A 57,671-nucleotide genomic window follows, 5' to 3' on the forward strand; every position below is an offset into this window, starting at 1 on the left:
TGACCAGGCACAAAATCTGTTCAGCCAGGCAGGCCTTGATTTAGGTGCGCTTCAAGAAGCAGCATTAAAGCCTGATTTCAAAGCCGTTCCTATTGATGCTACAGCATCAGTAACGGTCCGTAACACCATTGAAAAGTCACAGTCACCTAACGTGATTGCCACCATCCCAGGCAAAACAAAGCCGGATGAGCACGTGGTTTATATGGCGCACTGGGATCACTTAGGAATGAATCCACATTTTGAAGGTGACCAAATATTCAATGGTGCGGTGGATAATGCTACCGGTACAGCTGGCATCATCAGCATTGCTCAAGCTTTCAAGGCGTTACCAGAACAACCTGAGCGTAGCGTCACCTTTATTGCCGTTACCGCTGAAGAGCAAGGCTTACTGGGTTCAAAATATTACGCAGCCAATCCGACTGTACCGATGAACAAAATTGTTGGTGCTTTCAACATTGATAGCATGAACATTAGCGGCCGCGTTACCGACCTGACAGTCGTTGGTTACGGTAAATCGGAAATGGAAACTTATGTATCTCAAGCAGCCGAACGCCAAGGGCGTAAACTGGTCGCGGAAGCAAAGCCTGAGCGTGGTGGCTATTACCGCTCTGATCACTTCAGCTTGGCTAAATTAGGTGTTCCAGCAATCTATGCCGGCGGTGGTACAGAATACCGCGAAGGTCAGGACATGGAGCTCATTGAGCAACACAACACAAAACGGGGCGAATGCTACCACCAGGTGTGTGATGAATATCAGGAAAACTGGGCTTGGGAAGCAGCTTTAGATGACGTCAAAGTCTTCTTTGAAGCAGGCTACCTTCTCAGCAACAGTGGCGACTACCCTAACTGGTATGAAGGTACTGAGTTTAAAGCCATACGTGACGAAAGTATGTCTCAGTAATAAAGCTGTTCGAACAACAAAAAGCCCAGACACATTCTGGGCTTTTTTGTTCGATTCATAATTAACTACTATCGCACAAAGAATAAGCTGGTATAGTAGGCTTATAGAACAAAAAACATATAGCAATAAGCGATCCATTTTTTAGTCGAAGGAATTGATGGTATTGGCTCAATGAGGAGGGGCTTTTGTTGCGTTTTATTTTTCTATTTTTATTTTCATGTTCGCTGAATGCTGCCCAGGAGTATTCAGTTGAACAACTGCCTTCGGAATTCGAGGGCGACTGGCAGGTATGTCGATATACTACTTCAGAAAATAATCAGTACGACTGCAGCTCAATTAACGTCCCCGGCCCTATTGAACAAGCATTCCCAGAGTTTGATGGTTTAGCGTTTTATCGAACCACTTTTACCTTATCTAATGAATTTGAACATCAGTCTTTAGCCCTATACATTCGACAAATAAGGGATGCTGATAAGGTTTATATTAATGGTCACCTGATTGGAGAAACAGGTCAGTTCGCTCCTAACTTTGAAAAAGCCACTCTCTATCAACGTCTATACCCTATCCCCTCTAGTATTCTAAAGTTTAACCAAAGCAACGAGCTACTCATCAAGCTGTATAATCATGCTCGCCCCGGCGGCATGGTAATGAGCGCGCCAGTTATTGATAGTGTAAAAAACACCTATCAAAATGCGGCCACTCAAGAGTCTCTACTCATGATCTTTGTTGGTATGATTCTCCTGATTTCAGCGGTACAGATTTTTTATTACCTAGCTCAACCGGAACATCGAGAAAACTTATTATTTGCCGTCCTTTGCGTGTTTGAATCCATTTATTTACTCACTTATTCACAGGCAGCGCTGGATTCAGGGATTAATTTAACCAGTATTTTCCGTATCAATATTCTGCTGTTTGCGATTTTGACAGTAAATTTCTTTCTATTTGTTTCCTACTTTTTTAAGCAAACGATTCCATCGCTAATAAAAGGTGTGCTGACCTTAACGCTTCTAATGGGGATTGTTAGCGTCACAGTTTTACCAATTGATTGGATTTATCATATTCTGCTGGCAATTCAACTTCTCAGCGTGTTGATTCTTGTGCCTTATTATTTTTATATTTTCTATCAAGCCAATCGCCAGAAAATGCCCTATGCTGGCTTAATGAGCAAGGTATTAGGACTTTATATCATAACCGCAATTATCGACTTTGCTATCGACCAACAATTATTGCCACTGTTTGTTAGTGGTATTGCCGGATTACTGTCCCCGATATTTTTAATCACTGTTTTTATCGCCATCACTTTTATCCTGATCCATAAACATTGGCTCTATTTCCGGCACGCAACTTATGACTATCTGACCAACTGCCTGAGACGCTCATCGTTTGAGCAACGATTAGCCGAAGAAATACATCGCATCCATCGCACAGGCCTGTCGATTGTTGTTGCATTGATTGATATAGATAACTTTAAACAAATTAATGATGAATATAATCATTTAGCTGGCGATAAGGTGTTGCAAGAAGTAGTCAATCGAACGCGTACTTCGTTACGCGACTTTGATTTATTAGGGCGTTATGGAGGTGATGAGTTTATTTTCGCAGCGGAAGTCTCCGATAAAAAAGATGCCTCCCAGCTACTCAAGAGAATTCATAGAAATATTACGTCACATCCAGTTATTGATAAAAATGATGAGGCCATTGCAATTAGTATCACTATTGGTGCAGTTGTAGCCGAAGCTTCAGACCTGGTCACTGCGCTACAGATGATCGAAGAAGCAGATCAGATTCTAGTAAGCGGCAAAGTCAAACAAAAAGGGCATGTTCACATCTAACCATGCCCTAATCACGAAACTCATTTAAGTAACTTTCGCTGTTCTAACCATTCGTGCAAACAGCCTCGGGAAAAAACGGCTGAGGTAAATACCATAGGTTTCTTTACCGCCAATAAAGGCTTCCGCTTTTCCTTTACGCCAAGCTTCCAATATCTTTTCCGCACACACCTCTGGGCTCATACCATGCTCCTGAGCATCGTCCATCTTGTTCTGCTCCGAACCATCAGCCAATAGAGCTTTGTAGGTTAAATTGGTCTTAATAAAACCGGGGTATACGGTCGTGAACTGCACACCCTGTCCATGCAATTCGGCGCGTAAACTATCCATGTAAGCAGTTATTGCATGTTTCGATGCTGAATAAGCGGAACGCAGTGGTGTAGTAAACTTGCCAACCAGAGAACTCACTGTAATTACCCCTCCCTGCTTTCGCTCCAACAGATGAGGCAGTAAACTTTGCGTCAGTTTTACGGTACCAAAATAGTTAATTTCCATGAGTTGTCGATGTACCGCCAGCTCAGTTTCTAACACCATGGAACGCTGACTCAATCCAGCGTTGTTTATCAAAATATCGATCGGGCCATATTCGTTAATAACCTGCGATACTAACGAGTCGAAGTGCTCACTGTGCGCCAGATCCAATTCAACACAGTGATGACGCTCAGAGTGTTCACAACAAGCTTTAACCCGCTCCAGCTCATCCATGCGGCGGGCTGACAAAATCAGGCGCGCCCCTTTTTTTGCTAGAGCGTAGGCCAGTCCTTCGCCGATCCCGGAAGAAGCACCCGTTACCCAGACTGTTTTATGCTGAAATGCTGCATGTTCGCTGTTACTCATGGTTTCCCGCCATTGTTTGCGTCTAAAACTTAGACCTATTTATAACCAATAATGATAGCTCCGACCACTGCTGATTTTTGGCTAGCTGATTTCACATCACTTTTCTGGCGTGATATAACCTCTCGACTTACGGAATTCAACGCTAGAATTTAACCAATATAGGATTTTCAATGTCTGATCAGGTCTATCAGGATGCGATTACTCGTGTCCGTCGAATCGGCGAAAGTGCTGGTGTGAATCATGAGGTTATCGAAGCCTTAATGCACCCTATGCGCACCATGGTCGCCTCACTTCCCGTCCGTATGGATAATGGCTCTACCCAATATTTCACCGCTTACCGTTGTCGTTACAATAATGCACTCGGCCCTACCAAAGGCGGTATCCGCTATCATCCTGATGTTAATTTGGAAGAAGTTCAGGCGTTGGCATTGTGGATGACCATCAAATGCGCCGTAGTCGGCTTGCCTTATGGCGGCGGTAAAGGCGGTATCACAGTTGATCCAAAACAGCTATCACGCATGGAACTCGAGCGCCTGTCACGCTCCTATGTTCGCCAAATGGCGGATGTTATCAGCCCTGACCGTGATATCCCTGCCCCGGATGTCTATACCAATGAGCGCATCATGGGCTGGATGATGGATGAGTACGAGTACATTACCCGTAAAAAAGCACCTGGCGTGATTACCGGCAAGCCATTGAGCTTAGGTGGTAGTGTGGGTCGTGATGATGCCACTGGCCGTGGTGCATATCTATGTATTTTAGAGCTAGAGAAAAAGCACAACTGGAAGCCGGAAGAGATCACCGTCGCAGTGCAAGGCTTCGGTAATGGTGGTTACCATGCCGCTCGTCTTTTGCAGGAACGTGGCTACAAAATTGTCGCCATCAGCGACTCGAAAGGTGGCATCTATTCCAGCAATGGCTTTGACGTACCCAGCATCTACAAAGAAAAACAGGCCACCAGACAGGTTAAAGCGGTTTACTGTACTCACTCTGTTTGTGAGCAGGTCGAACATACAGCTATCACTAATGAAGAATTGCTAGAACTTGATGTGGATATTCTAATACCAGCAGCTCTGGATGGTGTTATTGGAGGTCATAATATCGATGACATTAAAGCCAAATACATCGTTGAAGTAGCCAATGGCCCAGTCTTGAGCGATGTTGATGACACGCTCCACAGTAAAGGGATTCATGTCATTCCAGATGTATTGGCGAATGCGGGCGGTGTAACAGTATCTTACTTTGAATGGGTACAAAACCGTTCAGGCTACGCCTGGGATCTTCCAACTGTTCATGAGCGACTTGAAAAGATCATGTCAGAAAGCTTCAATCGCATTTGGGATCTGGCTCAATCAGAAGGCCGCAGCATGAGGAACGCAGCCTACACCCACGCTATGCGTAAAATAGGCGAAGCCATCGAAGCCCACGGCACGCAGGATTATTTCTCTGTAAGAGACTAGATTTGAGATCTCAAAACATTTACTAAGACACTTATATGTAAAGAACTCAGCAAATGGCTAGCACCAAGAACCCCTTTATATTGAGCTAAGGCACGTACAAAATATAGCAATCAAAATCGTGGATGATTTTGATAAGAATTTTCAGCACAGGGATGTGATGTAAATTCTGGTGCGTAAAGTATTTTGGGAGTGACGAAGGGAGTCACACAAAGTGTGACCTCAATATACGGGTGGTCTTCTTTTGGTTACTTTTCTTGACCACGCAAGAAAAGTAACTCGCTGAGAAGTGAAAACAATAATAAGGAATGCTAAAAGTCACTGGATACCGCGGTCTAGCCGCGGTATGACAAAAGAATTAAAAAATCACATCATCATCCATATCTTCATTCACCTTCGAGAGTAACCACTCACGGAAAGCAACAACCTTAGGACGATCATAAGAGTTTTCAGGGCACACCAAGTCATAGGAATAGCCACTATCAACCACAATATCAAAAGGTGCGATAAGACGCCCAGTCTCGATATCCATCTGTGATAAGACGCTATGGCCCATGGCGATACCCTGACCGTGACGTGCAGCCTGTAAGACCATGCCAGAGTGACTGAATACAGGACCGTGATCCAGATTGACACCAGTCACTTCGGCGCTTTTTAGCCAGGTGCGCCATTCTTCAGTGGTCGCATCATGCAACAAAGTAACGTTTAGGAGGTCTTCCGGTGTCTTTAAGTTCTTTTTCTGCGGAAAATCGGGCGAACAAACTGGCGTTAAATGCTCTTCAAACAGGACATCGCAACATAGGCCATCATATTCACCCTTACCGTAATAAATGGCGATATCGATATCTTCTCGCACAAAATCCACTTCCACATCAGATGCTTTAATGCGAACTTCAATCTCCGGATGGAGCTCGCCAAACTCAGCCAATCGAGGAATCAGCCATAAAGTGGCAAAGGTTGGAATAACACAAACCGTCAAGGAGCCAGTCGCACCTTGAGCTTTAACCTGCTCAGTTGCATTGACCAGCTTCTCGAAAATATCTCGAATCTTCGGCCAGTATAGCTGCCCTTCATCTGTCAAAAGCAGCTTGCGGTTTCTGCGTATAAATAGCTGCACCCCCAAAAAGTCCTCTAAGGCCTTGATTTGGTGGCTAATCGCAGCCTGAGTTACAAATAATTCCTCAGCAGCTTTGGTAAAACTCAAGTGTCGCGCAGCAGCTTCAAAAGCGCGCAAACTGTTGAGCGGTGGTAAGCGTCTAGACATCGCCTCTCCTTGCATTAGTTTTTTTTATATAAGACATAAATATTTATCGTTTGAACCTGGTCTAACAAGTGGTTAATATTTGACCTGTCTCAAGGAGCTACTTCAGAAAACCTTTATTTTTAAAGGATTCTGCAAAGTCAAATATGCATCGAATGAAGCTATTTTGACAAACCTTAGTAGCTCAAGGCAAACACTTTGTAAAATTTTTTTAATGCATATTGTAAAATTTTGTGAAGACAGTTTTCGACTTAGCATTGTTTAAGTCCACAGGGGAGGAACTCCTGTAAGTTGGTAACTTGGTTTTGGTTTCATTGACTAACTCCTTTGTTTAGCGAGCGAGCATTAATATATATACCTACCCCCATTTGGTCCTTATGTTTCGCAGATTGCTAATAAATGGCTTGCACCTTGCAAGCCTTTTTTTTATCTTGCTTCTTTCCAAACATTCCAGCCAAACAAGCTAACCAAAAGTACCAATAACTCATGACCATCAAACAAACTCATACCACCAACTCTGTCATCATGGTACCGCCCACCGATTTTGCCTTTAACGAGCAAACCGGCGCCGATAACGAATTTCAAAATAAGCCACAGCAACCGAACGAACATCTTCGTGAAGATGCTCTGTGCGAATTCAATGAGATGGTAAACCTGTTACGTGACGAGCATATTGAAGTTTTGTTACTTAACAAACATGCCCAAAGCCATCAAGAATTACCAGAGTTACCTGATGCAGTATTCCCTAATAATTGGTTCTCTACCTCAAGTGATGGCACCCTGACACTTTACCCCATGAAGACGCCTAATCGTCGAGCTGAAGTCCGCCCTGACGAGCTGGCTCTTTTGCTTCATCGTAACGGTTATCGGGTTAACAAAACGGAACATGTCGACAAAAATCATCAACAAATACTGGAAGGCACAGGCAGTATTATCTTCGATCACAACCATCAGATCGCATATGCTGCCATCTCAGAACGTTGCGATAAAACACTGTTCGAAGACTTCTGCCAGCAGAGAGGTTATAAACCAATCACCTTTAACAGCCAGAGCAGCAGCAGCAAACCTTTCTACCACACCAATGTCATGATGAGTGTTGGCGAGCATTTCGTAGTGATTTGCCTGGACTCAATAGCGGATGGTCAACAGAAACAATTGTTGTTAGATACCTTTGCAGAGACAAAAAAAGAAGTGATTAATATCAGCCTGGAGCAAACTGAAAAGAGTTTCTGTGGCAATATTTTGCAACTGCACAATAGCAAAGGGGATAAGATCATCGTCATGTCAGACAGCGCTTATCGAGGCTTCACCAAAGAGCAAAAAGCCAAGCTGGAAAAGCACGGTAGATTATTACCCTGCCCGATTCCCACTATCGAACAAGTTGGCGGCGGCAGCACCCGCTGCATGCTGGCAGAAAATTTTATGCCTAAAGTAAAATGAACAGTTACCAGCTGGAAGCCGTCAATATTTTACAGGTAATATTTATCGCGGTAGCCGGCTTTGGATCTTTGTTGATTGCTAATCAAGTTAGGTATCGGGGTCTGGCTTATCTATTATTGGGCGTCAGCGCCTTGATGATCTTTAATTTACTGGAAGAAACAAAGGTTAATGGATATTTAATAAGTCCAATATTCTCTCTTGCTAATGGCCCCTTGTTCTATTTATTTGTCCGGCAACTGGTTTACCCATCTCCAGCAAGCCCCAAACAATATATATTACATTTATTACCCGCCATTTTTGCCATACCTTTTACAGTTTGGCCTCAGGCTGTCCTTCTCGTTGGCACATTAAGCCAGGTCATCTATTTAACACAAAGCGTAAAATTAGTGCAGCGTTATCATAAAGCAAACCAGGCGATGCGCTCCGACGCTTATACCACGCAATTAAAATGGCTTAGTCGTTTACTTATCAGCGTAATTATTATTGCTATTGTTGATTTAGCTCGGGTTAATCTACAGCCCTATCTTCATATTGAATTGCTGAAAGTCTGGTATCTGGTGATGCAACTTGTTTATTTTACTCTGATATGCACACTCATCTTTAAAGCAATTCGGCAGCCCGAAACCTTTCATGCTTTGTCTGAGTTCGATCAAATGGCAACTTCCGAAGGTAATCAAACAAACAATAACGATCAGGCCCAATCCCTTTTCAATCAAATTAATCAACTTATCAAAGAACATCAATATTATCTGCAGCCCAGACTCTCACTAAAAGACTTGCACCAATATCTCGGTATTAATGAAAAGGATTTATCTTGGGCTATCAATAAAGGGAGTCAGAAGAGTTTTTGTGACTATATCAATCACCTTCGCATTCAGCACTTTAAACAACTTACTCAAGGTAACTTCAACAGCAATATCCTGGAGATGGCCCTAGATTCAGGCTTTAGTTCAAAATCGAGCTTTAATGCCGTCTTCAAGAAACACACAGGCAAAACTCCAAGTCAGTACATCAGTAACAGCATAAACCTTTAGTCCAGAATCATCATTCTGGACGCCAACACACTTAATTTGGTCAAAACTGCATATTTGTCACCAAACGAGTGCTCACCATGTACAAAACGATCATTAAATATCTGTTCTCTATTCTTCTGTTTTTATTCCTACTGACTGCATTATCAATACCCTATGCGATGTTTACACCCCAATCACCTCTTGTCCAAGGCGTTCAATCAAATCGTATTCTTATCCACAACATCAAAATATTATCCCGCGACTTTGACCGTCTGCTAAAAGACAGATCGATAATTATCGAAGATGGCATCATTCAAGAGTCTCCGGTCAGTGAAAACTTTATTCAGCAGGATTTTGATCTGATCATAGATGGTAATAACCAGTTCCTGATGCCAGGTCTAACCGATGCTCATACGCACATATATGATCGCACTGATTTATTATTGAACTTAGCTCATGGCGTTACCCAGGTTCGTGTCATGCACGGCCTTGCACTACAGCTTAATTTAAGAGAAGAAATACAATCAGGAGATACACTCGGTCCAAACATGTTGGTCGCCAGCCCAGCAATAAACCAGCGCAGCTCTTATGCGGCTTCTGAATTCCATACGTTTATCGAGAACGAAGAAGATACAAAGGGCCTTATTGATACCTATAAAAGTCATGGTTATGACCTAATCAAAATTTACGATGGGTTAGACAATAACAATTTCCAGGCCATACTGAGTGCAGCAAATAAACTTGAGATACCGGTTGCAGGTCATCCACCTTTTGCGGTTAACACATCAGACTTACTATCCTCAGGTATGCAGAGTGTTGAGCATATTGAAATGCTGTATCAAGCTCCACTGAACTATTCCCGGGATAAACAAGACCTTGATCATTTAATCCAACAGTTAAAGCAGAGCCCCGTACCAATCACTACCACACTCATTGTTTATGAGGAGTTGGCCAGGATAGCTGAATTGAAGTCTAAATACTTAGCTACCAAGCAAATGGAATATATTCCACCCATCATTAAATCTATATTCGAACCAGGCATTCAAAACATTATGACCGACAGCGCTCCTGAATCATGGCGCTCAAAGGCCGATTATCTAGGCATAATCGCTAAATCACTCTATGAAGCAGATGTACCTATGCTCCTCGGCTCCGATGCCGGTGCTAACTATACGATCAATGGCTTAGGAGCGATTCAAGAAATGCAGCTTTTGCATCATTATGGAGTTGACCCAAAAGACATATTAAAAAGCGCAACGATAACGCCTGCGATAGCTTTCAAATTACACAATTCAGGCACTGTTGCTCCAGGACACAAAGCCAACCTCATTCTCACAAAGAGTGACCCGAGAAAAGATCTCGGTACTTTTATGGATCTACAGGGATTGATAAAAGATGGAGTTTATTTCGATGAAAAGGCAATTAAACAAATGAAGCTAAAATCTAAAACTCATATGTCCAGCTATGAGTTTTTAGGGTGGTACTTAATAAACTGGTGGCAAGAGTAAATAGCCAAAACGTTACATCTATGACTATACCAGCCCATAAAAAAAGCCCCTCGTATCGAGGGGCTTTTTTAACCTCTGAAATTAGTGATTAACCACCAACCACCGCTTTCATCATTATCGCTGTTGCAATCGCCCCCAATGAGCCCACGGCATAACCTAGAATCGCCAGCAAAACACCAACGGGTGCTAATGATGGGTGGAAGGCCGCGGCAACCACTGGCGCAGATGCCGCACCACCAATATTCGCTTTACTGCCGACAGCGATAAAGAAATATGGCGCTTTAATCAGCTTGGCAACAGTAAACAGAATAATGACATGAATCATCATCCAGACCAGACCGACAAAGAACACCTGATAATGAGCAAAAATTTTGGTTAGGTCCATCTTCATGCCGATACTGGCTACCAATATATAAATAAATACCGTACCTATTTTTGAAGATCCCACATAATCTAATCTACGAAGTTTAGTTGGTGACAACAGTAAGGCAAATGCAGTAGAGACGATAATTAACCAAAAGAAGTGACTGCCAAAACCAACATTAGTAAAAATCTTATGAGCTTTGCTTCCCTTTTCAACTGAACCCAAAATCATGTCAGGCCAATAGGTTCCTGCGAGGTGTGCAATACCAACCACAAAGAATGCCACGCCTAGTATCATTTTATAATCTGTGAACAGAGGAATTCGTTCATTTTCGCGAGTATATTTTTCAACCGTAACTTTAAGTTCTTCAATACTCGAGTTATCAGCTTTTAACCATTTATCGATAGAGTCTGACTTTTTAATCATGAATAGAAGAGCTACCATCCAGATTTCAGCAACTAACACATCCATCACTGCCATGGTGCCAAACAGTGTACTACTTACTTCATATAGCTCTTTCATAGCTACCTGATTTGCACCACCACCAATCCAGCTACCTGCGATAGTGGCTAAACCTCGCCAGATTTGTTCACCTGTTGGCACTGCTTGATCGGTAATCCCCACCCATTCAGGTGCAATAAAGGTAAACAATAGTACCGCTAGAGGACCACCAATAATAACGCCAACCGTACCAGCGAAAAACATCGCTACTGCACGCCAACCAAGGCCAAAAATCTTTTTAAAATCAATACTTAATGTTAGGAGGAACAAGCTGGCAGGTAGCAGGTAACGTGATGCAATATAATAAATATTATCGGCGGCACCTTTTTCAAACAACCCCAGCGTATTTAACAGACCCGGTACGAAATAACATAATAGAAGTGCTGGGATATGCTTATAGAATGAGTGCCAGAAACCTTCTTTACGGGTTGCCGTATAAAAAATTAGAGCCAATACTCCCATTATAATACCGAACGTTGCGGCATCATTACTAAAAAACGCTACTCTCTCAGTAGTTTCTGTTACTGCCATTACAATATCCCCAAAACTTAAGTTGGTTAAAATTCAATAAAAATTGTTTAACGTAGCCAGCCGATTTGGCGTAAGAAATAATTCATTTCCCAGGCTGGGCCGACTAAAAGAAATAGTAAGTCTTTAAAAAATGAAGGTTTTTTGCCTTCGATATGGTGCCCAATAAACTGACCAATCCAGGCTATGATAAAGACAACTAAAGCGATTTGCCATAAAGGTATCGAAATCACGCTTTCTAGCCAATAGGTAAACCACAGCATCAAAACGGAAACCAGTAACATGCCACTAAAGATTTTCCAGCCAAAGCTGATATAAAACAGTTGCGCGACAGCAACAAAGATCACCGCCCAGTTTACCAGCGGATGAAACTGCATCACTTCAGGAACCGGAATCACCCACAGGAACGCCAGAACCGTCCACATAATGGTTGGCACGCAGATCCAGTGCAGTAATTTATTGGTTGGGTTGCGATGACTTTCGCTGTACTCCGCAATCCACTCTTGTCCGCTACGCATAGCCTCTACCCTATTCAATGGCGTACGATTTTGTACGAATTTGCCCGATGATAGCACAGAAAATCGACGATTAGCGCAAGCTTACCGTAAATTCTGATTCCTCAAAATCAAGAACCGTGCTATTAAATTTAAAGCGACTCTGAAAGTCGCCCTACTGATTTAACAACAATCACAATTTAAGGGGAATGAATTATGGGAATGGTCAGTGAGTTTAAAAAGTTTGCCATGAAAGGTAATGTCGTCGATATGGCGGTCGGTATTATCATCGGTGCCGCCTTTGGCAAGATAGTCAGCTCCTTTGTCAATGACGTTTTGATGCCACCATTGGGAATCTTATTAGGTGGCATGGACTTCAAGGATCTCGCCTTCACTATTAAAGAAGCCGCTGGTGATCAGGCCGCTGTTAATCTAAATTACGGAAGCTTTATCCAAACCGCCATAGATTTCATTATTATAGCTTTCGCTATTTTCATGATGATTAAAGCGATGAATCGCTTATCACGAAAAGAAGAAGAAAAGCCGGCTGCCCCGCCTAAACCGACGGTGGAACAAGAATTACTTACCGAGATTCGTGACTTGTTGAAAAAGGATCAGGTTTAGGTTTCCTTTATTGCCTTAGATAATAATCGAATGGTATGGGCGAGCCAATGTGCTCGCCCCAACGGATCTTATAAAATAGGCCGCCACATTGGCTCGCCCATACCAAAGCCGCCTCTACCGCATCCCCTGCAAGCCACCAGTGTGGATCATCAAAATCTTGTCGCCCTGATTAATCCTGCCCTGCTCAACGGCATCCTTTATGGCCAGTAAGCACTTGCCGTTATATACCGAGTCAAGCTGCACATCATTATGCTGATGAAACTCGTCAATCAATGATTCAAGCTCAGAATTAGACTTGGCAAAACCGCCGCAATGATGCTCGGTATCAATTTGCCAGTTAGTCTGCGGCTTTAGATAAGGATCCAACTGCTCCTGTAGATAATCTGCCCCAGAAAAAGCAGCAACCCCAGTTACCAAACTTTCAGGACAAGCCTTGGCCAGCCCAACTAAAGTTGCCCCAGAACCTGTCCCGACAAAGATGTGATCATATTGCTGCTCAATCTCCTGGCCAATTTCTTCAACGCCCTTAATCGCCAGCTCGCTAAAACCGCCTTCACTGATCCAATAACTTTGCGGGAATTGTTCAGTAAAATGATTCCACTGAAAGCTGTGTCGTAACTGAGCATAATCCACTCGGCTGGTAAATATCAGCTCCATACCCCATCGCCGACAATCTTCCAAGGTAGGTGTTAGTCGTTGCGCTTCGTGAGCGCGCACAAAAGCTGCTGTCTTAAAACCCAGCTCTTTTCCTGCATAAGCCAGCGCATGTAAATGATTAGACCAATTGCCACCCATCGAGACTAAAGTTTTGCAGCCTTTAGCTTGTGCATCCATCAGCAGAAACTTCAATTTTCGCCATTTATTGCCTGAAACGATAGGGTGGATCAGATCATCGCGCTTCATTTCCAGATCAACGGTATGTTGCTCTAGAAATGGCATCTGAATTTTTTGGCAAATAGACGGATTTGTTCTTAACACATTAGATTCCTTGTCAAGTTTGTGACTACTATAACATGGCTTTTGCAGCTTGCTTCTGAGTCAAACTCCACGCAAAAAAAGAGCGCCACAGCGGCGCCCTTTTAATAGCTCTATCTACACTATATTAACGACTGGTTTGTTCCCACAGACCTAGTTGAATATCTCTAGAAAGGTTGGTAATCCAGTTATTATAATTACGATGAATTTTGCCGTCATCATAATGTAAGTTTTGACTATCAACATAGTTGATGCTGTAACTTGAAGATGTAAATGCAATATTGATAATGGCGGTATGTTGACGCAAGTCCAGCCTTGCTTCGACCAAGCCAGGACTTACAATCCTTGGTTTCCATCCTCTTTTAATCGCAGCCCCAACAATAACCTTCTCCACCTGCTCCAACGTCAGATCAGACTGGCCGGAAACATTGTTCACTGGCTCATTATGGACATCGTAAACAGGTACAGTCTTACAGGCAGCAATCAACAATAGTCCTGATATGAGTATTAAAATTCGCTTCATGAAACATTCCTTAGTGTATTTATAGTGATAAAGAAACCCGCTTAGGTTACTAAATTATCACTATAGTGGGAAGCGTCTTATCCCACCTAAGGATTAGGTTACACCCATAAAAAAACCGGCTCTATTGAGCCGGCTAAAGTTGTTACTACAGGGTTTGATTTTATTACTTCATCAACTTTTGAAGTTCTCTTTCAGCGATACTAGCTGGCAATGGGATGTAACCATCTTTAACAACGACTTCCTGGCCCACTTTAGAAAGAACCATCTTCATAAACTCTAACTCGATTGGTGAAAGTGGCTTGTTAGGATGCTTGTTAACATACACAATCAACTGACGACCCAATGGGTAGTTGCCTGAAATGGCATTCTCAGCGTTAGCTTCGTAAAACTCACCACCTGCTTTTTTCGCTAATGGTACTGCTTTCACGCTCGAAGTACGGTAGCCGTAGCCTGAATAACCGATGGCGTTCTTAGACAAACCTACTGACTGAACCACTGATGCAGAACCAGGCTGTTCGTTTACGCTGTTTTTAAAGTCACCTTTACACAAAGCGTGCTTCTTGAAGTAACCGTAAGTACCTGATACTGAGTTACGGCCATAAATCTGCATATCGCCCAAATCAGCCAAATCTAAATCAGCCCAATTACTAATGTCTTTATCTGCACCACATTTGCGAGTCGATGAGAAAACAGCATCAACTTCAGCAATTGTCATACCTTCAATCGGGTTGTCCTTGTGAACGTAAACCGCTAGGGCATCAATCGCTACAGCGATAGCTGTTGGCTTGTAACCGTGTTTCTTTTCAAATGCTTCAAGCTCTTTGTCCTTCATCAAACGGCTCATAGGCCCGATGTTGGAAGTACCTTCAGTCAATGCTGGCGGCGCAGTAGAAGAACCGGCTGCTTGAATCTGGATGTTGACGTTAGGATACTGACGCTTAAATTCTTCTGCCCATAATGTCATTAAATTAGCCAGTGTATCGGAACCCACACTAGACAAGTTGCCAGAAACACCACTGGTTTTTTCATAGACTGGCAGCTTCTCATCAACTTTAGCCTGCGTTACGCCAGCTGACAAAGCTGAAACCACAGCAACTAAAGCAACTTTCTTAAATACATTCATATCATTTCTCCAACTTAAAAATTTGTGCCATCAATCGCTATAGGTCTCTTGATGCCAATGTCATTAACTAACGCTGGTTATTATGCTGAGGCTTTATTAAAAGGATATGACTTAAATATGACGCTTTAATGACATTAATTTGCTTGCCACCTGATAAATATGAAAGCACGTCATTTCCAAGCAATATCCAGCCTCACCAGCTATTGCGAGCTATATTAATGCTGATATGTGTCAGTTTGATGACATGTACACAATTTGAGCAAAAACATTTGTAAGCCCTTGATTTTTCATGGCTATATATATATTTTGAACAGAGCTGTCAGATATGGCAGTCTAGGGAGCAAGGAAATAATAATTGCTAAAGGTAGAGTGTCCGTCTAAGTCAAGCACCCAGGTTAATCAATACACTAAAATTGTTACCGCTTGTTTGATTTAGATCAGAAACACCTCATCGACACTCTCTAGAATATTCAATGGGATCAGGAAGAAAATGTCCTAAGGAGGGCACACAATGAATCAATCACTCTCAATCAAGCTGTCTCTTGTCAGTTCAGCGTTAGCGGTGATGCTTTTTGCAAGTGATGCATCGCATGCGTCTGATGATGGTAAAAAAGCTTATGAGGCAAATTGTCAGGCCTGTCACCAACCTACGGGACAGGGTTTAGCTGGCGCTTTTCCTCCACTCGCCGATAACCCCAATCTAACACCAGCCTATGTGGTCGAAACCATTCTTAAAGGTAAATCAGGTCCATTAGAGGTCAAAGGCCAAAAATACAACGCCGTGATGCCTCCGATGCAGCATCTCTCTGATGAAGATATTACCGACATTGCCAATTATGTCCTCACTTCGTGGGGCAACGAACTCGGTGAAGTCAGCGAAGATGACGTCAAAAAAGTTCGTTCTGGCGCTGGTCTAGGCGATCGCTCAGCCGGTAAACCTCACGCTGAAGCAACAGCCGCTGAGGTCGCCTATAAAGGTGCGCCTTCAACCATTGATGGTAGCAAAATGGTGGTAACACCTGGAGCACCACCTATCACTGAAGATGAATTCGAGACAGCACAAAAGATTTATTTCCAACGCTGTGCCGGTTGTCACGGTGTGTTACGTAAGGGTGCAACAGGTCTGCCTTTAACCACAGACATTACCCAGAAAAAAGGTACTGACTACCTCAAAGCCTTGATCAATTTCGGTTCGCCGCGCGGCATGCCGAACTGGGGAACATCGGGCGAATTAACCGAAAAAGAAATTGATCTTATGGCCCGCTTCATCCAACACGAACCTCCAGTGCCACCAGAATGGGGCATGCCTGAAATGAAAGGCAGCTGGAAAGTCGTAGTTAAGCCAGAAGATCGTCCTAAGAAACCACAGCACAACTATGATGTCGATGACATGTTTGCAGTCACTCTGCGCGATGCAGGTGAAGTGGCCATTATCGATGGTAAAAGCAAGAAGGTGCTGAACTACGTTAAAACCGGTTATGCGGTACATATTTCTCGCGCTTCGAGCTCAGGTCGCTATTTCACCACTATTGGTCGTGATGGCAAGATTGACCTGATTGACCTCTATATGAAAAAGCCAAGCGTGGTTGCCACTATTAAAATCGGTCTGGAAGCACGCTCAGTTGAGAACTCACGCTATAAAGGCTATGAAGACAAAATTGCCATTGCTGGGGCTTACTGGCCACCACACTATGTGTTGATGGATGGCGAAACCCTGGAGCCTAAGAAAATTGTCTCCACTCGCGGCATGACAGTAGATACTCAGGAGTATCACCCAGAGCCACGCGTAGCGGCAATCGTCGGTTCGCATAAACATCCTGAGTTTATCGTTAACGTTAAAGAAACTGGCCAAATTAAACTGGTCAACTATTCTGACATTGACAACCTACAGGTAACGACCATTGATGCAGCACCATTCTTGCACGATGGTGGCTGGGACAGTTCAAGACGCTACTTCCTAACAGCAGCTAACGAAAACGACACCATTGCGGTGGTTGATGCCGAAGACCGTGAACTGGAAGCCTTGATTCCGGTTGAGCGCATTCCTCACCCTGGGCGCGGGGCCAACTTCATTGACCCGGACAATGGTCCAGTTTGGGCTACCAGTGCTTTAGGTAATGCCAATATTACCTTGATTGGTACTGACCCTGAAAAGCATAAAGATAACGCCTTTAAAGTGGTGCGTATTCTTGAAGGTCAGGGTGGCGGCTCACTGTTCATCAAAACTCACCCTAAATCCAAGAACCTGTGGGTGGATACGCCATTGAATCCTGATACCAATGTCAGTCAGTCGGTAGCAGTATTTAATATCGATAACCTTGATGCTGGCTTTGTAACTCTGCCAATTGCCGAGTGGGCAGACTTAGGACCAGGTCCAAAACGTATCGTGCAGCCTGAATACAACAAAGCTGGTGATGAAGTCTGGTTCTCGGTCTGGAGCGGCATGAAAGAAGAGTCTGCGATTGTGATTGTCGATGACAAAACTCGTAAACTGAAGCATGTCATCAAAGGGCCAAAAATTGTGACCCCAACCGGTAAATTCAACAACTACAACACCCGTAACGAAGTTTACTAGGCGTTACTATTAAGCTAGCTGCTTGGAGCCTGATATTTAACAAGGCTTTCATCAGCTAGCTTTTTTATGAATGACCAGGGTTTGTTAACCCTAAAACTCCCGCGCATCAGGGTAAGCGAGAACTCATGAACAAAGAAGCGTTGAAAAAAGCAACCAGCAAACTTTATCTGACCGCTTTAATCACTTCCATTTTAGCCACCTCTCCAGCAGCACTATTTGCAGCGCAGAATGATCCTGCCGATAAAAATGAGCCTTCAACTGAGACAGTTCAGGCAAGTGATGATGCTGAAGTCATGACTATTGTCGCACACCGTCAGCCGCGCAATATTTCGCAGGTGGCTGGCACAGTGACCATCATGGATCATGATTATATTGAGCGTAACATTGCGCTGAACATTGATGATCTGGTGCGCTACGAACCTGGTATTGAAGTAGACGACAGCAGTACACGCTTTGGTTATGGTGGTTTTCGTATTCGTGGAATTGGCGGCAACCGTACAGTCACAGTAGTCGATAATGTTCCGATTGCCGATAATTACAGCGTCGGCAACTTTGCGAACTCTGGGCGCGGCTTATTCGAACTGGGTCTAGTCAGTCGCGTTGAAGTTTTGCGCGGCCCGGCATCCACTCTTTATGGCAGTAAAGCACTCGGTGGCGTAGTCGCCATGAACTTGCTTGACGCTTCAGATATCTTACAGGGCGACAGTCAGGCGAACTGGCTCAGGGCTGGCTACAATACAGACAGTGATCGCTACAACCTGGCGCTGGCAACAGCCTTTGAGCAAGATGATTTTTCACTCCTGCTTGCTGGCGCAAAACAATACGGTCATGAAGCGGATGTCGCTAATTTACCTGCTGGTACTACAGCTGATGAGCAAAATAGAACCCAATATGCGGGCTTGATCCGCGCAGGTCTGAACACCGATTATGGCCGCTTCCGCCTGACCATTGATGGACTTCAAGATGAGCGTCTCACTGACATCAATGCAGTTCTGGGTACAGGGCGCCTGGCCAACACCACTTCGATGGTAGGTGATGATCAGCGCGATCAGACGCGGGTTCTGCTCGACCACCATTTCACCAAGCTTGGCTTTGTTGATCAGGGTACCTGGCGCTTATGGCACCAAAAAAGCGAAACCGAACAGGATACTTTTGAGGAAAGGCTACTAGCACCAACGCCTGTCAGTCTGGTGCGAGAATTTAACTATGACCATAAAACACTGGGACTAGGTACTGATCTCGAAACGCGTCTTGTTAATGGAGACTTAACGCAACGTCTTGGTTATGGCTTTGAGTTCAGCGAAACTAAATTAACTGAACTGCGCAACGCATCGCAAACTAATCTCAATACCAACGACACCACCAATATTGTGCTTGGCGAAGTGTTTCCTTTGCGCGACTTTCCAAAAAGTACCGTGCGCGAGCTAGGTGTTTATCTACATGATGAAATTGAATTGTGGAGCAACGGTCTAGTCATCAGCCCTGGACTGCGCTTTGAGCATTATGAACTCAAAGCAAACAATGACCCGCTATTCGACAGCCAGTTCCCGAACGCCAATAAAACCAATTTAACCAGCGATGCCTGGCTACCCAAGTTAGGTTTGTTGATGCCCATCGGATATGACATGGAATGGTTTAGCCAATATGCCCGCGGCCATCGTGCGCCGCCCTTTGCCGACGTCAATATTGGCCTTGATATCCCCATGTTCAATATCCGAGCCATCTCTAATCCAGAGCTGAAATCTGAACGAGGTTACACTTTTGAAACCGGACTACGTTATCGCGGCACCGATACTCAGGCTGAATTCGCCCTGTTCCACAACCGCTACAGCGACTTCATCCAAAGTAGAGCCTTTGTCGGTTTCGACGCCGGCACCATGATTTTCCAATCCATTAACCGTGATAAAGTCATCATTGAGGGAAGTGAATTTAGGCTTAAACATTACTTTACCGACACGATTTCAACCGATGTAAAACTGGAATATATTCGTGGCGAAGACAAAAATACCGGCGAACCGATTGCGGATGTGCGCCCACCGATGGCCATTGTTGAATTGAGCTATATGCCAACCTCGATGAGCTGGGAAACGCGCCTGGTGGCAACTGCCAGCAAGTCTCAAAAAGCACTATTCGATGCCAGCGACAATCAGCTCTTCTCGGCTCCAGGCTACACCAGCTTTGACTGGATCACCCGCTGGTTCCCAGCTGATGACTTACACCTCAGTCTGGGGATATTCAACCTGACCGACAAAACCTACTGGCGCAACAGCAATGTCGCCAACTATCCGATAAATGACCCAACCCTGCCATTATTAGCTGAACCTGGTCGCAGTGTCGCCGCCAGCATAGTTTGGAATTTTTAAGACTAAAAACCCCTTCAGGTTCAGGTAAGGGCTGCCGAATATACTAGCCCTTTCTTTCAAACCCTTGCAGGGGCAAGTTATAACTTGCCCCTGCGCGATATATTCCCATTTTATGACTTCAGTCAAAAACCCTGCAAACTCAAACCTGTTACTATACAAGGTCAAACCAGTACCGGCCTCATAAACAGGCATAATGCCTACCAATTGACACTTTCAGTCAACATGTAAATTCACATCACATAAGGTGTTTCATGCTACAAACAAACCAATATTCCTACGATGACCTGATTGCCTGCGGTAACGGTGAATTGGTAGGACCTCAAGGCAACAAGCTTTCCCCACTACCTTTACCCAATATGCTGATGATGGACCGTATCACAACAATCACCAATGAAGGTGGCGAATATGGCAAAGGCTACATCGAAGCAGAGCTGGATATCTCTCCAAAGTCCTGGTTCTTTGACTGCCATTTTAAGGGCGACCCTGTTATGCCTGGTTGCCTTGGTGTCGACGCCATGTGGCAATTAACCGGCTTCTTCTTGTCATGGCTTGGTTCGCTCGGTAAAGGCCGTGCCCTGGGTTCCGGCGAAATAAAATTCTTCGGTCAGGTTCTACCCGCGGCTAAAAAAGTCATGTATCGTATTGACGTTAAACGTGTGATTCAGCGCAAGTTAAAGATGATAATTGCCGACGGTTCGGTTTCCGTAGACGGAAAGAAGATATACACTGCGGAAAACTTAAAGGTCGGGATTTTCGACAGCGTCGAATCCTTCTAAACCAACTCATTCACTATAAAAAATAGTATCGTCATTATGAAAAGAGTCGTTATTACAGGTATGGGCATTGTTTCATGCTTAGGAAACAATGTTGAGGAAGTTGCCGAGTCATTAAAACAAGGCAAATCCGGTATCAAATTCAAAGATATCTATAAAGAAAAAGGACTGCGCAGCCACGTCGCCGGCAAGCCTGATATGGATATTAAAGATCACATTGACCGCAAAATTGTCCGCTTTATGGGTGATGCTGCCGGCTATGCCTATATTTCGATGCAACAAGCGATCGAAGATGCTGGTTTAAGCGACGAGCAAGTTTCCAACATCCGTACTGGCTTAATCACAGGCTCTGGCGGCGGTTCGCAAGGCACACAAGTTGAGTCAGTTGATATTGCATTGGAACGCGGCGTAAAACGCGTTGGCCCTTATGCCGTCCCTAAAACCATGGGCAGCACCACCTCAGCTTGTCTGGCGACCCCATTTAAAATTAAAGGCATCAACTACAGCATCACTTCTGCTTGCGCGACCAGTGCACACTGTATCGGTAACGCCTATGAACAAATTGCCATGGGCAAACAGGACATCGTATTTGCTGGCGGTGGCGAAGAAGAAGATTGGCGCTTAACCCTATTGTTTGACGCCATGGGCGCGTTATCAAGCAAATATAATGATACGCCAGAAACCGCATCCCGCCCGTATGACGCAACCCGTGATGGCTTCGTCATCTCATCCGGTGGCGGTATCCTGGTTATGGAAGAATACGAACACGCCAAAGCACGTGGCGCAAAAATCTATGCCGAACTGGTTGGTTATGGCGCAACATCCGATGGCTATGACATGGTCGCCCCTTCCGGTGAAGGCGCAGTCCGCTGTATGCAACAGGCGCTGGCCACTGTTAAAGGTGATATCGACTACGTCAACACCCACGGCACCAGTACTCCAGTTGGAGACACGGCCGAATTGAAAGCGATCAAAGAAGTCTTTGGTGACAAGCTGCCAAAAATCAGCTCAACCAAATCACTAGCCGGCCATTCTCTCGGCGCAACCGGCGTACACGAAGCCATCTACAGCCTGATTATGATGCGCGATAAATTCCTTGCCGCATCAGCCAACATTACTCAGCTTGATGAAGATGCCGAAGGTATGCCAATCGTACAAAAACGCGAAGACGGTGTAGACATTAAGCGCGTCCTCAGCAATAGCTTCGGCTTCGGCGGCACCAACGCCTGTCTGGTCTTCGAAAAATACGAGCAATAATTAGTAATTTTTCTACTAAGGGCGGTTCAATGTGACCGCCTTTTTCATTTAAGGTCTTTCTAGGAACTAAAGCCTACCCTATTGGGTATTCATGAGTTATCCCAATCTGTATCCTTCTTTTTGTTAGCAAGCTCATCATCATATTGACGGTTCAAGATCACCGTTGCGCTCCGCACAACGGTGCGATAATCTCTATTCCTTTCTCGCAACGCCTGCAACTCATCCACTAATTCATTCCCTTGCCTCTTTTGTCTAGACCAGCTCATCACATTGTTATATAAACCCAGCCACCAACCATTCACCGCTTCCGGCTCATCAATCCGCTTATTCTCTACAGGCAAGTGCACAATATTTTTATGATTTCTCACTGCTTACTTCTCATGAATTCCAAAGAGCCCTTCTAATAAAAATGAATAATACAGGTATTCTCTACAGAGAATATAAACAGTAGCAAAAAGATGCGTCGCAATCTGTCGGAGTTACGACTTGCCCTAGTTTCTGAACAAGTTGGAGGGTGACAAATAGGTTAAATTCAGTAAGTACGTAATAAATTCTTCACTAATTTTTTTCAAACACACAGCTAAAGGTGCTGCCTTTACCGATTTCACTTTGGATTTTAAGTTTTCCATTATGGCCTTCAAGGACGTGCTTGACGATAGCGAGGCCGAGTCCAGTTCCGCCTTGTGAGCGGTTGCGTCCACTATCTACGCGATAAAAGCGTTCGGTGAGTCTTGGAATATGTTCTTCTGCGATACCAGGGCCATTATCCTGCACTTCTAAGATCAGATTGCTATCATCTTCTTTCCAGAAAATGTCGATTCGGCCTTTGGACTGGGTATAGCGGACGGCATTGAAGATCAGGTTTGAAAAGGCGCTTCTTAGTTGTTTCTCGGAGCCATACAGGTTGGCGTTGGTATGCGTGTGGAACAGGATCTGATGTTCTTTCTCGCCACTCAGCGAGCGCGCTTCGGCGCATATACTGTCGAGCATTAAGTTGATATCGACTTCCTGTTTTCCATTCTCTTCTGCCTTGGCATCCAGTTTTGATAACAACAACAGGTCATCGACCAAATGTCCCATATTGAGGGCTTGTTGGTGCATCATTTGCAATGGCTTGGCGACTGATTCCAATTGCGGATTATTTTCTGGATCCAGCATTTCGAGATAACCGGTAATCACAGTCAGCGGTGTTCTAAGTTCATGCGAAACGTTGGCAACGAAGTCCTGGCGCACTCTTTCCAGATGTTGTTTTTCAGTAATATCACGAATAATCACTAAACGCTGATCATCGTTATAGGGTGTAATCCGAATGTTGAGGATTAATCGCTCATCAGCTGGAGAGTGAATGATCAGGGGCTTGTTATAATCGCGGGTTTGCTCGTATTCGATGAAACTGGGGTGTCGTAACAAATTAAATAGTCGCTGTCCGATATCGGTGCTGGATTTCAGTCCTAATAAGCGTTCTGCTGCGCGATTAAACCAGCGAATTTCACCATTATTGCTGATGATCAATGCACCATCTTTCAGCGCTGAGGTTGAGGCTCTAAATTCAGAAATAATCCCTTTTAGCTTTTTTAGCTCTTTACGGTGTTTCCGCTGGAGCACAAAAAGATGATTAAAAATCTCACCCCAGATCCCCGGAGCTGATGGCGGATACAGCGCTCTTGATTTGACCAGCCATTTATACAACCGCGACAGTTGAATCAGATTCCAAAATAAATAGACGAATATAACAACGGCAACAGAAGCAGCGGCACGATCAAAGAGTGAACCAATCAGCCCAACGACCAGAATGATAAAGGCCAGAGTCCATACTTCTGTTTGCCAGTAACGATTCGTCCACATGATATTTGCGCGCCTTATGCTTAATTATTTTGCCGAGAAACGGTAACCAGATCCTCGCACAGTTTGCACATAGTTTTCTACATTATAATCTTGCAATGCTTTTCGTAAGCGACGGATATGAACGTCCACCGTGCGCTCCTCAACCACCACCTGCTGTCCCCATACAGAATCTAATAACTGTCCACGTGAATAGACACGCTCTGGGTGGCTCATGAAAAAATGCAGGATTTTATACTCGGTTGGACCTAAGTGAACTTCCTCACCATTGATTTGAACGCGATGTCCCGCAGTATCCAGCTGGATATCACCATGCGAGATTTGCTCGCTGGGATTATTCCCTTTACCGCTACGGCGCAAGACAGCCTGGACTCTGGCCAGCAACTCTCTTGGCGAAAAGGGTTTTACCACATAATCATCAGCACCGGCTTCCAGACCTTGTACCCGATCATCCTCTTCGCCGCGTGCGGTTAACATAATCACTGGCACATCCTGATACTTCTGATCTTTTTTCAGTTTCTTGGTCAATTCGACACCAGATGCACCTGGTAACATCCAATCCACCAGCATAATGTCAGGCACGAATCCTTCCTTTAACAGTCCGAACACTCGCTCAGCAGTCGCTGCCTGCTCAACCTGATAGCCGGCCTGTTGCATGCAAAAGGCGAGCATTTCACGAATATCGCGCTCGTCTTCTAAAATTAATACTTTTGCATTCATGTGTTTTCCTTGTTCTTTTCAGCTATTGTTCTGTTCAATGGCTTGGGTTATTCATCTTTTGCCAAACGCTGCATCTCATCCCAGCTTTTGTGGCGTACATCTTCACCCTGAACCAGATAGACTACATACTCGCAGATATTGTTAGCATGGTCACCAATCCGTTCCAACGCTCGCGCTGACCACATAAAGTCTAACACTTCAGAAATACGGCGCGGCTCTTCCATCATATAGGTGATGAGCTGGCGTGAAATAGCATTGTATTCTTCATCAGCCTGGTTATCCAACTTGGCTACATTGATTGCAGAATCAACATCCATTCGAGCAAATGCATCTAAAGAATCATGCAGCATTTTTTTTACGTGATTGCCCAGATGCAGCAAAGCACCATAATGCAGTTTGACATGTGCAGTAGCCATTTCTTTGTTAGCAAGTGCTTTAGCCATACGAGCTACTTTCTCGGCTTCATCACCCATCCGTTCCAGATCGGTAATAGTCTTGAGAATAGTAACAATTAAGCGCAAATCGCCCGCTGCTGGTTGGCGCTTTGCCAGAATTTTAGTGCATGCCTCATCAATTTTGATTTCTTTAGCATTGACCATTTTTTCGTTAGCAATAACCTTGTCAGCAATAGTGCTATCGTTGTTGGTAAAAGCATCTAGCGCCAGGGTGATTTGCTCTTCAACAATACCACCCATCGCCAGAACTTCTTCCCGCAAGTTTTCCAAGTCAGCATTAAACTGTTTAGAAATATGGGTTCCTAAGTGTTCGTTATCCATCATAATAAACCTCGTTTACCTTTCTTAATTAAGGTCAGAAATCAATCTTAGTACCAACCTGAAATTAACCGTACCGACCTGTAATATAGTCTTCGGTTTTTTTCTTTTCAGGGTTGGTGAAAATAGTATCCGTATTATCAAACTCAACCATGTCACCCATGTACATAAAGGCAGTATAGTCCGAAACCCGCGCGGCCTGCTGCATGTTGTGCGTTACAATCACAATGGTGTAGTCATTTTTCAGTTCGTTGATCAGCTCTTCGATTTTCAAGGTCGAAATCGGATCTAATGCTGAAGCCGGCTCATCCAGTAATAATACTTCAGGTTGCACCGCAATCGCTCGAGCAATACACAGTCGTTGCTGCTGGCCGCCAGACATACCTAACGCATTTTCATGCAGACGATCTTTAACTTCGTCCCAAAGTGCAGCACCTTTAAGTGCCCATTCAACCACTTCATCTAGCACACGACGTTTGTTTATGCCCTGCAACCGAAGACCATAAGCAACGTTCTCATAAATCGATTTTGGGAAGGGGTTCGGCTTCTGGAACACCATTCCAACCTTGCGGCGTAGTTCGGCAACATCAACACCAGGGCCATAAACATTCTGATTAGCCAGACGTATTTGACCTTCGGTGCGTGCAATATCAACCAGATCGTTCATACGGTTGAAACAGCGTAACAATGTGGATTTACCACAACCCGATGGTCCGATAAAAGCGGTTACTTTCTTTTCCGGGATATGCAAATCTATATCAAACAAGGCTTGTTTATTGCCATAGAATAGATTGAGATTTTCAACTTCAATCGCAATGTTTTCACCCGCTAAAGGATTATAAGTTTCGGCTTTCGCTGTATCGTTCTTCATATTCAGTTCTTGTGTCTGATTTTGTGTCCGCTCTTGTGTCATGTTTGTCACCTTTTGGTTGCTCAAAGTATTGTCGCTTGGCAGTTCAACTACTGCTCTAGCGCTTTATACTTTTCGCGTAAATTGTTACGAATCTTAATTGCTGCTACGTTCAATAGGATAATGATTAATACCAGCAACAAAGCAGTGGCATAAACTAATGGACGCGCCGCTTCAACGTTTGGACTTTGGAAACCGACGTCATAAATATGGAAGCCAAGATGCATAAACTTTCGTTCTAAATGCAGGAATGGAGCATTGCCGTCCAGGGGTAAAGTTGGTGCTAATTTTACGACACCTACCAGCATCAAAGGCGCAACCTCACCGGCGGCTCTCGCTACCGCTAAAATCAAACCAGTCATCATGGCTGGACTGGCCATCGGTAATACCGTTTTCCACAAAGTTTCAAACTTGGTTGCGCCTAGCGCCAAACTACCTTCACGAATCGATTTGGGAATCCGTGACAGACCTTCTTCAGTCGATACAATCACCACCGGCAGAGTCAACAGCGCAAGCGTCAGAGAAGCCCAGATCAAACCTGGTGTACCGAACATAGGCGCTGGTTTCACTTCGGGATAAAACAAGTCGTCAATCGAGCCCCCGAGGAAGTAAACAAAGAAGCCAAGCCCGAATACACCATAAACAATCGAAGGCACACCTGCGAGGTTATTCACGGCAATTCTAATGGTCCGAGTTAGCGGGCCTTGCTTAGCATACTCGCGCATATAAACCGCTGCCACCACACCCAACGGCGTAACCACCACCGACATTAGCAAGACCATCATTACAGTGCCAAAAATAGCTGGGAATACACCGCCTTCGGTATTAGCTTCACGAGGCTCATCAAATATAAACTCACCGAGTTTTGAAAAATAATGACCGGTTTTTTCCAGAGCATTCATATTATTTGGCTGGAATGCGCGCACCATATTATTGGCTGCAACATTTATTGTTCGTCCATCGACCAACTCGAACACCGCACTGTCGCGTTTGATCTGAGCATAGAGCTCATCCAACTGCTGCTGAAATTGCGCAAAGTCCTTCTTGCGATCCTGTCTACGTTGCTCAATATCAGCCTTAGCTTCTGGTGTTAGGTTACCTTCAATCTCCAGACGACGTTCTTCTAGACGCAGCTGTTCAATGTCATAGTTGATGCTGCCAATATCATCTTTTTCGATGTCACGGATTTGCTCGTGTAAGTCCGTAGCTCGATCAACTACTTTTGCCAATGCTTCAAAGTCGCCTTCATGCACCTTGCCATCATAGTTAACGGTTTTGACAAAGCCGTAAACATTGCCCCACTCGTGGCGCTCTAGAACAGTAACCTCTTGGTTGGTGTTGGTTGAGTGCAAATGTTTTAAATCAACCCAACGGAAATCGATTCCGTACATATCACGGTTGCCCACTTTTAGAAGATACTGCTCACGATCAACACCATCCTGAGTATCAATTTCATGGCTGTGTATTTCACCCAGAACCAACTCTTGCTTACCATCGACTTCAAAGGTAAATGTCTGTACATCCGCGGGCCAGAAATGGATTAGCCCTCGATAGGCAATAAGCAGCAATAGCCCAACCACCATCAATATTGAAATACTGATCGCGCCTGCATTGAGCCAAACCCAATGTTGTCCGCCTTGAAAGAATTTTTTACTCATCATTCAGCTCGCTTAATATTCTCATCAATTCTTCTTGGGTTTAAAGTGAACCGTACTTATTGCGCAAACGCTGACGCACAATTTCCGCAATGGTGTTAAACACAAAGGTAAACAGGAAGAGTACAAATGCCGCCAGGAACAATACTCGGTAATGCGAACTGCCTACTTCCGACTCCGGCATTTCAACTGCAATATTCGCAGATAAAGTACGGAAACCTTCAAAGATATTCATATCCATGATTGGCGTATTCCCTGTTGCCATCAATACGATCATGGTTTCACCAACCGCGCGTCCAAGACCAATCATCAGCGCCGAGAAAACACCGGGGCTCGCGGTTGGAATGACTACACGTGTCAATGTTTGCCATTGGCTAGCACCCAATGCTAATGAACCATTGGATAAATGCTTTGGCACACTGAAAATCGCATCTTCAGTAATCGAGAAAATAGTTGGTATGACGGCAAAGCCCATGGCGATACCGACCACTAATGAATTTCGTTGATCGTAGGTAATCCCCTGCTCGTTTAACCATGCAGGCATATTGCCATTGAACATAGCTGACTCAACTGGCTCGCCTAACCAGAAAGCCAGGAACGTACCAAAAATAATGATCGGGAATAGCAATGCAGCTTGCCAACCATCAGGCACACGATGCTTAATAGCGCCAGGCAATTTTGTCCAGGTAAATCCAAATAGAACGGTAACTATCGGTAGCAATATAATTAATAGAATGACACCCGCTAAATGCTCTTCAATCAGCGGTGCCAACCAAAGACCAGCCAAGAAACCCAAAATTACGGTTGGCAATGCTTCCATAATTTCAACGGTAGGCTTGACCATTGAGCGCATTTTAGGAGCCATAAAGTAGGCAGTAAATATCGCTCCGAAAATTGCCAAAGGCACAGCAAAAAGCATCGCATAAATTGCCGCTTTCAAAGTACCGAAGCTGAGTGGAACCAGTGAGAACTTGGATTCAAAGTCATTGGTCGATGCAGATGACTGCCAGGTAAATGAAGGCTCTTCATAACTTTCATACCAGACTTCATTCCACAGAGCAGACCAGGAAATTTCAGGATGTTCGTTTTCCACTGCAAACACTGTCGCCTGACCGTTGTTACCAATACCCACTAAGCTGTTACTGCGAGAGTTTATGGCCAAAGCCTGTAGACCTTGTCCAAAGTCAAACTCTTCCAGCTGTCGCTCTGAGGTGGTGTAGAAAATCCCCATCTTGCCTTTGACATCTGATGCAATAAATCCTTTGCGACGCTTTTCGATAATGATTTGCGAAATAGCATTTTCCGATAATTTAAAGTCGCGAATTTTCTTAAGATTAAAGCCATCATCTCCACGAACCTGGAACCACTGGCTAACAGCGCCTTCACTATCACCAATTAATAATGACGTCTGCCCCAACAGGAAAACGGCTTCAGTAACACTTCGTCCACCTTCCACCAATGATAGGCTTTCATGAAACTCCCACTCATCATCAACATGGCGATAGGCGATCAGATCGCCCTGTTCACTAATGATATATAACCAGTCAGGGCCTGGTGTGGTTAACACATATTTTGGTGCGAATGGAATCTCAAAGCTGTCGCGAGACTCTTCTTCCAAGGTAAGCTCTTCGGTCAGGAAGTTCTGATCGATAGAGTAAGTTACCGTAGTAACTTTCTGATCAGCACCAACCGATGCAACCACGATACCGTCTTCCCAGCGACTGCCGAACAGTCGAGTGATTGCGCTATCGGTCAATTCAAAACTGTCTTCACCGAAAGGATATTGAAGTTGTGGCTCAATGTGGCGCTCGTTATTCGGATAGCTGATTTTGTACTTATGAGAGAATAGCTGAAAGCTGCCATCGGCAAAGCCGGCGGCCATTAACCCTTTCAGATCCAGCTCAGCAAATGCTGTAGGCTGTGCATCATGCGAAAATCGTGCTTTATCAATAATGCTGCCATCTTCAACACTGAAAAAGCCTAAATCGCCGTTTTTACTGATAGAAAAAGCAATTTCACCGTATTCTTCCACCGACATATACTGCGGCTCAGATTGTTGCCAGCTATAATCCTGTTCCAACTCAACGCTGGCAGGCTTAAATATCGGAAACACCACCCAGAATAGGTAAAAACAGATAAGCCCTACCGCACCAATTACGGAAAGCCCGCCCAGCGCAATACTGTATCGAGCTATTAAGTCATTGATTTTTCTGCGCTTATGTTTGCCACTTTGGGTCTGTTGATCCAAAAGTTTGCGCGTGGTCTCTTTAACTGATGTATTCATGACTAATTAACCATTTATTGATGCAGGTTAGTATATAAGTCGTTTGTTACAGTTATATTAAGGTTATTAAGAAACAGGCAGGTAATGTGACAGCCGAATGGCATTATTATGAAGAGCCAGGTGCTTAGAAAAAGTTTCATGACAAGAAAGAGTTTCACAAACCCTTCGCTTTTCTGTCATGCAAATGTCATAAAATCTCCGTAAAATTGCCAGCGTCAATTAATTAAACCCCTTTATTGGAGAAGACAATGAAATTAAAACTAATCGCTGTAGCCGTTGCTACTGTAATATCTACTCCGGCATTTGCCGAAACAGAAACTTCTGGTAAAGCTGGTAGTGGCTTTACTGTTAAAACTGATGATGTCAGCTTCTCAGTATTCGGTCGTGTTCAATATGACATCGACATGTGGGATGGCGATGCTTTCTCAACTACAGATGAATCGGGTTCTGACTCTGAGATCCGTCGTGGCCGTATCGGTATCTCTGGCAAAATTGCTAAAGACTGGTCAGGCAAAATTGAAGTTAACTATAATGATGCCAGCGGGGAAAGCAATCTAGAAGATGCCTACATAAAATATACCGGCATTGATGGTGCAGATTTATTAATCGGTAAACACAAAGAGCCTTTCGGTTTTGAAGAAAACACTTCATCTAAAGATATCACGGCTATCGAGCGTACAACTATTACTAACGCATTGGCACCGGGTAAAAACTATGGTGTGTCATTAGGTGGCGGTAGCAACGAATTCACTTGGAAATTCGGTATTTACGATCGCGGTGAAGAAGGTAACAACATCGCAACTGGTTTCTCAGGCCGTGTAACTACTGCACCAATCGCTACTAAAGACGAAGTATTCCACTTAGGTTTTGGTTATACGCAAAGCCGTCTGGCTGGCAACACTTACGGTGAAGCCGATCAGCGTTTAGAACTTCATACAGCAGATGAAAAAGTAGGTTCTGGTTCTATTCTTGGTGAAAGCATCATGGCTTATAACCTTGAAGTGGCATACGCTTCAGGTCCATTCCATGCGCAAGCTGAATACTTCGACGGTGAAGTTGATGGTGGTAACTTGGCAGCAGACACCGACATCGAAGGTTACTATGCTCAAGCAGGCTATATCTTAACTGGTGAATCACGCCCATACAGCAAAGGCGTATTCAAGCGCGTTAAACCAAAAGGTGATGCAGGCGCTTGGGAAGTATTCAGTCGTTACAGCAACTATGAGCCAGGTACAGACGAAGCAGAAGTCTTCACATTAGGTTTGAACTACTACGCTAATGATGCAGTTCGTATCGGCTTGAACTATGTTTCAGCTGACATGACTGAAGGCGGCATCGACAAAGACGGCGACGGTTTAGCAGTACGTTTCCAATACGTATTCTAAAACGAACCTCTTAAGTTAGTTTCAGTGATTAAGGGCGCGCAATGCGCCCTTTTTTATTGTCTGAAATTTTTACCTTAGAAAAATTGTTGAGGGCGGCCGTAGCTTGGCACTACAACCTTTTTTCTAATAGTAGGTTAGCGGTGACAACAAAACAGAGACGCTTATCAAGCAAAACTTGCATTAAATCCCTCATTCATAAACCTGCTTGGCCAACCCCAATTTTCAATGCATTAACTTAGTGAAGGGGGTTAGTTCCAACCAGCTTAAGCCCCAGCGATCAAAGTCTTGTCGGAGTATGATTAGCTCTAAAGGCTGATGCCCAGCTTCTAAATGCACTTTATGCCGCTGTGATACAGAGTCATCGATACCGCGCTCAAAGCTGGCAGTTCTAGCCAGTTTTCTACCTTGCCAGAGTTTAAAAAACTCACCGTTTTGGAAGCTACTGCCTTTAGCCATTTGCACAGATGCTGTAGCCTTCAGGGCAGTGTTTTGGCGTAAAGTCGGAGGTCCACTCCCTGAATTCTTCCATCGTAAATTGTCGCCAGCCACGTATATCAACCAAGGTCGCAACATCTAATTCGAGTTCATCCAGTGCCTTGGCAAAACGAACCATATCGTGATAAATCCGCGGCTTGGCCGTTTTTAACTCGGTCACATAGTGGTCTTCTGCTAACACCATTTTTGCAGCCGGTAAGTAAGCCAGCAGGTAGTGTTGTGCATGCGCAGTGGCGATATCAAACAGTGTTACGTCACCCAGCGTGAATGATTCTCGCGGTGGCACTACCAGTAGCTTTTCCGCAACCAATGCGTCACTGACATGCTTTAAGATAGTTTCCTGATGTGACTCGGCAACTACCAGCATTGCGCCCAGCGACAATGCATTGTCTAGCCCTCTGACGTTGGCATTATGATGATGCGTGACCACAAAGTACTTGAGTGGCTTATCATGCTTTGACACTTGTTTAATCGCTGCAAAATTTTCCTCTATTGCATCTGCCGCACCCATGGCGATGTAATAATCGGCTTGCTCAATAAATACTGTTAGTGCGCGACCACTACCTGCCTGATAGACATTATCTGTCAGTTTTTTTGCTGTTAACCCCGGGTTTTCAATGGTTTCTCCCCAAGCCGTAAAATCGTTAAAGCCGCTAAAGGCCGTTGTCAGATCTGGATTGAGTTCAAGATCACGATGCACTGAGCTCAGACGCAGCTGGCCATTAACAAAGAAATTCATATCACGGGCAAAGGCCAGCTCTCCAGTCGTCTGGTGATTGGAAAAAATATAAAGCATGTCACCGGCACGCGGGTGCTGGCGCAGTATCTTGTGTATCAGCCCGGAAGTCTTATCGACAAAGTAGGTATAGCGCTCACCAGATGCATGTTTAAGCATTAACTTTTGCTGCAACCGGCCACGATAGTATTCATCACCACTATATTGTACTTCTGACACTAAACCCGCTAAACGTTTAGCCTGAAGCGTATCGCTACTACGTTCCAGCGAAGCTCCTAAGCGTTCAAATTTTGCCCAGTTTTCCACCGAGTATTTTTTATGCAGAATATCGTACATCACTGTGCTATCGCCTTGCTGAATCCACTTTTCCAGATCCAGCGTGGTTCGTGGCACCCGATACGACAGCAAACTCTTGCGCTGGTTTTTATAGTCGATGGTTAACTCTTCATTGATACGCCATAGTTCAGGCACATCGGGCGTTTCACCCTCACCTGGCCAGGGGCCTTTGTTGTAATCAACGACTTTAATGCTGTCAGCGTTAAGCAGGGCGGGGCCACCGTAGGCCACAACTAGCTTATTGATAATGGTCGCTTTTATGTCGGACGTTGAGGTATTTGCTACAACAGTACTTTCAGCTCTGGTAGCTGCAAATGGTACCAGCCCCAATATCAGACAGCCGGTAATCAGGTAAGTCAGTAGTTTCATTAATTCTATTCCTGTCATGTAATTACTGGATGCTAACAAGGAGATCGTCGTGAATTTGTCAAGCTGACATCATCAGAGGCCTGGCGCAAAAAGCACACCCCCAGCCAAAAAAACCAAATGATTTGTGAAACCCCAAAAAGCTCTTTGAAAATCATAAGAGGAGTAATTGTGGCGACCCCAGCTAAACCAACTGCAATACCTAAGTAATTCAGGTTCTTAGATAAAACGTCTGCCTTTAGCGCTAGAACGCTGACAAGTATTACCCATACCGCCCCAACAATTTCGTTATCTCCACCAATGCTTTGTGCAATTGTCATTAGTATGGTCCAAGCATCCAATGCTTTTTGAGCATCAGTGTGGGCTATATCAATAGCATAGGTGACGCCACTAATTGCTATCATACCGCTTGCGATCACCAAGCCTACCCATAGATATCCAAAAGCGGTTGTTACAGACTTTAGAATTTCGCTAGCATTCCCCAGTATGCGCGACGTGCCAGTGACTAGCATCGATAAAACTAAACCAAACAGTATGTAGGTAATAAACAAAAAAGCTGAGGTTATAGTTTGGTGCTCTGCAATGAACATCATCTTGGTTGGAGCGTCACTCTCATGGGGGAAACTCCAGTACGCGCCGTAGTACACGAATGCAGAGATGTAAATAAACGACAGCACTAGCGCTGCTATTCCGGTAACATAGTTGGCCGACCTCATTTTTTTGCCTTTTCCTTTAACATTAATTTGTGGAAGGCATGAAGGTTGACGTGTTCTTGGATTGCTATCGACCGTGCATGACGGCTAGGACTTTTTGAGCAAACATTTTCTAAGGTAAACCATAAATGCAAACCTATTTTGCAAACTACGTATTCGCTGCCACTCTGGGACTCGTTAGCATTGTGGTCCCTATGCTCATTGCAAGAAGAGAAATCAGTCAAGCTTATATTATGCTAGCGCTCTTTCTGATGTTCTCATCATTCGCAAACGCCCTGCCAATTTTGATACAAGCTGTACCTGATATTGGACTTTATAGTCTTGCAACAGTTATCCCCAGCTACATTTGTCAGCCAATATGTCTGTGGTTTTATGTCAAAGCCATATGTTCACCCACAGAGTGGCATATCAATCAAAATCGATATTTACACTTTGTGTTGCCTGCACTTGCTTTGTTATATACCTTGGTGCTGATATTGACGCCCTCTCAATATCTGGTTGAGCTGATGCATGGGGCAGAACAACCTCTTTCGCAAACAACGGAATTACTGGCAATGTCCACTTTCGCCTTTATGTTGATTTGGATAATTCAGTCATCAATTTATATTTACTTGATAATTCGACGCTTGCTAACTTATCGCAGAGAACTTAAGCAATTGTTTGCCTCTAACGACAAGCGAGAAATGGGCTGGCTATTTTTCGTCATTTCAGGGATATCCGTTGTTTGGATACTCGCTTTCTTCACACTTTTACTGAGCTTCTCGGGTAAAGCAAATGATGTATTAACAAATACACTATTGGTAGGTTACTTTGCACTTCTTTGGTTAATTTCGTTTTGGGGCTTGCGGCAAAAGCCTGGCTTCAATGAGCGATACCTGCAAAAAGAGGACCTTGATACTATTGCTACGTTGACAACGTTGGAAGGAACACCGGCAAAGTACAGCCGTTCCGGGCTTGATGAGCAGCGTTCTGAAAAAATTGCTGACAAAATCGAACAAGTTATGAAAGCTAAGTCATTGTACTTAAACCCGGATTTATCGCTTAAACTACTGGCAGCTGAGATAGCAGAAAAACCTAATTATGTTTCGCAAACACTGAATCAAAAACTAAACAGTTCGTTTTTTGATTATGTGAATAGCCACCGAATTGAGTATAGCAAACAACTAATCAGGCAGAACAAACTGCCCATCTTAGACGTTGCGTTCGCGTCAGGCTTCAATGCAAAGTCATCATTCTACAAGGCTTTCAAGTTGAAAACTGGGCAAACCCCAAAACAATTTGCTGCTAAAAAAGCCACTATTGGCCTTGAGTGATGATTAAACTGATTGTAAAGACCTAACCAATTAAGCCTTAGACACTGCCTTTCAGTCTTTAAATACCCAGAGAATGCCGTTAAAAAAGCTGATGTAATAGTTACTGATATGGCTTTGTCCGGGCATAACTTCCGTTTTCCAGTGTAAGTTTTCTGGCGCTTGTTCAGATAAAAGCTTTATAAAATGTTGGTAGGCGCTGTAAACAGCTTGCCCCTCCGAGACCTCCGAGGCCATTAATAATCAATTCAGGTATGGCTTCCAACTCTAGATACAACCGAGTCGCAAGCAAGGCATGCGGCAGGTGTCTTTCACCATCCAGCAGATATAGAACTGGATAAGCATTTTCTGATTTAGTGTAAGCTTCCGGCAAATGAATAGAAATGCTTCTGCTTTGATTTAATACTTTAGAATGAAGTTCAACTTGAGTCACAGTACCAATCAATAGTGCTTTTTTATTTATTACTAAATCAGCATCAATTGCCGTTTGATTACCCACAGATTCACTCGAAGCAAAAATAGCCATGATTACAATAGAGTACCCAATCACCAGCTTACGAACACTTGGAGCTGTCTGCTGCACAAAGGCTTTATTGACTCGTCTTGAAAGCATACTTGCTGTGCCCTCTTCCTAATTCTGATTTGTTATTACGCCAGCTGACGACTGGCGCACAGTGGTTTACATTACAGCATTAATTTAGTTTTTAACTCACTGACGTAATCATGCTCTGGATAACGTTTTGCAAACTCAGAATATGCTTCTCGGGCTTGATTGAGTTGCCCCTGCTCCAACGATTGAATAATGAACTGAGCATCAAATTCAGGGTGAGAGAAATGCTTACTGATCACCTGCATGATTGCCAGCTCTCGAAGTTTGTCAGCATCATCAGCTAAGCGGTAGGCATAAAAGCCGTATAAAGCCAGGTAGTTAATATCAATATTGTGATTGGGATTTTGCAATGCCAGATCAATAACAACTGGACCATTTTGACGCGCCTGCGACAGCAAAGACATAGTGTTTTCGTCTGCAAAAGGGGTACGCTGAACGACCGCTAAATCAAGCGCCAACACCATGGCTTCAGCTGCTTTTGCAACAGAGCCAGGATTCTGTGCGGTAATCAGTTTGCCATCAACCGCGACGTAAGGCAGCATCGGAGCATTTTGAACAAAGCGCGCGCCATTCTTAATCAGACGATCCTGAAGTAGGAAAGGAAACTGTGCCACATGTTCACCACTAAAAGCTTGCTCTTCAACGTTGGTAAAACCATTGACCTGTTTACCGGCGACAAAGTAACTGCCATCAGATAACTTGATATCAGCAATTGCTGCCGGCCCATGACAAACTGCAGTGATCACTTTATCGATTTGCACAGCATGGGTTAACAGTTGTTGTGTTGCTTCATGAGCGGGCAAATCCAGCATGGCCCCAGCACCACCAACAATAAAGACACCATCATATTGGCTAATATCAATATCCTCTGTTGCCAGAGTATTTGCTAACTTTTCTGTAGCCAAAGCTTTAAAGCGCTGAATATAGTCCAGCGAGTCTTTATTATTTTTCACCAGTACCGCGCCGCCCTTTGGGCTGGCAATATCTAATTTTACGCCATTGTCATGCAACACCAGATAGGACTGGGCCAACTCTTCCAGATCATAACTCAGTTCAGGGTTCGCCTCGGTGCCGTAGCTGGAAATCAGCATCAGTACGCGTTTCTCATCAGCGAATGCAGCCTGGCTGGTAAACAACATTACAGCAAACAAATAAGTAAATAATTTCATCGTGATACTCCTGTTATTTGATGGCTGTATGTTAGCAGTGAGAATGTCGGGATATTGTCAAGCTCTTATAGCACTACATCCGACAAAACCTTCACAAACTGCTTGTTAACATTAGCTTCAATACATAGGAGCCATATTATGAAAACCATTGCTTTTTTAGTGAGTTGCTTATTGTTTCTCGTCGGATGTTCAAGTAGTCATCTAGACATTTTCCCAGAGCTCGATGATCCCGCTTTAATGCAGGAAAAGATTGCACCAGAACTTTTACATCAGGATATTGATGCCTTTGTTACTGGCGTAAAGCAAAGGCACCCAGATTTTTCTGGGTATGCTGATGAAGCGAAACTAAACCTACTGGTGGAACAGACCAAAGCAAATATTACGGCCCCTATGACACGCAAAGAGTTTTTCCGTCATATCGGCAGGTTGTCCCATGCGTTTCAGGATGGACACAGTTTTTTGATTTGGCCATACCAGGAACTGAACTACCTACAAAAGAGTGGTGAGAAGCCTTTTCCTTTCTCGATAGATTTAACAAAAAACGGTGTCTTCGTACCTGTTCAATATGCCTCAGAAAATCAGAACCTCTATGCTGGAAGCCAAGTTATCAGTATTAACGGCTTGGAAATTTCGCAGATTTTTTCTGAAGCCCAAAACTATGTAGGCGGTGAAACACAAGAGTTACGTGAAGCTTTTGTGGCAGAACGATTTCCACATTTACTGTGGGCCGTTTTTGGTTTTATTGGACAGTTCGATGTTGAGTTATTACATCAAGGACAACGCCAGACGTTACACATAGATAACAGCCAATCCTGGAGGCTCGCTGCTACTGAGACTCGGCAGGTTTCTGATGAGTTTGTTTACAGGCAGCTAAACTCGAAAGTTGGCTACTTGAATGTTGACAGCTTTGACATCGAGCCCAGCAAATTTTCCAATCAACTTGATACTGTGTTTAGCCGCATTCAACAAGACAAGGTGCAAGCATTGATTATTGATATTCGCGATAACACTGGCGGCAACACTGATACCGCCACAGAGCTTGCTCGTTACATAGCTGACAAACCATTCAGGTTAGTCTCCAAGGTCACTGAAAAGCTGAATCAGGACAATAGAGGTTTGTTCAGTTACAAAGGCAAACCTGGCGACATGGTAACGAAAGATTGGGACGATTATGTAAAGCCGCTAGATTCTGAGCATCATTTTGATGGCAACGTCATCGTGTTGACTGGCCCAGTGACTTATTCCGCTGCTATCGTGTTTGCAACAACTGTTCAAGATAACCAGTTTGGTCTTCTCGCTGGGCAACCGACAGGAGGATTTGCCAACCAGAGTGCTCAGGGTAATTTATTTAACTTACCGCATTCACAACTTAGAGCCTATGTTGCTACCAGGTTGCTAGTAAGGCCTAGTGGTAATGCAGAAACCACTGCGGTAGTGCCCGACTTAGTGATAGATTACTCTTTGCAGGATCAGCAAAACGCAGTCGACACCGTACTAGAGCACGTGCTACAACGCTTAGATGAGGTGCTTGCTGAGAAATAAGCAGCCTTATAATGATATTCGCTGCAGCCGCACCTAACCCGCGAAGAGAAGACTAAGCATGGCAGTATTGTCCATATTATTGATTGAAGATACACAGCAGATTGGCCAGGAAATCTGTGATTTCCTCACTGAGCAGGGGATGCAGGTTGATTATGCAGCCACTGGTAGTCAGGGAATTCAGCTGGCCCTGCAGCAACAGTACGATGTCATCGTGCTGGACGTGATGCTGCCTGACATTAATGGTGTAGCAGTCTGCAAAACCCTAAAACAAGAGTGCGATCCAACACCCGCCATATTAATGCTTACTGCCCGTGACAGTATTGCTGATAAAAGCCTAGGATTTGACGCAGGTGCCGATGATTATTTGACCAAGCCCTTTGATTTAACGGAGTTATTATTGCGTTGCCAGGCATTGGCAAGACGGCATCAGCTGCATCAGTCGCAATCCATTCAAATCGGCGAACTGGTAGTAAACGAAAAGCAGCAACTGGCACAGCGTGAAGGACAAACATTAAAGCTCAGCAGTACCGATTTTACGATTCTGATGCTGCTGGTCCATGCCTATCCAAATGCAGTCAGCCGCCAACAACTCATCAACAAAATATGGGGTGACGATGCCCCTGACAGTGATGTTGTCCGCTCACATATTTACACCTTACGCCAGGCTTTGGATAAACCTTTTGCCACCCCCATGTTAACCACGTTACATGGAATCGGCTTTAAACTAGAGGCAATAGAGCAATAATGTTTGAAAGCCGGAGTCTAAAAGCCACTCTACAACAGAGCATAGTAGTGTTTTCACTGCTGCTGGCACTGTGTTTTATACTTCTGCTGATAAGCTACGCCTGGATAGTTGAAGATAACGTATTTAACCGACTGGTATCATCTGAGGCACAGTTTATTGAGCAGCACTATTATAAGACTGGTGATATTGCCTCTCCGCGCCAACCTTTTATGACTCTCCACCCTGGTTGGGAATCGCTACCGGAGCAAATACAGAAGCTGCATCAGTTATCACCCGATCGTGTTGAGTTTCCAAGTGGCGATAAAGGAACTCTACATTTACTGCCTATCACACTCGGAGTGGAGCAATGGGTACTTGCAGCAGACGTCACAACCTTTGAGGTAACCCGTGACTATTTACCAAGACTTATTCCATGGCTGCTGCTGGCGCTGGCAACAGTTCTACTCCTGGCATTTGTGTTATCACGATATTTAAGCCGCAAAATTATCCAACCCTTGGAATACATTACCGCCAATGTGAAGCAGCATAGTCCCGGGCAGACATTGACTCTGAAAGAGTCTTTACCCAACAATGAAATTGGTTATCTGGCACACGCGATCCAAAGCAATATTCAGCAGCTACAAACTGCTCTGGCTCGTGAAACTGATTTTACTCGAGATATTAGTCACGAACTACGCACTCCGGCAACCGTACTGAAAATGGTGCTAAGTCGTCTAAATACAACTCAGCCACTGGATAAACAAACGCTACTGCAGCTTAAACAATCCGCCCAGCAGATGGAGCAGACCATTCATGTGTTACTGGCACTGGCCAGAGAAGAGTCGATGCAGACAGAAACTCTATGTTTATTGGAAGAAATTGAGCACTGCCTTGTCAACAACCAGCAATTGTTAAAACATCCTGAATTGCAATTACAACTGGAGGTGTCGTCAGAAAATCGGGTAGCGGCAAATAAAAATCTGCTGCATATCTTGCTCAACAACATCATTGATAACAGTCTGTCTCACGCCAGTGAAGACTTGCTCAATATCCAGTTGAAAGGAAATCAACTTTGTATCGCTAACCCAGTTACAACGAGTAGCCCCGAAAATCCGCTCACTCCTGGAGTAAAAGGCCAGAACAGTCCGGGTATTGGTCAAGGTTTACATATCGTTAACCGTATTTGCCAGATCTATCAATGGCAACTTGATTCACGCCACTCTAATAATTGGTTTTATCTGACCATCGATTTTTCAGGATAGGCTCTACCATACTGTGACTAATGAATAATCGCAGCCTCGGACTCCAGCACTCCTTGCATCACACCTGTAAACAATTATGATAAGAAGAAATTACAAGGAGCAAATACCATGTCTGACTTTCTCGGCTTTGATTGGACCAGCCTGTTCTGGCCAGTGGCGGTACTCGTCATCGGCTTCTTTGCCTACCAAATCCTGCAGAAGTTCTTTTCATTAAGCAAAAATAAAAACACCAATGTGGTGCTGCAAAGACAGCTGACCAACATTGTCTTTATGCTGCTGCTGATCATTATTTTTGTATTAGTGTTACCGATTGAAGATAGCTTGAAGAATCAGATTATCGGTCTTATAGGTATCGTGCTGTCAGCTTCCATTGCACTGAGCTCTGCAACTTTTCTCGGCAATATCATGGCGGGGATCTGGTTACGCTCGGTCAGAAACTTCAGACTCGGTGATTTTATTGAGGTTAAAGGTATGTTTGGACGCGTATCCGGTCGTGGACTCCTGCATACCGAACTGCAGGATCGTGAGCGTGATTTAATCACACTGCCTAACCTGTTTCTGGCGACTAATCCGGTCACCGTTATGCACAGCGACGGCACCATCATTTCTACCGAAGTTTCACTGGGCTATGACATTGACCATAAGGTCATTGAGCCGCTATTACTTGCAGCAGCTGAAAAGGCAGAGCTAGACAAGCCATTTGTATATATCGAGAAACTGCTCGACCATGCCATCGTGTATAAAGTTCATGGATTAGCAACCGATATTAACACCCTGCTCTCCAGTCGTTCGAAACTTAATGCCTGTGTTCTCGACAGTCTCCATCAGGCAGGTGTTGAAATCGTATCACCAACTTTCAGAAACCAACGTATGGTTGATGAAATCACTTATATCCCTAAAGCAAGTAAAGCCAAAACAACCAAGAACAAGAAATCCAGCAATGGTGAACCCGAGTCAGTTATCTTCGATAAAGCCAATAAAGCCGAGCTGGTCGATCAAACACGCCAGCAGATTGAAAAGTTGGAAGACTCGGTTGACGAACTCAATAAAAAGATAAAAGAATCATCCGACAGCGAGCAAAAAGATAAGCTCAAAACCAAACAGCAGAAAACGAAAGACAAAATTGAAAGTCTTAAAGAACAGTTGATAATTGAAGAAACAGAGTTGAATAAAGAAGGTAAAGGCGAGGATTAGTCATACCCAGGAGCGAGTGCCACCACCCTACAATCTCATCTAATTTTAACCCACAAAAAAAGCGGCCTAAGCCGCTTTTTTTGTTACTACTTAGTTTATCAACTAGTCATTGCTAGCCATAAATAAGCGCAATACATACCAGAACATCATGGCGACACTGGCAAACAATTGAAGCGCAGCTCCCACATAACGATCTTCTGGGTAGTGGTGTAACACATTAGACGTATCATACAGGATAGCAGCACCAGCAAAGCCAATCATAGCGACACTGAACCAGGTTCCAAGCTGGAAGCCAAAAATAAAGGCTGCACCGATGGCTAATATTGCTAAGCCAAATGCCCACATTAAGATACCACGCAAGAACGAAAAGTCCTTACGAGTATAAAAAACAATGGCCGTTAAAAGTGCAAATCCGGCAAGTGTTACCGTAGCAGCACTTTGAATGACACCATCAGCCATTTGCGCAGCCATCAAAAGAAGAGGAGCGAATATAATTGCTTCAGCAATGATCAAACCTGCAAGGCTTGAATATTGCGTCACTTTGGACTGCGAAGTATGGGCAATGTGAGTGGCCGCCCAAGAAACAGCAATAAAGCCGCCCATTAAAACCAGCCAACCAGCGCCGAATGAAAATACCCATTGTGCGATGGCTAATGAAATGCCTGATTGATAGAAATAAACGCTTAATAATACGAATGCAAAAATCGCACCTAATAAATGGTTATAGGTTTTGGTGATAAATTTTGCGCGATCACCCAATCCACCACGAGTAACGACTTGTTCTTCTGTTTGTTGATAGCTCATCAATGTCTCCTTTGTTTAAGCTTTAATTATTACTCTTTTAATGTTCTGCTCAGAACGGAATGTCATCATCAAAATCATCATCCATGGCCGGAGCTGGCTGTGGGTTTTGATTCTGATTTTGGTTATTTTGATTATTGCCGCCACCGAAAGAAGCTTCACCACCGCTACGGCCACCCAGCATTTGCATTTGACCATTGATATCAATGACAACTTCAGTGGTATATTTATCCTGACCTGATTGGTCAGTCCATTTACGGGTCTGTAGCTTACCTTCAAAGTAAACTTGCGAGCCTTTTTTGAGGTATTCACCTGCGATTTCAGCTAATTTCCCGAAGATGACAATTCGGTGCCATTCGGTTTTTTCTTGCTGCTGACCGGTGTTCTTATCTTTCCAGGTCTCAGAAGTAGCTAACGTGAGGTTGGCAATCGCTCTACCGTCTGGTGTGTAACGAATTTCCGGATCCTTCCCTAAATTTCCTACTAAAATGACTTTATTTACGCCGCGACTGGCCATTGATTACTCCTGTCTATGTCTTTTAATCTACTAAAATATTTAATTATCAATATATTAGGCTTGAATTCGGCCTAACTTTTCTAATTCTTCACGCTCGATGGTCGAGTCGTCCACCCGCAAATATACCTTGCCTTTATGGTCGTCCGCAATGGCTTCGATAACACCAGCCAGCTTTAATGCAGATTCTTGCACAGCTTTAGCCGTATCGGCCTCGTCCAACTCCAGTACCCAGCGCTTCACTTCCGGTAGCTTACCCAGCCAGCCCAGCGCCAGCCCAGCGATAATCATCAAGCCAATATTCAGCCAGATGACGCCAGTGAAGCCCAAGCTTGGCAACAGATAGCCAGTCACACTACCACCGAGGAAAGCCCCTAAAAATTGACTGGTTGAGAATATGCCTAAAGCTGTACCGCGGTATTGAGCACCATAAAGGTTGGATACTGTTGAGGGCAACTTGGCTTCCAGTAAATTAAAGCCGGCGAAAAACAAGGTCAGCACCACCAGCCAGAACCACAAACTTTGCCAGTTGCTTAGCAAGGTTAATAACGACATGGCCAGTAACACGAAAGCCGCCTGCATCACCTGGCGATGCCAGCCTTTCTTTTCAGCATTGATCATCATCGGTAGCATAACGGCAATGGAAAGCGCCAGCACCACTAGATAGATCCAGGAGTGCTGAGACAACTCAAAACCACTGGCAATCATTTTGTCGGGCACAACCAGGAACACTGCAACCAGCGCCCAATGAATCACAAACACCGACAACGCCAGTACGAAGATGCGCCCTTTAGCGGTGACGTAGCGCCAGCGCTCGGCAAAGCTCAGGTCAATGGTTGGCATATCGACAGCACGCACACTCGGCACCACAAAAATGGCAACCAGCAGTGCAAGAAACGCCAATATGGCAATCACATAAAACAGACCTTGCAAATTGAGCCAATTAGACAGCAAAGGCCCCAGCACCAGCGATAAGGCAAAGGCCAGACCAATACTGGCGCCAATCATCGCCATGACTTTCGAACGCTGATGGGGCCGACTTAAATCGGCAGCTAACGCCATGACCGCACTGGCAATCGCACCTGCACCCTGTAATGCACGGCCAGCAATCAATCCCCAGACCGTTTCGGAATTGGCAGCGACTAAACTACCTACGATAAACACCAACAAGCCCGCATATATTACCGGCTTGCGACCTATTTTGTCGGAAAGCAATCCCAAAGGAAGTTGCAGGATGGCCTGCGACAGACCATAAATACCAATTGCCAAGCCCAATAGAGGTAGTGTGGCACCTTCCAGGCCCTCACCAAGCACTCGAATAACCGGCAACAGCATGAAAAGGCCAAACATGCGCAAGGCGAAAATGCTGGCTAGCGAAATAGCGGATTTTTTTTCTAGCGTGGTCAGTGAAGACGATTTCATACACAATCCAATAGCTTAGGGCTTTTCGTTTAATTTTTAGTCAGCTAGTATTTGACTTTAAGCCCCAACAAACCTTTTCTGTTTAAGGCAATTCACGTTATAGTTAACGGCTGCGATTTTCTCACTTTAAACCGCAAAACCCAAATTTATTTTAAAGTAGCGCCTGATAGCTTCTAGCTAATCGCTCAGTCAGCTTCTAGCGACCAAGATATTGGCATTAAATTCACAAGACACATGCATAATACAGCGCTACTTCTGTTAGCTCACACAAACGAAATAGGAAACTGATGGACAACATTGACATCCGCGGTGCCAAGACCCACAACCTGAAAAATATTGACCTCGTTCTACCTCGCGATAAGCTAATCGTCATTACCGGTTTGTCCGGCTCAGGTAAATCATCCCTTGCCTTCGACACGCTTTACGCCGAAGGCCAGCGACGTTATGTGGAATCATTATCCGCTTACGCACGTCAGTTTCTGTCGCTCATGGAAAAACCGGATGTGGAACACATCGAAGGTCTGTCGCCAGCGATTTCCATTGAGCAAAAATCCACATCGCATAACCCACGATCCACGGTGGGTACCATTACCGAGATTTATGACTACTTGCGTCTGCTGTTCGCCCGCGTCGGTACACCGCATTGCCCCACTCACCATTTACCACTCGAAGCGCAAACCGTCAGCCAGATGGTGGATCATGTGTTGGCACAGCCCGAAGGCAGCAAGTTAATGCTGTTAGCACCGGTGATTAAGAACCGTAAAGGCGAGCACATTCAGTTGTTGCAAGAGCTGCAAGCGAAAGGCTTCGTTCGAGCGCGTATCAATGGCGAAGTGCATGACTTATCCGCAGCACCTGCAATGGAACTGCATAAAAAACACACTATTGAAGTCATCGTGGATCGCTTTAAAGTCAAAACCGATATGCAGCAGCGTCTGGCCGAATCCTTTGAGACGGCGCTTGAGTTGTCCGATGGTATTGCTCGTGTTGCTTCGATGGATGAAGACAGTGAACAGGAAGATATGGTCTTTTCGGCCAAATACGCCTGCCCCACTTGTGGTCATTCAATCCCCGAGTTAGAGCCACGAATCTTCTCTTTCAATAACCCAGCCGGTGCCTGCCCCACTTGTGATGGATTGGGCATTGACCAGTTTTTTGATCCGGACAAAATCATCACTAATGAAGATATTTCATTGGCTGGTGGTGCTATTCGAGGCTGGGATCGTCGAAACGTCTATTACTTCCACATGCTGAAGTCATTAGCCAAACACTACAAATTTGACATTGAAGCGCCGTGGAGTAGCTTAACCAAAAAAATTCAGGACGTGGTCTTATACGGCAGTGGCAAAACTCAGATTGACTTTGAATACAGTAATGATCGCGGCGACAACTACCAACGCAAGCATCGTTTCGAAGGCATTATTCCGAACATGCAACGTCGCTACCACGAAACCGAATCCGGTGCGGTGCGCGAAGAATTACAAAAATACATGACCACCCAGTCCTGTAGTTCTTGCGGCGGTACACGTCTGAATGAAGACTCGCGTAATGTATTTATCGATGGCACCACCTTGCCGCAAGCAACCCACTGGTCAATTGAGCAGGCGCATCAGTATTTCAGCACACTAGACCTGCCTGGTCAGCGTGGTGAAATTGCTTCTAAGGTGTTAAAAGAAATTGGCCAGCGCTTAAGTTTCCTGGTCAATGTCGGACTAGACTATCTGACCCTGGAACGAAGCGCCGATACTTTATCGGGCGGTGAAGCACAACGGATTCGTTTGGCCAGCCAGATTGGCGCAGGCCTGGTCGGCGTAATGTATATTCTCGATGAACCATCAATTGGTCTGCATCAACGTGATAACGATCGTCTGCTACAAACACTGACTCATCTGCGTGATCTGGGCAACACTGTCATCGTAGTTGAGCATGATGAAGATGCAATTCGTGCCGCTGACTATATCGTGGATATTGGCCCGGGCGCAGGTGTACATGGTGGTGAAATCGTCGCTAAAGGTACTTTCGAAGATATTAAAAAAGCCAAGGGCTCGTTAACGGCTCAATACTTGACGGGTGAGCTTAAAATTGAAGTGCCAGAGAAACGTACGCCGTTCGATGCCAAGCAAACGATTAAAGTTCTGGGCGCAACGGGCAACAACCTGGCTCAAGTCAACCTTGAAATTCCGATTGGACTGCTAACCTGCATAACCGGTGTTTCAGGCTCAGGTAAATCAACCCTGATCAATGACACCCTTTATCCAATTGTCGCGCGCGACATTAATCGCTCCAGTTTGCAGCCGAAACCTTATGAATCGATTGAAGGTCTAGACCATATCGACAAAGTGGTTGATATTGACCAAAGCCCGATTGGTCGTACACCGCGATCAAATCCTGCGACTTATACCGGCATTTTTACACCGATTCGCGAACTGTTTGCCGGTACACAAGAATCACGCACACGCGGTTATAAACCTGGTCGCTTTAGTTTTAACGTCAAAGGCGGACGCTGCGAAGCCTGTCAGGGCGATGGCGTTATCAAAGTAGAAATGCACTTCTTGCCAGATGTCTATGTAGCCTGTGATGTGTGTAAGGGTAAACGCTACAACCGCGAAACCCTGGAAATTTTATACAAAGGTAAAAATATTCACCAAGTATTGGATTTGACGGTAGAAGATGCCCGCGAATTCTTTGATGCCATTCCGGCAGTCGCGCGTAAATTACAAACCTTGATAGACGTTGGCTTGTCATACATCACACTCGGCCAGGCTGCGACAACTCTTTCCGGCGGTGAAGCACAACGTGTGAAGTTATCGCGCGAACTATCCAAACGCGATACGGGGCAGACGCTCTATATTCTTGATGAACCGACCACAGGCTTGCACTTCCACGATGTTAATCAACTACTCAAAGTTCTGCATCGCCTGCGCGATCACGGCAACACAGTAGTCGTCATCGAGCACAACCTGGACGTCATCAAAACCGCCGACTGGATTGTCGATCTCGGCCCAGAAGGTGGTAACAAAGGAGGACAGATCATCGCCACAGGTACGCCGGAAGACGTCGCTAAAGTTAAACAATCTTATACAGGCAAATACCTGAAACCAATGTTGAAGTAATATTGAAATAAAAAAAAGGGCGACCACTGGTCGCCCCTACAGATACCCGTATTTTTAAAAGAATAGCTTTCTAAAGAATATCTTCCTGAGCTTCCTGCTCTAACTTGGCGAGTGCGGCTGCTTCTTTCTTTCTCATGATGCGCTTTTGATAACGCGACTGAACGATGTCGCTGAGTACCATGATCGCTATCACAAAGTAGAAGGTCGCTTTGTTCATCGGTTCGATGGGATAACCGAATAACAGTAGTTCAGATTTATGACCACCATCAGCGAGTAACATGATACCGACGACCAATAAGATAAATAACCCTAACACTTCAAACATGCGGTTCTTTTGCAGAAAACTCGATACCATATCCGCCAGCCAGATCATCAGCACGCCACTGATAATAATCGCGATCGCCATGATCCAGAAATTATCGGTCAGCGCCATGGCGCTTAAAATAGAGTCGAAAGAAAAGACCAGGTTCATTAAGACAATTAAGGTAATAATTTTAGCAGCCGATTGAGGTTTACGATCTTTACCGTCACCGACTTCGAGCGCCATCATGTGCCAGATTTCTTTAACCGCGGTGTACATAATAAAAACACCACCAAATAGCACGATGATACTTTCAAAGGTAAAGGTTGCTTCAATAAAGCCAGTCCAAGGTATGGTAAATAACTCACCCTGCACATATTTAATCAACTCAACCAAAACAAACAGCAATATAATTCTTAATACTACTGCCAAACCGATACCCAGCCAGCGCACCTGCTTTTGCTTTTCCAGCGGTGCGCGCTTTGATTCAAGCGAGATGTACAGCAAATTGTCAAAACCCAATACGGCCTGCAAAACAATAAGCATTCCAAGTGTGAATAAGTTTTCGATGGTAAATAGATCCATAATAAAGCCCTTTTATTTAATGATTTCCGCTTTAAGAATTTGGTCATTCTGCTCAAGTGACATCACAATGTCCATTCCTTCGACCACTTCAGCAAATACGGTGTAGTTGCTATCAAGGTGTAAATTCGGAGCAAGATTAAAGAAGAATTGTGCGCCACCGGTATCTTTGCCAGCGGTTGCCATACCGATGGTTCCTTTCAGGTGTGAGCGTTGATTAAGTTCTTCGCGAATGCTGTAGCCGACACTACCAGAGCCATCACCCAGTTGACTACCACCCTGCGCTACAAAGTTGGGAATAACCCGATGGAAATAAGTGTTTTCATAAAAGCCACTTTCGGCTAAGCGAAGAAAGTTAGCTGAAGTGTAAGGCGTGTCTTTAAACAGTCGAATGACAATATCACCCTGTGTGGTAGTGAGCTTTACTTTTGCCGCCCCTTTTTCCAATAAGTCTGGTAATTCAGCTGGCGTTGCTTGCGGTTCGGTTTTAGGTTCTTGATAGGTGTTTAAGGCACGCTGGGCACCAATACGAATGATAGCTTTGTCGCTCTCGGCTAGTTGCTTTAGAACTGGTGGCATATCCAGTTCAACAAAGTATTGGATCACCGCACGCTGATGATTAGGGTCGTCAGATTCGAGCCAGGCTTTGACCAGCTTCTGCACTTCGGGTTGCGCCTTGTCATTGGTCGCCAGAAAAGCTGCTGATTGCACCCAACTGTTGTCACTCTCACGAAGCGCTTTTAGAGTTTGCGGTGTCATCCAACGTCGAGCTGATTGCAACACAGTTACTTGTAAAGCAGGGCTTTCTTTTAAAGCTAAGTCATTCAACGCCTGTATTTGGTCGGCACTGGTGAGGGTGCGAATTCCTAGAGCCTGAGCAGCGGCAATTTGAATGGCATTATTTTCACCACCAACCTTTTCCCACAAAAATGGCGTGATGTCTTTATGCCCCAATCGAGACAGTGCGCGAATCATAAAAGCCTGTGTCGCGCTATCCAATGAATTATTCTTGTCACGCAACAATGCTATAACATCGGGAACATGAGGATCTCTTAACAAAGGCACTCTGGCTAATAAGAAGCTGGCTTTTAACGCGGTTTCTTCATCGCGCAATCGGTCTATCACTCGCGCTACCTCAATTTCGGTATCACCGGTTAATAGATGACGATGAAACACCGACATAATGCCTAAGCCTTGCATGGCGGCATTAGCAACTTGTGCGTCTTCAGTATTCTCAATCAAACGCGCCAAAGTGTGTACCGATTGATCGCCGCCAAGGTTACCAATGGCCAGTACTATGGCCGCACGAACCTTGCTGTTCTTTTCCTGCTCCAGTTGCTCAATCAGATTTGGCGTCGCTGGTTTATGCAAACTGATGCCCAAAGCAAAGGCGGCAGTTTCTCGCACCCTGGCATTAGAATGCTTGAGCAAAGGCAGAATCAAGTTGCTGGCCTGTTCATCGCCAATCCGTCCTAAATTGATTAACGCTAATTGCACAGTCTCAAGATTGTCACAGGCCAATGCCTTATTGAAGGCAGTCTCATTGATCTGTCGCATATCTGCCAGTCGATACAACACCTGCGTTTCTACGCAAGGCGCTGCCTTAGGAGTCAAAACGCTACAGCCAGCGAAAAATAGAGTGAAAAAGGCGAGCGATAGTGGTTTTGCGAGCTTGCTATGGTGGCTTAGTGCAGTGAGGCAATGTAAAATGCGCATAACTTTGATCAACCCTGTTCTAATTAATGGCTCAATATATTTATACAATGAATCGCGTGGGCAAAATTGTCCCGCCGAATAAAACTATTCTAAAAGATATTTCCCTATCATTCTTCCCTGGCGCCAAAATTGGTGTTTTAGGTCTTAATGGCTCAGGTAAATCGACTTTATTACGAATCATGGCTGGTGTCGACACCGATATCGAAGGTGAAGCGCGTCCACAATCCGGCATTAAAATCGGTTACCTGCCACAGGAACCACAGCTGGACGACAGCAAGACGGTTCTTGAAATCGTTGAAGAATCGGTAACTCACGTTAAAGAAGCCTTGGCAGAACTGGATCAGGTCTACGCGGCCTATGCCGACGCCGATGCTGACTTTGATGCGTTGGCCAAACGCCAGGGTGAGCTAGAAGCTATTATCCAAGCAGCCGACGGTCATAATCTTGATAACACACTTGAGCGAGCGGCAGAAGCACTTCGCCTCCCCCCTTGGGACGCTGGAGTGAAAAACCTGTCGGGTGGTGAACGTCGTCGTGTCGCCATGTGCCGTTTGCTTCTTGAGCATCCTGATATGTTATTGCTGGATGAGCCTACCAACCACCTAGATGCCGAATCAGTAGCCTGGCTTGAGCGCTTCCTGGTTGATTATAAAGGCACCGTGGTCGCGATTACCCACGACCGTTATTTCCTTGATAACGCCGCCGGTTGGATTCTGGAACTGGATCGTGGCCATGGTATTCCATGGGAAGGCAACTATTCGTCATGGCTTGAGCAAAAGTCTGCGCGATTAGAGATTGAAGAGAAGCAAGAACAATCTCGCCAGAAAACCATGAAGGAAGAGTTGGAATGGGTTCGCTCGAATACCAAAGGCCGTCAGGCTAAGTCAAAAGCTCGTATGGCACGCTTTGAAGAACTCTCCAGCAAAGAATTCCAGCAGCGTAACGAAACCAAAGAATTGTATATTCCGCCTGGCCCACGTCTTGGTACGCAAGTTATTACCGCCAAAGGCCTGACTAAAGCTTATGGCGACAAATTGCTTTATAACGATCTCAACTTCAACCTGCCGCAAGGTGGCATTGTTGGTGTGATCGGTCCAAACGGCGCGGGTAAATCCACCATGTTTAAACTGATTACGGGTGAAGAAACGCCAGATTCAGGCGAGCTGAAGGTGGGTGAAACCGTTGAACTGTCCTATGTTGACCAGAGTCGTGACTCGTTGGACGACAGTAAAACCGTATGGGAAGAAATTTCCGACGGCTTGGATCTGATTACCGTCGGCAACTACACCACGCCATCGCGCGCTTATGTTGGTCGTTTTAATTTCAAAGGAACCGATCAACAAAAACGCATCGGTCAATTGTCAGGCGGTGAACGTAACCGCGTCCACCTGGCCAAGCTTCTCAAAAGTGGCGGCAACGTGCTGTTACTGGATGAGCCGACCAACGACTTGGACGTAGAAACCTTACGTGCATTAGAAGATGCATTACTGGCCTTCCCAGGCTGCGCGGTAGTGATTTCGCACGACCGTTGGTTCCTCGACCGTGTAGCCACGCATATTCTTGCTTTTGAAGGCGACAGTGAAACCGTCTGGTTCGAAGGAAACTACCAAGAATACGAAGCCGATCGCAAACGTCGCCTTGGCGCCGAAGCCGATCAACCGCACCGTATTAAATATCGTAAGATTACCAAATAAAACCAACGGTTTTTTTAGTATTAGGTTGGGTTTGAGGCTTTGCCCTCTAACCCAACCCCTAATTACCAACACGAGCTACAACCACTAACTGCCCACCCTATTACAAGCCAGCCCCTAAAATTCCTTTAGACAAGCCAAAAGCCATCTGCTACTTTAGAATTATCAACTAATTACCCAATCAGGAACACTGAGTGTCCGAACAGGAAAGACGAAACTTTTCGCGCATTGAATACAATGCCAAAGTACTCATTGAACAGGGAGAACACAAATCTGTGGGCTCTGTTATTGAGCTATCGCTGAATGGTGTTCTTATTGACGCAAAATCAAAACTGGACCAGTCGCAACCTGTTGACGTACAAATCATCATTGATGAATTCTCACCAGCCATTCACTTAAAGGCAGAAATTGTCCATCATCAAGACCAGCAATACGGCTTAAGAACTTTAGAAATTGATATTGATAGTATGCTGCAGCTTAGAACCATCATCGGTATGCATAATGATGATCCCGATGAGATTCATCGAGAGTCAGACGCTCTCTGGAAAACTAAAGTAGAAGAAAAAAATAGCTAGCGAAGAAAGTTACCCTTTAGCTTGCAACCCATCCATCAAAGCGAGTCTTATAGCCTTGCGGTTTCACTAACTCAAGTTGCCAACAAGTTTCCCCTCTCGCCAAATACTTCACTTCAAAATGCGTTCTTTCAGAACCTTTATCCACGTTAGTAATGATTGGTGACAACTGCCATAAGTCTTTGGCTTGTTGCTCGGCCTCTTCAATATAAGATTGGATATTCGTTGCCAAAATTAATTGGGTATTATCTTGCATTCGCGATAGCAAGAATTCAAAAAAAGGCATATTAAGCCAACGTTGACTCGCATTTTTCGGTTCTGGGTTAGGATAAAGAATGAAGACTCCTGCCAGACTTTTGGGCCCTAAAGCATGCACAGTCCAGGGAATGGCATCCGCATGTATAGGCAATAAATTATCAAGTGATAACTGCTGAGACTTATCAGCAAAGTCATTAAATTTATTCCGTGTGCGCTCAATGGCAATTAACTGTTTATCAGGATTGTCGTGAGCAAACATTAATGCATGTTTCCCACGACCTGCGCCAATTTCTAAATATTGTGGTTGCTTTATCACCGGTTTAATAAAACCACGAGGTGGATACAATTTTTCAGGTTTAAACTGGCGCAAATTGACATTCGTCATAATATATTAAGTTTCGCTGATATTAGCTTTACATGAAATCAAGAAGGGGTAGTATAAAGTGTTATCAGAAACGGTAAAGGAAACGCCATGAAAAAAGTATTGACCACTCTCCTCATCTTGCTGATTATTGCAGGCGTTGGTTATTATGGCTGGCAACAATATCAGGAAGCTCAGACCAAGTTGTGGGAAGAAAAAGCGCAGTTGGCTGAAGAAACACTTAAGCCTATCAAGATGCAATTCAAAGAGACTCTAATGAACGGGATGCAACAGGGAGTGGTTACAGCTATTGATTACTGCAATCTGGAAGCGCCCGAAATTACAGAGAAGGTGCCTGAAGGCGTTGAAGTTGGGCGTACCAGTCATCGTGTGCGTAATCCAGCCAATGAACCAACTGATTTACTGCAGGCCCCGCTTGACTATTATCTTGAAATGGAACGCCGAGGCGAAAAAGCTAATGGACAGATTACCCAGCTTCCTAGCGGTGAATGGTTATATGTCGAGCCCATCTACACCCAGCCAATGTGTCTAGCCTGTCATGGTCAAAACATTGCGACAGAAGTACAAACTGCTATCAATGAAAAGTATCCCGATGACCAAGCCACCGGCTTTAAAGAAGGCGAGCTGCGCGGCATGTTCTGGCTAAAGTTAGCAGAAGATTTCGGGTCACAAAATTAACAGTTTGTACCCAAGGTAAGATCATCATTAAATGAGCTGGATGAACTGATCCATCCGGCTTACCCCAATCACTTCTAAACCTTCCATTGCTTTCGGCGGTTTATTGCCCTCAGGCACTATGGCGCGCTTAAAGCCATGCTTAGCTGCTTCTTTTAAACGCTCCTGGCCATTGGGCACGGGGCGAATCTCTCCTGCCAAACCTATTTCGCCGAATATAACGGTGTGCGCTTCTAAAGGACGATTACGCAAACTGGAAATAATCGATGCTACTAACGCCAGATCGGAACTGGTTTCCATCACCCTGACACCGCCCACTACGTTGGCAAACACATCTTGATCATGAGTCGCGATACCAGCATGACGGTTGAGTACCGCCAACAACATGGCTATTCGCTGATGATCCAGGCCTACCGCAATTCGACGCGGCTGTGGTGCATACGAGGTATCAACGAGCGCCTGAATTTCAACCAGCATAGGACGCGTTCCTTCCCAGGTTGCCATCACTGCGCTTCCTGATACCGGATCTTGGTATTTCGACAGGAAAATCGCTGACGGATTTTTCACCTGCTTCAAACCTTCATCGGTCATGGCAAAAACACCTAGCTCATTAACTGCACCAAAACGGTTTTTGACAGCGCGTAATAATCGTAAACGACCGTCACGTTCCCCTTCAAAATACAGCACAGCATCGACCATGTGTTCCAACACACGCGGTCCGGCCAGAGCGCCATCCTTAGTAACATGACCTACGACCAACAAAGTAATCCCGGTCTGCTTGGCAAAACGAACCAGCTGAGCGGCACTTTCTCGAACCTGAGCCACGCCACCCGGTGCAGACTGCAACATTTCGGTGTAAATGGTTTGGATCGAATCCACCACCATCACTTTCGGCTTTTGCATCAAGGCTTGAGTGGTGATTTGTTCAACCTGTGTTTCGGTCAATAAGGAAAAGTCACCTGTGGCTAATCCTAAGCGCTGCGCACGCATGGTCACCTGCTGCAGCGACTCCTCGCCGGTGACGTATAAAACCGAATCGGTCTCACTAATTTTACACAGGCTTTGTAACAAGATAGTCGATTTACCAATTCCCGGATCTCCGCCCATCAAGACCACTGAGCCGGGTACCAGGCCACCACCCAGAACGCGATCAAGCTCTGACAGACCTGATGACATGCGGGGCAATTCAGACAAGTCCACCTTGTCCATTCTGACCACTTTAGTTGCCTGACCTGAATAACCTGTAAAGCGTGACGTTTTGGAACTGGTTGCTTTCTTAGCATCGACCTGTTCGACCAAAGAGTTCCATGCTTTACATGCACCACATTGCCCGGCCCATTGCGGGGTTTCGGTGCCGCATTCCTGGCAGACATATATTGTTTTTACTTTTGCCATATCAAATATTCCCGAAAAGCTGATATTTCCACTACTCTTCGTTAAACCCGTCCTCAATATGCTCACTGATGAAGTTACATCAGCTCCGCTATTTCGTCAGGTTTTGCCTCGATTAGCGTTATCTCAACTTTTCTACCATTGTCACCTTTGTTAATTTTTAAACCTGACTTACCTCGTCAGACAATTGCTCAGTCCGTTTTCTTATTGAATTTCTTCTCAACGGGTTGCCAATGTTCGCTTACCTTTGCGATAAACAATGTCGTATATCATTGCTATTTACTGATTATTGTTTTGTCTGCGCTTCTATTCGCCAGCGCCTATCTTATGAGATAGAATGGCTTTATTGAAGTAGATTCCTGAATTAATCATGAGCAACAGATACGCTGATGAATGGTCGCCCGATAGTTGGAAGCGTAAACCAGTCAGTCAGCAAATAAAATATGGCAACTCTGAGGCATTGGCGCAGGTTATCGATAAATTGCGTCAGTTACCGCCTTTGGTATCAGCCACTGAAGTGGATAGCTTAAAAAGTCATATTGCGGATGCACAGGCAGGAAAAGCCTTTATTCTGCAAGGTGGCGATTGCGCCGAATCCTTTTCCGACTGCAATGCTGAAGCTATTTCGCAGAAAGTTCGCCTGTTAATGAGCTTAAGTTTGCTGGTCAGCCAGCAAACGAAGAAGCCCGTTGTTCGAATTGGCCGAATTGCAGGTCAATATGCTAAACCGCGCTCTGAACTCACCGAAACCCAAGATCAAACGACTTTGCCGAGTTATCGGGGCGATCTGGTTAACCATGTCCATTTCAGTGAATCATCTCGCATGCCGGATCCGGCACGGATGTTGCAGGGCTATAGCTATGCGTCATTGACGCTAAACTATATTCGCTCTTTGCTTGAAGGCGATATCAGCGACCTGTTCCAGCTTGAACAGGAATCGCAGAACCTCTTGTCGCTAAAAACAAATGCTAAGTTGCACCAGAGCCTGGATCAATTTCGCGAAGCCATGCGCCTGTTCCATCAAGCCAATGGCCCACAGCATAATAGCCGACACTGGCTGGAATTCTTTACCAGCCACGAAGCCCTGCACCTACATTACGAAGAAGCACTGACCCGAAAAGCAAATAATGGCAAGTGGTACAACCTATCGACCCATTATCCTTGGGTCGGAATGCGCACCACCATTCAGGACAGCGCGCATATCGAATACCTTCGTGGCATCGCTAACCCAATTGCCATCAAAGTCGGCAAAAACTTGTCACCAGAAACTTTGGTTGAGTTATGTAAGGTACTCAATCCTAATAATGAAGCTGGTCGCTTAACCCTTATTCAAAGATTTGGTCATCAGTCCATCGCTCAGGTGTTACCGGATATGATCAAGGCTGTCCAGGCAGCAGAGCTCAAGGTGCTATGGAGCTGCGATCCAATGCACGGTAATACCCGTGTCAGCGCGAATGGTATAAAAACCAGAGACTTTCTACATATCCAAAGCGAGCTTCAGCAGGCATTTGAGATTCATGCCACTCACCACAGCCATCTTGGTGGCGTACACCTGGAAATGACCGCTGAAGCAGTCATGGAGTGCGTTGGCGGCAGCTATGGAGTCACTGAGCAAGAGCTTGATAAAGCCTACACCAGTTTGGTTGATCCTCGCTTAAATGCAGCCCAAGTCTTTGAATTAATCGATTCAATCGAGCAAAAACAGCAACATTTACATAAAATTGACACAAAACACGTATCATCTTCTTGAATTGTAACCAAATGTTCACGTATATTAGGCGGATGTGTATACACTATCGTGTATGCTGTGCTTAAGGAAAGCAAAGTAGTTCAGACGGAAATTACCAGGAGCGATGATGAAAATGACTAATGCTGTTAAA

49 protein-coding genes (2 of these 49 running past the window's edge) are annotated in these 57,671 nt (G+C 44.8%); 23 read left to right on the top strand and 26 right to left on the bottom strand.

Annotation, left to right across the window (positions count from 1 at the left end; all coding sequences use genetic code 11):
- Both KKOR_RS10425 and KKOR_RS10430 read left to right on the top strand, forming a co-directional pair.
- Positions 1 to 901: the 3' portion of a M28 family metallopeptidase gene (locus tag KKOR_RS10425; protein ID WP_222831897.1), read on the top strand. The gene continues 818 nt to the left of window position 1, outside the view; the window shows 901 of its 1,719 coding nt (coding positions 819-1,719); its start codon lies off the left edge, out of view; it ends in the stop codon at positions 899 to 901.
- A 185-nt stretch (positions 902 to 1,086) separates the two neighbouring features.
- Positions 1,087 to 2,733, top strand: a complete 1,647-nt coding sequence (locus KKOR_RS10430) for a GGDEF domain-containing protein (RefSeq protein ID WP_015781090.1) — start codon at positions 1,087 to 1,089, stop codon at positions 2,731 to 2,733.
- Between the two features lie 24 nt (positions 2,734 to 2,757).
- Here KKOR_RS10430 and KKOR_RS10435 read toward each other — a convergent pair whose 3' ends face one another.
- On the bottom strand, positions 2,758 to 3,567 hold the full coding sequence (locus KKOR_RS10435; RefSeq protein WP_015781091.1) for an SDR family oxidoreductase: 810 nt from the start codon (positions 3,565 to 3,567) through the stop codon (positions 2,758 to 2,760).
- Positions 3,568 to 3,737: 170 nt separating this feature from the next.
- Between KKOR_RS10435 and KKOR_RS10440 the strand changes: the two genes are divergently transcribed.
- On the top strand, positions 3,738 to 5,027 hold the full coding sequence (locus KKOR_RS10440; protein WP_015781092.1) for a Glu/Leu/Phe/Val family dehydrogenase: 1,290 nt from the start codon (positions 3,738 to 3,740) through the stop codon (positions 5,025 to 5,027).
- 355 nt (positions 5,028 to 5,382) lie between these two features.
- On the opposite strand, the gene KKOR_RS10445 is transcribed toward KKOR_RS10440, so the two are convergent.
- The gene (locus KKOR_RS10445) at positions 5,383 to 6,288 is read right to left on the bottom strand and encodes a transcriptional regulator GcvA (RefSeq protein ID WP_015781093.1); all 906 of its coding nucleotides are present in this window, start codon (positions 6,286 to 6,288) and stop codon (positions 5,383 to 5,385) included.
- Positions 6,289 to 6,771: 483 nt separating this feature from the next.
- Between KKOR_RS10445 and ctlX the strand changes: the two genes are divergently transcribed.
- The 3 genes from ctlX to KKOR_RS10460 all read left to right on the top strand — a co-directional run bounded on the left by ctlX (position 6,772) and on the right by KKOR_RS10460 (position 10,246).
- On the top strand, positions 6,772 to 7,725 hold the full coding sequence (gene ctlX, locus KKOR_RS10450; protein WP_015781094.1) for a citrulline utilization hydrolase CtlX: 954 nt from the start codon (positions 6,772 to 6,774) through the stop codon (positions 7,723 to 7,725).
- Entirely contained in the window at positions 7,722 to 8,759 is a 1,038-nt protein-coding gene (locus KKOR_RS10455; RefSeq protein WP_015781095.1) for a helix-turn-helix domain-containing protein, read from the top strand. Before ctlX ends, KKOR_RS10455 begins: the two co-directional genes overlap by 4 nt.
- A gap of 77 nt (positions 8,760 to 8,836) precedes the next feature.
- Positions 8,837 to 10,246 (top strand): amidohydrolase family protein, encoded by a 1,410-nt coding sequence (locus tag KKOR_RS10460; protein ID WP_015781096.1) that lies wholly within the window; start codon positions 8,837 to 8,839, stop codon positions 10,244 to 10,246.
- A gap of 88 nt (positions 10,247 to 10,334) precedes the next feature.
- Here KKOR_RS10460 and KKOR_RS10465 read toward each other — a convergent pair whose 3' ends face one another.
- Both KKOR_RS10465 and KKOR_RS10470 read right to left on the bottom strand, forming a co-directional pair.
- Positions 10,335 to 11,642, bottom strand: coding sequence for a DUF819 family protein (locus KKOR_RS10465; protein WP_015781097.1), 1,308 nt, complete (start codon positions 11,640 to 11,642; stop codon positions 10,335 to 10,337).
- Between the two features lie 47 nt (positions 11,643 to 11,689).
- Positions 11,690 to 12,157 carry an Mpo1 family 2-hydroxy fatty acid dioxygenase gene (locus KKOR_RS10470; protein WP_015781098.1) on the bottom strand — a complete coding sequence of 156 codons (468 nt, stop codon included), beginning with the start codon at positions 12,155 to 12,157 and terminating at the stop codon, positions 11,690 to 11,692.
- A 192-nt stretch (positions 12,158 to 12,349) separates the two neighbouring features.
- Between KKOR_RS10470 and mscL the strand changes: the two genes are divergently transcribed.
- The gene (gene mscL / locus KKOR_RS10475) at positions 12,350 to 12,757 is read left to right on the top strand and encodes a large-conductance mechanosensitive channel protein MscL (RefSeq protein WP_015781099.1); all 408 of its coding nucleotides are present in this window, start codon (positions 12,350 to 12,352) and stop codon (positions 12,755 to 12,757) included.
- Positions 12,758 to 12,871: 114 nt separating this feature from the next.
- On the opposite strand, the gene KKOR_RS10480 is transcribed toward mscL, so the two are convergent.
- The 3 genes from KKOR_RS10480 to KKOR_RS10490 all read right to left on the bottom strand — a co-directional run bounded on the left by KKOR_RS10480 (position 12,872) and on the right by KKOR_RS10490 (position 15,378).
- Positions 12,872 to 13,735 (bottom strand): 1-aminocyclopropane-1-carboxylate deaminase/D-cysteine desulfhydrase, encoded by an 864-nt coding sequence (locus tag KKOR_RS10480; protein WP_015781100.1) that lies wholly within the window; start codon positions 13,733 to 13,735, stop codon positions 12,872 to 12,874.
- Between the two features lie 124 nt (positions 13,736 to 13,859).
- A complete protein-coding gene (locus tag KKOR_RS10485; protein ID WP_015781101.1) occupies positions 13,860 to 14,255 on the bottom strand; it encodes a hypothetical protein in 396 nt (131 codons plus the stop codon).
- A gap of 163 nt (positions 14,256 to 14,418) precedes the next feature.
- Complete coding sequence (locus tag KKOR_RS10490) at positions 14,419 to 15,378, bottom strand: PstS family phosphate ABC transporter substrate-binding protein (RefSeq protein WP_015781102.1); 960 nt, start codon at positions 15,376 to 15,378, stop codon at positions 14,419 to 14,421.
- A 511-nt stretch (positions 15,379 to 15,889) separates the two neighbouring features.
- Here KKOR_RS10490 and KKOR_RS10495 point away from each other — a divergent pair.
- From KKOR_RS10495 to fabB, 4 genes are all read left to right on the top strand, one after another.
- Positions 15,890 to 17,953 (top strand): cytochrome D1 domain-containing protein, encoded by a 2,064-nt coding sequence (locus tag KKOR_RS10495; protein ID WP_015781103.1) that lies wholly within the window; start codon positions 15,890 to 15,892, stop codon positions 17,951 to 17,953.
- 125 nt (positions 17,954 to 18,078) lie between these two features.
- Positions 18,079 to 20,316, top strand: a complete 2,238-nt coding sequence (locus KKOR_RS10500; RefSeq protein ID WP_015781104.1) for a TonB-dependent receptor domain-containing protein — start codon at positions 18,079 to 18,081, stop codon at positions 20,314 to 20,316.
- 251 nt (positions 20,317 to 20,567) lie between these two features.
- Positions 20,568 to 21,092: a bifunctional 3-hydroxydecanoyl-ACP dehydratase/trans-2-decenoyl-ACP isomerase gene (gene fabA / locus KKOR_RS10505; RefSeq protein ID WP_015781105.1), complete on the top strand. Its 525-nt coding sequence runs from the start codon at positions 20,568 to 20,570 to the stop codon at positions 21,090 to 21,092.
- A 36-nt stretch (positions 21,093 to 21,128) separates the two neighbouring features.
- A complete protein-coding gene (gene fabB / locus KKOR_RS10510) occupies positions 21,129 to 22,346 on the top strand; it encodes a beta-ketoacyl-ACP synthase I (protein WP_015781106.1) in 1,218 nt (405 codons plus the stop codon).
- A gap of 89 nt (positions 22,347 to 22,435) precedes the next feature.
- Here the strand turns inward: fabB and KKOR_RS10515 are convergent, their stop codons facing one another.
- The 7 genes from KKOR_RS10515 to KKOR_RS10545 all read right to left on the bottom strand — a co-directional run bounded on the left by KKOR_RS10515 (position 22,436) and on the right by KKOR_RS10545 (position 30,530).
- Positions 22,436 to 22,714: a hypothetical protein gene (locus KKOR_RS10515; protein ID WP_015781107.1), complete on the bottom strand. Its 279-nt coding sequence runs from the start codon at positions 22,712 to 22,714 to the stop codon at positions 22,436 to 22,438.
- A gap of 190 nt (positions 22,715 to 22,904) precedes the next feature.
- Complete coding sequence (gene phoR / locus KKOR_RS10520; RefSeq protein WP_015781108.1) at positions 22,905 to 24,191, bottom strand: phosphate regulon sensor histidine kinase PhoR; 1,287 nt, start codon at positions 24,189 to 24,191, stop codon at positions 22,905 to 22,907.
- Between the two features lie 24 nt (positions 24,192 to 24,215).
- Positions 24,216 to 24,908: a phosphate regulon transcriptional regulator PhoB gene (gene phoB, locus KKOR_RS10525; RefSeq protein ID WP_015781109.1), complete on the bottom strand. Its 693-nt coding sequence runs from the start codon at positions 24,906 to 24,908 to the stop codon at positions 24,216 to 24,218.
- Between the two features lie 47 nt (positions 24,909 to 24,955).
- The gene (gene phoU / locus KKOR_RS10530) at positions 24,956 to 25,687 is read right to left on the bottom strand and encodes a phosphate signaling complex protein PhoU (RefSeq protein WP_015781110.1); all 732 of its coding nucleotides are present in this window, start codon (positions 25,685 to 25,687) and stop codon (positions 24,956 to 24,958) included.
- Positions 25,688 to 25,748: 61 nt separating this feature from the next.
- A complete protein-coding gene (gene pstB / locus KKOR_RS10535; protein WP_407635488.1) occupies positions 25,749 to 26,552 on the bottom strand; it encodes a phosphate ABC transporter ATP-binding protein PstB in 804 nt (267 codons plus the stop codon).
- An 89-nt stretch (positions 26,553 to 26,641) separates the two neighbouring features.
- Positions 26,642 to 28,249, bottom strand: a complete 1,608-nt coding sequence (gene pstA / locus KKOR_RS10540; protein ID WP_015781112.1) for a phosphate ABC transporter permease PstA — start codon at positions 28,247 to 28,249, stop codon at positions 26,642 to 26,644.
- 40 nt (positions 28,250 to 28,289) lie between these two features.
- Positions 28,290 to 30,530, bottom strand: coding sequence for an ABC transporter permease subunit (locus KKOR_RS10545; protein WP_015781113.1), 2,241 nt, complete (start codon positions 30,528 to 30,530; stop codon positions 28,290 to 28,292).
- 248 nt (positions 30,531 to 30,778) lie between these two features.
- Between KKOR_RS10545 and KKOR_RS10550 the strand changes: the two genes are divergently transcribed.
- Positions 30,779 to 31,915 (top strand): OprO/OprP family phosphate-selective porin, encoded by a 1,137-nt coding sequence (locus KKOR_RS10550; RefSeq protein WP_015781114.1) that lies wholly within the window; start codon positions 30,779 to 30,781, stop codon positions 31,913 to 31,915.
- A 222-nt stretch (positions 31,916 to 32,137) separates the two neighbouring features.
- Here the strand turns inward: KKOR_RS10550 and KKOR_RS10555 are convergent, their stop codons facing one another.
- The 3 genes from KKOR_RS10555 to KKOR_RS10565 are packed head-to-tail and all read right to left on the bottom strand — an operon-like array spanning position 32,138 to position 34,441.
- A complete protein-coding gene (locus KKOR_RS10555) occupies positions 32,138 to 32,371 on the bottom strand; it encodes a hypothetical protein (RefSeq protein ID WP_015781115.1) in 234 nt (77 codons plus the stop codon).
- The gene (locus tag KKOR_RS10560; RefSeq protein ID WP_015781116.1) at positions 32,364 to 33,851 is read right to left on the bottom strand and encodes an MBL fold metallo-hydrolase; all 1,488 of its coding nucleotides are present in this window, start codon (positions 33,849 to 33,851) and stop codon (positions 32,364 to 32,366) included. The genes KKOR_RS10555 and KKOR_RS10560 overlap by 8 nt, the downstream gene beginning before the upstream one ends.
- Before the next feature lie 32 nt (positions 33,852 to 33,883).
- On the bottom strand, positions 33,884 to 34,441 hold the full coding sequence (locus tag KKOR_RS10565) for a hypothetical protein (RefSeq protein WP_143715064.1): 558 nt from the start codon (positions 34,439 to 34,441) through the stop codon (positions 33,884 to 33,886).
- Between the two features lie 248 nt (positions 34,442 to 34,689).
- On the opposite strand from KKOR_RS10565, the gene KKOR_RS10570 reads away from it, so the two are divergent.
- On the top strand, positions 34,690 to 35,874 hold the full coding sequence (locus KKOR_RS10570; protein WP_015781118.1) for a helix-turn-helix domain-containing protein: 1,185 nt from the start codon (positions 34,690 to 34,692) through the stop codon (positions 35,872 to 35,874).
- Between the two features lie 163 nt (positions 35,875 to 36,037).
- Here KKOR_RS10570 and KKOR_RS10575 read toward each other — a convergent pair whose 3' ends face one another.
- Together KKOR_RS10575 and KKOR_RS10580 are read right to left on the bottom strand one after the other, a co-directional pair.
- Positions 36,038 to 36,484, bottom strand: coding sequence for an alpha/beta hydrolase-fold protein (locus KKOR_RS10575; RefSeq protein WP_015781119.1), 447 nt, complete (start codon positions 36,482 to 36,484; stop codon positions 36,038 to 36,040).
- Between the two features lie 71 nt (positions 36,485 to 36,555).
- Entirely contained in the window at positions 36,556 to 37,650 is a 1,095-nt protein-coding gene (locus KKOR_RS10580; RefSeq protein ID WP_015781120.1) for a type 1 glutamine amidotransferase domain-containing protein, read from the bottom strand.
- A gap of 138 nt (positions 37,651 to 37,788) precedes the next feature.
- On the opposite strand from KKOR_RS10580, the gene KKOR_RS10585 reads away from it, so the two are divergent.
- From KKOR_RS10585 to KKOR_RS10600, 4 genes are all read left to right on the top strand, one after another.
- Entirely contained in the window at positions 37,789 to 39,192 is a 1,404-nt protein-coding gene (locus KKOR_RS10585) for a S41 family peptidase (protein WP_015781121.1), read from the top strand.
- 58 nt (positions 39,193 to 39,250) lie between these two features.
- The gene (locus KKOR_RS10590; protein ID WP_015781122.1) at positions 39,251 to 39,937 is read left to right on the top strand and encodes a response regulator transcription factor; all 687 of its coding nucleotides are present in this window, start codon (positions 39,251 to 39,253) and stop codon (positions 39,935 to 39,937) included.
- Positions 39,937 to 41,178, top strand: a complete 1,242-nt coding sequence (locus KKOR_RS10595; protein WP_015781123.1) for a sensor histidine kinase — start codon at positions 39,937 to 39,939, stop codon at positions 41,176 to 41,178. Before KKOR_RS10590 ends, KKOR_RS10595 begins: the two co-directional genes overlap by 1 nt.
- Positions 41,179 to 41,286: 108 nt before the next feature.
- Positions 41,287 to 42,372 (top strand): mechanosensitive ion channel family protein, encoded by a 1,086-nt coding sequence (locus KKOR_RS10600; protein ID WP_015781124.1) that lies wholly within the window; start codon positions 41,287 to 41,289, stop codon positions 42,370 to 42,372.
- Positions 42,373 to 42,474: 102 nt separating this feature from the next.
- Here the strand turns inward: KKOR_RS10600 and KKOR_RS10605 are convergent, their stop codons facing one another.
- The 3 genes from KKOR_RS10605 to KKOR_RS10615 are packed head-to-tail and all read right to left on the bottom strand — an operon-like array spanning position 42,475 to position 45,109.
- Positions 42,475 to 43,176, bottom strand: a complete 702-nt coding sequence (locus KKOR_RS10605; RefSeq protein WP_015781125.1) for a Bax inhibitor-1/YccA family protein — start codon at positions 43,174 to 43,176, stop codon at positions 42,475 to 42,477.
- 49 nt (positions 43,177 to 43,225) lie between these two features.
- Positions 43,226 to 43,690, bottom strand: coding sequence for a single-stranded DNA-binding protein (gene ssb, locus KKOR_RS10610; protein WP_015781126.1), 465 nt, complete (start codon positions 43,688 to 43,690; stop codon positions 43,226 to 43,228).
- A gap of 54 nt (positions 43,691 to 43,744) precedes the next feature.
- Positions 43,745 to 45,109, bottom strand: a complete 1,365-nt coding sequence (locus tag KKOR_RS10615) for an MFS transporter (protein ID WP_015781127.1) — start codon at positions 45,107 to 45,109, stop codon at positions 43,745 to 43,747.
- A 287-nt stretch (positions 45,110 to 45,396) separates the two neighbouring features.
- Between KKOR_RS10615 and uvrA the strand changes: the two genes are divergently transcribed.
- Positions 45,397 to 48,222 carry an excinuclease ABC subunit UvrA gene (gene uvrA, locus KKOR_RS10620; RefSeq protein ID WP_015781128.1) on the top strand — a complete coding sequence of 942 codons (2,826 nt, stop codon included), beginning with the start codon at positions 45,397 to 45,399 and terminating at the stop codon, positions 48,220 to 48,222.
- Between the two features lie 70 nt (positions 48,223 to 48,292).
- Here uvrA and KKOR_RS10625 read toward each other — a convergent pair whose 3' ends face one another.
- Together KKOR_RS10625 and KKOR_RS13360 are read right to left on the bottom strand one after the other, a co-directional pair.
- A complete protein-coding gene (locus KKOR_RS10625) occupies positions 48,293 to 49,108 on the bottom strand; it encodes a TerC family protein (RefSeq protein WP_015781129.1) in 816 nt (271 codons plus the stop codon).
- Between the two features lie 12 nt (positions 49,109 to 49,120).
- Positions 49,121 to 50,821 carry a peptidylprolyl isomerase gene (locus tag KKOR_RS13360; protein ID WP_015781130.1) on the bottom strand — a complete coding sequence of 567 codons (1,701 nt, stop codon included), beginning with the start codon at positions 50,819 to 50,821 and terminating at the stop codon, positions 49,121 to 49,123.
- A gap of 26 nt (positions 50,822 to 50,847) precedes the next feature.
- On the opposite strand from KKOR_RS13360, the gene ettA reads away from it, so the two are divergent.
- Positions 50,848 to 52,515: an energy-dependent translational throttle protein EttA gene (ettA, locus tag KKOR_RS10635; RefSeq protein WP_015781131.1), complete on the top strand. Its 1,668-nt coding sequence runs from the start codon at positions 50,848 to 50,850 to the stop codon at positions 52,513 to 52,515.
- 191 nt (positions 52,516 to 52,706) lie between these two features.
- Positions 52,707 to 53,087, top strand: coding sequence for a PilZ domain-containing protein (locus tag KKOR_RS10640; protein ID WP_015781132.1), 381 nt, complete (start codon positions 52,707 to 52,709; stop codon positions 53,085 to 53,087).
- A gap of 16 nt (positions 53,088 to 53,103) precedes the next feature.
- On the opposite strand, the gene KKOR_RS10645 is transcribed toward KKOR_RS10640, so the two are convergent.
- Complete coding sequence (locus KKOR_RS10645) at positions 53,104 to 53,727, bottom strand: class I SAM-dependent methyltransferase (RefSeq protein WP_015781133.1); 624 nt, start codon at positions 53,725 to 53,727, stop codon at positions 53,104 to 53,106.
- Positions 53,728 to 53,814: 87 nt separating this feature from the next.
- On the opposite strand from KKOR_RS10645, the gene KKOR_RS10650 reads away from it, so the two are divergent.
- The gene (locus KKOR_RS10650) at positions 53,815 to 54,402 is read left to right on the top strand and encodes a Tll0287-like domain-containing protein (protein WP_015781134.1); all 588 of its coding nucleotides are present in this window, start codon (positions 53,815 to 53,817) and stop codon (positions 54,400 to 54,402) included.
- Positions 54,403 to 54,429: 27 nt separating this feature from the next.
- Here KKOR_RS10650 and radA read toward each other — a convergent pair whose 3' ends face one another.
- The gene (radA, locus tag KKOR_RS10655; protein WP_015781135.1) at positions 54,430 to 55,794 is read right to left on the bottom strand and encodes a DNA repair protein RadA; all 1,365 of its coding nucleotides are present in this window, start codon (positions 55,792 to 55,794) and stop codon (positions 54,430 to 54,432) included.
- A gap of 367 nt (positions 55,795 to 56,161) precedes the next feature.
- On the opposite strand from radA, the gene KKOR_RS10660 reads away from it, so the two are divergent.
- Together KKOR_RS10660 and KKOR_RS10665 are read left to right on the top strand one after the other, a co-directional pair.
- Complete coding sequence (locus KKOR_RS10660; RefSeq protein WP_015781136.1) at positions 56,162 to 57,541, top strand: 3-deoxy-7-phosphoheptulonate synthase; 1,380 nt, start codon at positions 56,162 to 56,164, stop codon at positions 57,539 to 57,541.
- A gap of 106 nt (positions 57,542 to 57,647) precedes the next feature.
- Positions 57,648 to 57,671 carry the start of a hypothetical protein gene (locus KKOR_RS10665; protein ID WP_015781137.1) on the top strand. Its footprint extends 291 nt past the window's final position, so 24 of the gene's 315 nt are visible here — the first part of the coding sequence; it begins with the start codon at positions 57,648 to 57,650; its stop codon lies beyond the right edge, outside the window.

The sequence above is a fragment of the Kangiella koreensis DSM 16069 genome, assembly GCF_000024085.1.
GTDB classification, from domain to species: Bacteria; Pseudomonadota; Gammaproteobacteria; order Enterobacterales; family Kangiellaceae; genus Kangiella; species Kangiella koreensis.

Excerpts from the sequence above, each read along its gene's own strand:
- KKOR_RS10435 (WP_015781091.1), bottom strand. The coding sequence starts at position 3,567 with ATGAGTAACAGCGAACATGCAGCATTTCAGCATAAAACAGTCTGGGTA.
- KKOR_RS10440 (WP_015781092.1), top strand. The coding sequence starts at position 3,738 with ATGTCTGATCAGGTCTATCAGGATGCGATTACTCGTGTCCGTCGAATC.
- KKOR_RS10445 (WP_015781093.1), bottom strand. The coding sequence starts at position 6,288 with ATGTCTAGACGCTTACCACCGCTCAACAGTTTGCGCGCTTTTGAAGCT.
- ctlX (WP_015781094.1), top strand. The coding sequence starts at position 6,772 with ATGACCATCAAACAAACTCATACCACCAACTCTGTCATCATGGTACCG.
- KKOR_RS10455 (WP_015781095.1), top strand. The coding sequence starts at position 7,722 with ATGAACAGTTACCAGCTGGAAGCCGTCAATATTTTACAGGTAATATTT.
- KKOR_RS10460 (WP_015781096.1), top strand. The coding sequence starts at position 8,837 with ATGTACAAAACGATCATTAAATATCTGTTCTCTATTCTTCTGTTTTTA.
- KKOR_RS10465 (WP_015781097.1), bottom strand. The coding sequence starts at position 11,642 with ATGGCAGTAACAGAAACTACTGAGAGAGTAGCGTTTTTTAGTAATGAT.
- KKOR_RS10470 (WP_015781098.1), bottom strand. The coding sequence starts at position 12,157 with ATGCGTAGCGGACAAGAGTGGATTGCGGAGTACAGCGAAAGTCATCGC.
- mscL (WP_015781099.1), top strand. The coding sequence starts at position 12,350 with ATGGGAATGGTCAGTGAGTTTAAAAAGTTTGCCATGAAAGGTAATGTC.
- KKOR_RS10485 (WP_015781101.1), bottom strand. The coding sequence starts at position 14,255 with ATGAAGCGAATTTTAATACTCATATCAGGACTATTGTTGATTGCTGCC.
- KKOR_RS10490 (WP_015781102.1), bottom strand. The coding sequence starts at position 15,378 with ATGAATGTATTTAAGAAAGTTGCTTTAGTTGCTGTGGTTTCAGCTTTG.
- KKOR_RS10495 (WP_015781103.1), top strand. The coding sequence starts at position 15,890 with ATGAATCAATCACTCTCAATCAAGCTGTCTCTTGTCAGTTCAGCGTTA.
- KKOR_RS10500 (WP_015781104.1), top strand. The coding sequence starts at position 18,079 with ATGAACAAAGAAGCGTTGAAAAAAGCAACCAGCAAACTTTATCTGACC.
- fabA (WP_015781105.1), top strand. The coding sequence starts at position 20,568 with ATGCTACAAACAAACCAATATTCCTACGATGACCTGATTGCCTGCGGT.
- fabB (WP_015781106.1), top strand. The coding sequence starts at position 21,129 with ATGAAAAGAGTCGTTATTACAGGTATGGGCATTGTTTCATGCTTAGGA.
- phoR (WP_015781108.1), bottom strand. The coding sequence starts at position 24,191 with ATGTGGACGAATCGTTACTGGCAAACAGAAGTATGGACTCTGGCCTTT.
- phoB (WP_015781109.1), bottom strand. The coding sequence starts at position 24,908 with ATGAATGCAAAAGTATTAATTTTAGAAGACGAGCGCGATATTCGTGAA.
- phoU (WP_015781110.1), bottom strand. The coding sequence starts at position 25,687 with ATGATGGATAACGAACACTTAGGAACCCATATTTCTAAACAGTTTAAT.
- pstB (WP_407635488.1), bottom strand. The coding sequence starts at position 26,552 with ATGAAGAACGATACAGCGAAAGCCGAAACTTATAATCCTTTAGCGGGT.
- pstA (WP_015781112.1), bottom strand. The coding sequence starts at position 28,249 with ATGAGTAAAAAATTCTTTCAAGGCGGACAACATTGGGTTTGGCTCAAT.
- KKOR_RS10545 (WP_015781113.1), bottom strand. The coding sequence starts at position 30,530 with ATGAATACATCAGTTAAAGAGACCACGCGCAAACTTTTGGATCAACAG.
- KKOR_RS10550 (WP_015781114.1), top strand. The coding sequence starts at position 30,779 with ATGAAATTAAAACTAATCGCTGTAGCCGTTGCTACTGTAATATCTACT.
- KKOR_RS10555 (WP_015781115.1), bottom strand. The coding sequence starts at position 32,371 with ATGGCTAAAGGCAGTAGCTTCCAAAACGGTGAGTTTTTTAAACTCTGG.
- KKOR_RS10560 (WP_015781116.1), bottom strand. The coding sequence starts at position 33,851 with ATGAAACTACTGACTTACCTGATTACCGGCTGTCTGATATTGGGGCTG.
- KKOR_RS10565 (WP_143715064.1), bottom strand. The coding sequence starts at position 34,441 with ATGATGTTCATTGCAGAGCACCAAACTATAACCTCAGCTTTTTTGTTT.
- KKOR_RS10570 (WP_015781118.1), top strand. The coding sequence starts at position 34,690 with ATGCAAACCTATTTTGCAAACTACGTATTCGCTGCCACTCTGGGACTC.
- KKOR_RS10575 (WP_015781119.1), bottom strand. The coding sequence starts at position 36,484 with ATGCTTTCAAGACGAGTCAATAAAGCCTTTGTGCAGCAGACAGCTCCA.
- KKOR_RS10580 (WP_015781120.1), bottom strand. The coding sequence starts at position 37,650 with ATGAAATTATTTACTTATTTGTTTGCTGTAATGTTGTTTACCAGCCAG.
- KKOR_RS10585 (WP_015781121.1), top strand. The coding sequence starts at position 37,789 with ATGAAAACCATTGCTTTTTTAGTGAGTTGCTTATTGTTTCTCGTCGGA.
- KKOR_RS10590 (WP_015781122.1), top strand. The coding sequence starts at position 39,251 with ATGGCAGTATTGTCCATATTATTGATTGAAGATACACAGCAGATTGGC.
- KKOR_RS10595 (WP_015781123.1), top strand. The coding sequence starts at position 39,937 with ATGTTTGAAAGCCGGAGTCTAAAAGCCACTCTACAACAGAGCATAGTA.
- KKOR_RS10600 (WP_015781124.1), top strand. The coding sequence starts at position 41,287 with ATGTCTGACTTTCTCGGCTTTGATTGGACCAGCCTGTTCTGGCCAGTG.
- KKOR_RS10605 (WP_015781125.1), bottom strand. The coding sequence starts at position 43,176 with ATGAGCTATCAACAAACAGAAGAACAAGTCGTTACTCGTGGTGGATTG.
- ssb (WP_015781126.1), bottom strand. The coding sequence starts at position 43,690 with ATGGCCAGTCGCGGCGTAAATAAAGTCATTTTAGTAGGAAATTTAGGG.
- KKOR_RS10615 (WP_015781127.1), bottom strand. The coding sequence starts at position 45,109 with ATGAAATCGTCTTCACTGACCACGCTAGAAAAAAAATCCGCTATTTCG.
- uvrA (WP_015781128.1), top strand. The coding sequence starts at position 45,397 with ATGGACAACATTGACATCCGCGGTGCCAAGACCCACAACCTGAAAAAT.
- KKOR_RS10625 (WP_015781129.1), bottom strand. The coding sequence starts at position 49,108 with ATGGATCTATTTACCATCGAAAACTTATTCACACTTGGAATGCTTATT.
- KKOR_RS13360 (WP_015781130.1), bottom strand. The coding sequence starts at position 50,821 with ATGCGCATTTTACATTGCCTCACTGCACTAAGCCACCATAGCAAGCTC.
- ettA (WP_015781131.1), top strand. The coding sequence starts at position 50,848 with ATGGCTCAATATATTTATACAATGAATCGCGTGGGCAAAATTGTCCCG.
- KKOR_RS10645 (WP_015781133.1), bottom strand. The coding sequence starts at position 53,727 with ATGACGAATGTCAATTTGCGCCAGTTTAAACCTGAAAAATTGTATCCA.
- KKOR_RS10650 (WP_015781134.1), top strand. The coding sequence starts at position 53,815 with ATGAAAAAAGTATTGACCACTCTCCTCATCTTGCTGATTATTGCAGGC.
- radA (WP_015781135.1), bottom strand. The coding sequence starts at position 55,794 with ATGGCAAAAGTAAAAACAATATATGTCTGCCAGGAATGCGGCACCGAA.
- KKOR_RS10660 (WP_015781136.1), top strand. The coding sequence starts at position 56,162 with ATGAGCAACAGATACGCTGATGAATGGTCGCCCGATAGTTGGAAGCGT.